The sequence below is a fragment of the Serratia sp. CY82433 genome (assembly GCF_052166535.1).
In the GTDB taxonomy this organism is placed as follows: domain Bacteria; phylum Pseudomonadota; class Gammaproteobacteria; order Enterobacterales; family Enterobacteriaceae; genus Serratia; species Serratia sarumanii.
The window spans coordinates 508,885-566,555 of sequence record NZ_JBJNOR010000002.1; the positions used below are offsets into that span (position 1 = coordinate 508,885).

The following is a 57,671-nucleotide window of genomic DNA, read 5'->3' on the forward strand; positions in this document are numbered from 1 at the left end:
CAGCAGGTGAGCGTCATAACGATCCGACAGCAGCGGCGTCAGCCATGAGCGAAACTCGGCCGGTAACGCCTGCAGCAACAGCGGCGTAGCGCCGAAGGTCATGGTCACCGGGCACAGCGTGCCGGCCTCGACCTGCGCATGCAGCATAAAGCGCGCGGCGCGCGCCACGAAGGAACCGATGCGCGCATCCTCCTGCCAGGGCAGGTTGTGCACCCGGTTGGCGATCAGCCCCTGCATCAGGATATGCCAGGCGGGGTGAAAGCGAACGTCGTCCAGCCGCTGGCCGGTGGCGTCGTAGCGCAGCAGCTCCGGCGGGTTGGCATTGGCCAGGCGCCCCAGCTCCAGCGACTCCTGGGTGCCGAGCTGCTGGCCCAGCGAGGCCAATACCTCGGCATCCCAGCCGCCCTGCTCGCGCTGCAACGCTTCGCGCAGCGGCGTATCGGAGAGAAACAGGTTGCTGTTGCCCAGCGGCTTGGGTTGGTTAAAAACGGTGTGCGTAGTCCAGACCATGAGAGTGCTCCCTGAGAAAAGCGTCAGGAGTAAGTATGGTCGGCGCAGAGATTTCTGCCGCAGGCGGGATCACAAGAGGGGGAATTAACGGGAGCACTAAGCCCCCGTCAGAAGAATCAGCCGCGCTGGCGCACCGCTTCGAACAGGCAGATGCCGGTGGCGACCGACACGTTCAGCGAAGAGACGGTGCCGGCCATCGGGATGCTGATCAGTTCGTCGCAGTGTTCGCGGGTCAGACGGCGCATGCCTTCGCCTTCCGCGCCCATCACCAGCGCCATCGGGCCGGTCATTTTGCTCTGATACAGCGTATGGTCGGCTTCGCCGGCGGTGCCCACCACCCAAACGTTCATTTCCTGCAGCAGACGCAGCGTGCGCGCCAGGTTGGTCACGCGGATAAGCGGCACGTTTTCGGCGGCGCCGCAGGCCACTTTCTTGGCGGTGGCGTTCAGCTGGGCGGAACGGTCGCGCGGCACGATCACCGCGTGCACGCCGGCAGCGTCGGCGCTGCGCAGGCAGGCGCCGAGGTTGTGCGGGTCGGTCACGCCGTCCAGCACCAGCAGGAACGGTGTCTCCACGCTTTCCAGCAGGCCCGGCAGATCGTTCTCCTGATACTGACGCCCCTCGCGCACCCGGGCGATGATCCCCTGGTGCACCGCGCCTTCAACCTTGTCATCCAGCCATTGGCGGTTCGCCACCTGGATCACGATGCCGGTCGCTTCCAGCTCGGCGATCAGCGGTTGCAGGCGGCGATCTTCGCGGCCTTTCAGGATAAACACTTCCAGGAAGCGTTGCGGATCGCGCTCTAACAGGGCTTTGACGGCGTGGATGCCGTAAATAATTTCGCTCATGATGCTCTTTTAAATTCGTGCGGCCGGCGATAACCGGCCGATGATAACGATGTGCGGCAGGTTAAGCCTGCTCGGCACCTTTCTTCTTGGCTGCGCGTTTGGCTTTGGTCGCCGCCGCGATTTTCCGCGTTTTGTCGGACGCTTTCTTGGCTTTCTTTTTCGCCTTCTTCACGTTGTCCGCGGGCTTGGCGTCATCCTGCTTGCGGAAGGCGCTGTCCGGCTCGAAGTTGGCCGGCGGTTTGCCGCCGCGGCGCTTGCCGCGCCCCGCGTTGCCGTTGTCGCGCAGCGTGCGCTGGCCGCCCTTCTTGGCGCGATCGCGCTCGGTTTTACCTTCACCGCGCGCTTTGCGGGTGCTGGACACCAGCGCGAAGTCAATCTTGCGCTCGTCCATATGCACCGCGTCCACGCGGATCTCCACCGTATCCCCCAGGCGATAGACGGTGCCGGAAGATTCGCCGATCAGGCGCTGGCCGATATTATCGTAGCGATAGTAATCATTATCCAGCGTTGATACGTGCACCAGCCCGTCGATGAACAGATCGTTCAGGCGCACGAAGAAACCGAAGCCGGTCACGCTGGAGATGATGCCGCTGAACACTTCACCGACGTGATCCTGCATGAAGTCGCACTTCAGCCAGTCGGCGACGTTGCGCGTCGCTTCGTCCGCGCGGCGCTCGGTCATCGAGCAGTGTTCGCCCAGCTGCAGCATCTCTTCGAATTCGCTGTGCCAGCCGCCGGTCGGCGTCCAGCGCTCTTTCGGCTCGCCGTGTTCTTTGGCCAGCTGATATTTGATCGCGCGGTGCAGCGCCAGATCCGGATAGCGACGGATTGGCGAGGTGAAGTGGCCGTAAGACGCCAGCGCCAGGCCGAAGTGGCCGCGGTTTTCCGGATCGTAAATCGCCTGCTTCATCGAGCGCAGCAACATGGTTTGCAGCATTTCGTGGTCAGGGCGCTCGGACACTTCGTCCATCAGCACCGCATAGTCCTTCGGCTGCGGCTTGTTGCCGCCGCCCAGCGTCAGCCCCAGCTCGCTCAGCACGCTGCGCAGCGCGGAGATGTGGTCGTCGCTCGGACGATCGTGCACGCGGTACAGCGCCGGCTCGTTGCGTTTCTCGACGAAGCGCGCGGCCGCCACGTTGGCCATGATCATGCACTCTTCGATCAGCTTGTGGGCGTCGTTGCGCACCGTCGGCTCCACGCGCTCGATGCGACGCTCGGCGTTGAAAATGAACTTGGCTTCTTCGGTTTCAAACGCGATGCCGCCGCGCTCGGCGCGCGCCTTATCCAGCACCTTGTACATCGCGTGCAGCTCTTCCAGGTGCTTGACCAGCGGATGGTAGTGCTCGCGCAGCTCCTGATCGCCCTGCAGAATGTGCCACACCTTGTTGTAGGTCAGGCGAGCATGCGAGCTCATCACCGCCTCGTAAAACTTGGCCGTGGACAGGCGCCCCTGGGCGGAGATGGTCATCTCGCACACCATGCACAGGCGATCGACCTGCGGGTTCAGGGAGCACAGCCCGTTGGACAGCACTTCCGGCAGCATCGGGATCACCTGCGACGGGAAGTACACCGAGTTGCCGCGGCTGCGCGCTTCGTCGTCCAGCGCGGTGCGCGGGCGCACGTAGTAACTGACGTCGGCGATCGCCACCCACAGGCGCCAGCCGCCGCCGCGTTTCTTCTCACAGTACACGGCGTCATCGAAGTCGCGTGCGTCTTCACCGTCGATGGTGACCAACGGCAGCTTGCGCAGATCGACGCGGCCCTTCTTGGCCGCTTCCGGCACCTGCTCGCTGAGATCGGCCACCTGTTTTTCCACCTGCGGCGGCCAGGTATGCGGGATCTCATGGGTGCGCAGCGCGATGTCCACCGCCATGCTGGTGCCCATCTTGTCGCCGAGGATCTCGACGATCTTGCCGACCGCCTTGGTGCGGCGGGTCGGGCGCTGAGTCAGCTCCACCACCACCATAAAGCCCATGCGCGCGCCGCTGACGCTGTCCGCCGGGATCAGAATATCGAAGCTCAGACGGCTGTCGTCCGGCACCACGAAGCCGGTACCGGCGTCCATGAAGAAGCGGCCGACAATCTGGCTGGTTTTCGGCACCAGCACGCGCACGATGCGCGCTTCGCGGCGCCCTTTGCGATCCGCGCCCAGCGCCTGCGCCAACACCACGTCACCGTGGATCGCCATTTTCATCTGTTCGGCAGACAGGTACAGATCGTCTTTGCTGCCTTCAACGCGCAGGAAGCCGTAGCCGTCGCGGTGGCCGATCACCGTGCCGCGCAGCAGATCCAGACGTTCCGGCAGCGCGTAGCACTGGCGGCGGGTAAACACTAACTGGCCATCGCGCTCCATGGCGCGCAGGCGGCGACGCAGCGCTTCCAGCTGCTCTTCACCGCTGAGGCCCAGTTCGTTGCCCAGTTCTTCGCGGCTGGCCGGCGTTTCTCTTTTCGCCAAATGGGCCAGGATATATTCACGACTGGGGATAGGGGATTCGTATTTTTCTGCTTCTCGTTCCAGGAATGGATCTTGTGACATTGCGGTTCCTCCGTTGTCATCAGCAGGATGACGTTGAGCCTTGTCTTCTCAACGTCGTTTTATTCGACAAGCAATAGCTTGTAGAGCGGCGGATTGTCTTCGACCATGTCGGCCAACGTATGCTTATCCAGCTCTTCAAGGAAATTCTGTACGCCCTGGTGGAGCACCTGCTTCAATCGGCAGGCAGGGGTGATGTGGCAAAAATCACTGCTGCAGTTAACCAGCGCGAGCGGCTCCAGCGCCCGCACCACGTCGCCGAGGCGAATGCTCTCGGCCGGTTTGCCCAAGCGAATGCCGCCATGCTTGCCGCGCACCGCCGTGACAAAACCTACCCGGCTCAACTGATTGATGATCTTCACCATATGGTTGCGAGACACGCCGTAAACCTCGGTCACTTCCGAGATGCTGGTCATCTTGTCCTGCGGCAACGAGGCCATGTAGATCAACGCCCGCAGGCCATAATCAGTAAAACTTGTTAACTGCACATCTTACCTCTGGGTATCGTTTTACCCGTCTGATACGCCGCTTTTCGGCGCTATTCAAAAGATTACTCATTGGATAATAAACCAGCCGGAGAGTTCGTCGCTAATTATTTAGCGAATCCCGCGCCCTAAGGCGGGTTTATGAAAGGATTTTTTGACGTGAAACCGCAATCGGAGGGAGTCAGGATAAAAACAAACCGGGACGCGCCCGGTTTGTTTAATGCCGCAAAGCCTGATTATGCGTCGAACGGGTCGCGCAGGATCATGGTTTCGCTGCGATCTGGGCCGGTAGAGATGATATCTACCGGTACGCCGGTCACTTCTTCGATGCGCTTGATGTAGTTCAGCGCAGCCTGAGGCAGCTTGCTGTGCTCTTTCACGCCAAAGGTGGTTTCGCTCCAGCCCGGCATGGTTTCGTAGATAGGCTCAATGCCTTCCCAGCCTTCAGCCGCCAGCGGAGTGGTGTCCACTTCACGGCCGTCCGGCATGCGGTAGCCCACGCAGATCTTCACTTCTTTCAGGCCGTCCAAGACGTCCAGTTTGGTCAGGCAGAAGCCGGACAGGGAGTTGATCTGCACGGCACGACGCACCGCTACCGCGTCCAGCCAGCCGGTACGACGACGACGGCCGGTGGTGGCGCCGAACTCGTTACCCTGCTTGCACAGGTACTCGCCGGTTTCATCGAACAGTTCGGTTGGGAACGGGCCTGCACCCACGCGAGTGGAGTAGGCTTTCACGATGCCCAGCACGTAGTCCACATAACGCGGGCCGATGCCGGAACCGGTAGCCACGCCGCCGGCGGTGGTGTTGGAAGAGGTGACGTACGGGTAAGTACCGTGGTCGATATCCAGCAGGGTGCCCTGAGCGCCTTCGAACATGATCAGGTCGCCACGCTTGCGCGCGCCGTCCAGCAGTTCGGAAACGTCAACCACCATGGCGGTCAGGATGTCGGCGATAGACAGCACGTAGTCCAGCGTCGCCTGATAATCGACGGCTTCAACTTTGTAGTAGTTGACCAGCTGGAAGTTGTGGTAATCGACGATCTCTTTCAGCTTAACGGCGAAGGTTTCTTTGTTGAACAGATCGCTGACGCGCAGGCCGCGACGAGCGACTTTATCTTCGTAAGCCGGGCCGATACCGCGACCGGTGGTGCCGATCGCTTTTGCGCCGCGCGCTTTCTCACGCGCGTTATCCAACGCAACGTGGTAAGGCAGGATCAACGGGCAAGCTTCAGAGAGTAACAGACGTTCGCGTACCGGGATGCCACGCGCTTCGAGTTCACCCATTTCTTTCATCAACGCGTCCGGCGCCAGAACAACACCGTTGCCGATGATGCTGGTGACGTTTTCACGCAGAATACCTGAAGGAATTAAATGAAGAACGGTTTTTTCACCGTTGATTACCAGAGTGTGGCCAGCGTTATGGCCACCTTGGTAGCGCACAACATATTGAGCCCGTTCAGTCAGCAGGTCTACAACCTTGCCTTTACCTTCGTCACCCCATTGGGTGCCCAGTACGACGACGTTCTTACCCATTTTTCAAAATCACCGATTGCTTAAAAATGGATTCTACCACCGTAATTTTCGATTTTCAGCACTTTTAGCATACGATTGCATAAATTTTGGGCTAGACTTTAAAGACCCGTGCGGCCGCTCAACATGTAGTAGATCACGCAGCCCGCAACCACTATTCCACCGCCAAATCGCCGCAGCGTCGCGTCCGGCAACTGCGACATCGCCACAATCATTTTGCGCCAGGCCTGCGGAAACAGCATCGGCCCCAATCCTTCCAACACCAGAACCAGCCCGAGCGCCAGCCAAATCGTTGAGTTCATGCATCCCCCAAAAACGAGAAAGGGCCCGCGAAAACGGGCCCTCGATCAGATTGCCTGCCGCGCTTACTTGCGCAGGGTATCAGGCGACTTCATGTAGCGGAAGAAATCGCTGTCCGGGCTCAGTACCAGCACGTCCTGGTTGTCCTTGAAGCTGGCTTCATAGGCACGCAGGCTGCGGATAAAGGCATAGAAGTCCGGATCCTGGCTGAACGCGTTGGCGAACAGCTTGGCCGCTTCGGCATCGCCTTCACCGCGGGTGATACGCGCCTGACGCTCGGCTTCAGCCAAGGTGCGGGTCACCTCGTAGTCCGCGCTGGCGCGCAGCTTCTCGGCTTCTTCCTGGCCCTGCGAGCGCAGACGACGGGCTACCGCTTCACGCTCGGCGCGCATACGCTGGTAGATGGCGTCGGACACTTCGGCCGGCAGGTTGATCTGCTTGATACGCACGTCGATCACTTCGATGCCCAGCGCCGCCATGCTGTTCGGGTTAACCTGCGGCTGTTTGCCGGTGGTTTCCCGCTCAACGCGCGCCGCCGCAGAGGCGATAGCGTCATCGGCTTCGGTGGTCGCCACTTCTTCGCCGTCACCCACGGTGCCGGTGTTCAGCGCGTCACGCACGTCGGACATCAGCTTGCCGCGCGAGTCGGTCACGATGTCTTTCACGTCCAGGCGGCCGATTTCGGAACGCAGACGGTCGCTGAACTTGCGTTTCAGCAGCACTTCGGCCTGGGAGACGTCGCCACCGCCGGTCGCCAGGTAGTAACGGCTGAAGTCGCTGATGCGCCACTTCAGATAGGAGTCGACGATCAGGTCTTTCTTCTCGCTGGTCACGAAACGATCGGCCTGGTTGTCCATGGTCTGGATGCGCGCATCCAGGTTCTTCACGGTCTCAATGAACGGGATCTTGAGGTGCAGACCCGGCGCATACACCAGCGGCTTGTTTTCGCCGTCGCGCAGAACCTTGCCGAAGCGCAGTACGATGCCGCGCTGGCCTTCCTGCACCACGAACAGCGAAGCGTACAGCACCACCAGCACCGCGAGGACAATAACTACAAAAGACTTACGCATTGATTACTCTCTCCCTACGCGAGTGGTGTCGTCACGCTGCGCATTCGCCCGGCGCTGATCCATAATCGAACCGCCGCTGGTGCGCGGGGCGCTGCTGTTGGCAGCCGGCGCAGGATTCGGATTGAGGCGAATCAGGCTGGTATCCTTGTTGCCGCTCTCCGGCGCCGCGCCTTGGCCGCGCAGCATCTGATCCAGCGGCAGCACCATCAGGTTGTTGCCTTTGTCGCTCACCAACACCTTACGGGTATGGCCCAGCACTTTTTCCATGGTTTCGATATACAGACGCTCGCGGGTGATCTGCGGTGCGGACTTGTATTCCGGCAACAGCTTGGCAAAGCGCGCCACCTCACCCTGAGCTTCCAGGACGGTACGATCCTTATAAGCCTTGGAGTCTTCCAGCAGACGCTGCGCCTGGCCGTTCGCACGCGGCTGAACTTCGTTGGCGTAAGCTTCCGCTTCACGGATGTATTGCTGCTCGTTTTCACGCGCGGCGATCGCATCGTCGAAGGATGCCTTCACCTCTTCCGGCGGACGCGCCGCCTGGAAGTTGACGTCCAGCAGCGTGATGCCCATGTTGTAAGGACGGATGGTCTCTTCCAGCATGCGCTGCGTATCGTTACGCACCACGGTACGGCCTTCGGTCAGGATGCGGTCCATCGAGTATTTGCCGATCACGCCGCGCAGGGCGCTGTCGGTCGCCTGGCTCAGGCTGTCGTCGGCATTGACGACGCTGAACAGGTACGCTTCCGGGTTGGTCACGCGGTACTGCACGTTCATTTCCACGCGCACCACGTTTTCATCGGAGGTCAGCATCACGCCGGACGCCGCCAGCTCGCGCACGGATTCCACGTTCACCGGACGCACGTCGTCGATAAAGGTCGGCTTCCAGTTCAGGCCCGGCTGCACCAGGTGGCTGAACTTGCCGAAACGCGTCACGACGCCGCGCTCGGCTTCCTTGATGGTGTAGAAACCGCTGGCGGCCCAAATCACCACCACGGCCACCGCCGCGATACCGATAATGCGGCCGCTGAAGCCCGGACCAGAGGTGCCGGTGCCGCCGCTATTGCTGTTGGAGCCTTTGCCCCCGCCGAAACCGCTCAATTTCTTGCTCAGTTTGCGGAAGATATCGTCCAAATCAGGTGGCCCTTGATCACGACCGCCTTTGTTGTTACCGCCAGAGTTGCCGCCATTGTTATTGCTGCTCCCCCACGGGTCGCGGTCCTGTCCGTTATTACCGGGCTGATTCCACGCCATGTTTTAGCTCCATATTCTGTGATTGGGTACTTCAGGCTTTCGCGAAGCATAAATGTAACAGGATATGATCATACGATAAAGTCAATCAGGTCCTGTTCTTGCTTGCAGAGACGACGCCATTCGACGATCGGCATTCGCACCACCACGCCAATGCTGCCGTCTTCTTCGTTCCACTCTTTTTCAATCGCCTGAAGCTGGTAAAAACGGCTGCGAAGACGGCCTGCCCGTGGCGGTAAGCGCAATTCGTAATGCGCGATCTCCCCCGATAAGCGCTCCGTCAACGCCTGATACAGCAACGGAATACCCTCTCCGCTGGCGGCGGACAGCCACACCCGGATCGGCAGGTTTTCGTCGTTGCGGTCGATACGCGGCACAAAATCGTCCAGCATATCTATTTTGTTCATCACTAACAGTGTAGGGATTTCATCCGAGTCTATCTCCGCCAGCACGGTGTTCACCGCTTCGATGTTCTCATCGACGCGCGGATCTGCGGCATCGATGACGTGCAGCAGCAGAGATGCCTGACGCGTTTCCTGCAGCGTTGCCTTGAAGGCGGCCACCAGATCGTGCGGCAGGTGCCGGATAAAGCCTACGGTATCCGCCAACACGGTATCCCCCACGTCCGGCACGTCAATGCGCCGCAACGTAGGATCCAGGGTGGCAAATAGCTGGTCCGCCGCATACACCTCGGCAGACGTTATTCGGTTAAACAGGGTGGATTTGCCGGCGTTGGTGTAGCCCACCAGCGATACGGTCGGCACATCGGCGCGGGTCCGCGCGCGTCGGCCTTGTTCACGCTGCTTTTCTACCCGCTCCAGGCGGCGCAGAATCAAGCTGATGCGATCGCGCAACAGGCGACGGTCGGTCTCAAGCTGGGTTTCCCCCGGCCCGCGCAGGCCAATCCCCCCTTTTTGCCGCTCCAGGTGCGTCCAGCCGCGTACCAGACGCGTGGCGATGTGACGCAACTGCGCCAGCTCCACCTGCAGCTTACCTTCATGGGTGCGGGCACGCTGGGCGAAGATGTCTAAAATCAGCCCGGTGCGATCGATCACCCGGCATTCGCACAGGCGCTCGAGGTTTCTTTCCTGCGCCGGGGAAAGGGAATGATCAAACAGGACAACAGACGCGCCGCTGGCTTTCACCGCATCTGCAATTTCTTCGGCCTTTCCTTCGCCGACAAAGTACTTCGGATGCGGGGCTTTGCGGCTACCGGTCACCACTTGCAAAGCTTCGACACCGGCTGAGGAAACCAACGATTCGAACTCGTTGAGGTCTTCCGTATCTTTGTCTTGCGAGAAATAGATATGAACCAGTACGGCCTGCTCACCGGCTTCATAACGGTCAAACAAGCGTGCAACCTCTCAAACGGACACTCACCGTGAGTTTGGGGGACATAAACAGCCCGCGGCTGCTTATGCTCCCCGTCATGGTTGACTTGCAACGCGCTTTATTCAGCGTCATCGCTTTCCTGCTGCGGCTGTTGCTGCGCAGACGGATTGTTGCCATGGTGATAGTTGCTTGAACCGCCGCTCGGGTTGTTGCTGTGATGCGAGACCGGGCGAGACGGGACAACGGTAGAGATAGCGTGCTTGTACACCATCTGGCTAACCGTGTTCTTCAACAGGATGACAAACTGGTCAAAAGACTCAATCTGGCCTTGCAGCTTAATACCATTCACCAAATAAATAGAAACCGGAACACGTTCACGACGCAATGCGTTCAGGAACGGATCTTGCAAAGATTGCCCCTTAGCCATTCTATCTTTTCCTTATTTGCTTGTTGTTTGTAACTAAGAACCTGTCGGCTCTAAAATAAACGACGTAAAAAATTTGCGCGCTGAATACTCAGCAATTGTACACAATCACCCAACCTATGCACTAACAACCTGTGTCACCGAGTCCAAAGCCTCTCCCGGCTTTTCACTGTCCAACCAATGGACCGACTCCCAACCCCGTAACCAGGTCATCTGGCGTTTAGCCAACTGACGTGTTGCGCAAATACCACGATAAACCATCTCATCGTAACTAATTTCACCAGACAAGTATGACCACATCTGGCGGTAACCGACACAGCGAATGGAGGGCAAGTCCGTATGCAAATCACCCCGTGCGAAAAGTGCACGCGCTTCCGTCTCAAAACCCGCCGCCAACATTTGATGGTACCGCAGCTCGATGCGTTGATGGATCAACTCACGGCTGGTCGGCGCTATCGCAAATTGGTGAACTTGATACGGCAACGATTCACCCGAAATTTTAGTCAGTTCCGTTAAAGTTTTACCCGAAATAAAAAAAACTTCCAGTGCTCTGGACAGTCTCTGCGGATCATTCGGATGAATTCTCAATGCCGCGACCGGATCGATCGCCTGCAACTGCCGATGCAACGCCTCCCAGCCCTGCTCCGCCGCTTGCCATTCGATGCGCTCGCGCACCGCGGGATCGGCGGACGGCAGCGGCGACAATCCTTCCAGCAACGCCTTGAAATACAACATGGTGCCGCCGACCAGCAGCGGAATGCGCCCGGCGGCGGTGATGTCGGCCATCTCCTTCAGCGCGTCGGCGCGAAACTCCGCGGCCGAGTAGGCTTCGGCGGGATCGCGGATATCGATCAGCCGATGCGGCGCCTGCGCCAATTCTTCGGCGCTCGGCTTGGCGGTGCCGATATCCATGCCGCGGTAAATCAGCGCGGAATCGACGCTGATCAGTTCCACCGGCAGGCGTTCGCGCAGCGCGATCGCCAGCGCGGTCTTGCCCGAGGCGGTCGGCCCCATGATGAAAATAGCCGGGGGACGTGGTGTCATTTCAGTGTCAGTCATGCTTGAGGGCCGCCAGTGCGGCCTGTAAATCAACGGGTTGTAAAAGTCCGCTCGGTGGCGATTTGACCAGCTGCGGGCAAAGTCGTTCAACGTCGGTCAACAATTGTATCGCTTGCGAGGTGTTCCACTGTTCATGTTCGCTGCCAAGACGGCGAGCGAGCCAGGTGGCCAGCACCGCGGGCGACATCTCCTGATGTTCGGCCAGATAGCCTAACAGTTCGGGTATCAGTTTTTGTAAATTTTGTTGGCGTAATGGTAAAGGCACTGCGCGCAGCGTCACACGGCCGTGATCCGTCTGCAGATCCAGCCCCATCGCCACGAGCAGCGCCTGATGCCGCGCAATGGCCGCCGCTTCGCGCTTCTCCAACGTCAGCTTAATCGGGATCAGCAGCGGCTGCGGCCGCAGCCCTTCCGCCGGCGGGTTGAGCTGCGCCTGGCGCAGCCAGCGTTCGGCTACCGCCAGATTGAGCAACGCCGGCTGCTGGCGCTGCTCAATCAGCGCGTAGCACGGCGGATGGATCATCAACACCCGGCCAAAACTGTGTTGGCCGCCCGCCAACGGCGTTTCCGCTGCGGCTTTCGCCGGCGGGAACAGCGGCGGCTTGCTCGAGACTTCCGGCGCGGCATCGGCCTGCGGCTCGGCGGCGGGCTGCATCAGTTTACCGTACAGCTCGCCTTCGCGTTTCTGGTAACCGCCGGTCGTTTGCCAACCCGGCTGCGGCGCCCGCTCGCGGGCGGTGCCGGCCGGTGGCGGCGTTTCACGGCGCGGCGCAGGCTGAGAAAAATGGTTGCCGCCGGCGGCGATGCGGTTCTCCGGCTGCCAGATCGGCGCGGGCGCTTCGTCAGGCGTTTCCGCCAGCGGCAGCGGCGGCGTCTGACCGGCCTGCTGCAGCACGGTGGTTACCGCCTGGTAGATAAAATCGTGCACCAGCCGCGCCTGATGGAAACGCACCTCGTGCTTGGCGGGATGAACGTTGACGTCCACCTGGTGCGGATCGACCTCCAGATACAGCACGTAAGCGGGCTGCTGATCGTCCTTCAGCTGATCCTGATAGGCCTGACGAATAGCGTGATTGATCAAGCGATCACGCATCATGCGGCAGTTGACGTAGCAATACTGCATTTCACCCAGCTGGCGCGCCCCGGCCGGATCCGCCACCCAACCGCGGATGCTCAAATCGCCGTGCTGCCAGTCGATGTTCAGCGCATGCTGCAAGAACGCCGGGCCGCAGATGCTGCCCAAACGGCGTTCGTGCTGGCTCTCTTCTTTCGCCGCCCGGTATTGGCGGATCGGTTTGCCGTTGTGGCTGAGGTTGATCGCCACATCGAAACGCGCCAGCGCAATGCGCCGCACCACTTCATCGATATGGCCGAATTCGGTTTTTTCGGTGCGCATGAACTTGCGGCGCGCCGGCGTATTGTAAAACAGATCCAGCACTTCCAGCGTGCTCCCGACCGGGTGCGCGGCGGGTTTGACGGTCACCGCCTGCTCGCGCCCTTCGGCATAGGCTTGCCACGCCTCGCTTTGCTCGGCGGTGCGCGACGTCAGGGTCAAACGGGAAACCGAGCTGATACTGGCCAGCGCTTCGCCGCGGAAACCGAGGCTGACGATAGCCTCCAGATCGTCGAGCGTGCTGATTTTACTGGTGGCGTGCCGCGCCAGCGCCAACGCCAGATCGTCCTTGCCGATGCCGCAGCCGTTGTCGCGAATGCGGATCAGCTTGGCACCGCCGCGTTCAATATCGATATCGATGCGCGTTGCGCCGGCGTCCAGGCTGTTTTCCACCAGCTCCTTGACGACCGACGCGGGGCGTTCAACCACCTCTCCGGCGGCAATCTGGTTGGCAAGCTGCGGCGGTAACACCTGGATAGGCATGCTGGCTCCTGTAGCGATGGCGCTAGGCCTGCGGAATGGTCAGCGTCCGATCCAGCGGCGCGACGTCCGACTTCAGATTATTGACCCGTTTCAGATCGCCGACGCTGACCCCGTAGCGAGAAGCGATGGAGGAGAGCGTATCCCCGCGGGCCACTTTATGTTTAGACGTTTTCTTCGCCGGCGTTTTCGCCTTGGCGACGGTGGTGGTGACGGCGGCGGCTTTCCCCGCCGGCACCTTCAGACGTTGCCCTACCCACACGCCGTCTTTTTTCAGTTTGTTCAGATCACGCAGCGCCGCCATGGTGGTGCCGTAGCTGTCGGCGATGCCGGACAGCGTTTCCGCCCGCTTCACCACGTGGATCCGGGTCTTGCCGCTTACGCTGCGGCTCGCGCCGGCCGAGCTGACGATAGGCTCAGGCTGGCGCACGTCTGGTGTTGAGGTGTTAACCGCCGCTGCGACGTCCAGCGGTCGGTTTTCCACCTTTGGGTCGGCTTGCAGCGGATGCGCCAGGAAGTAGCTGCGCAGGCCGTTATGAATGGCCCTGGCAATCTTCTCCTGATACGCGCTACTGCCCAGCAGCCGCTCCTCCGTGCTATTGCTGATAAATCCGGTTTCCACCAGCAGCGAGGGAATATCCGGCGAACGCAGCACGCCCAGGCTGGCGTGTTCCGGCCGGCGTTTATGCAACGATCCGACGCTCTGCAGTTGCTGCAGCACCTTCACCGCCACGTCGTATCCCACGCGCTGCGAGTGGCCGAACTGCAGATCCAGCACTGCCTGGCTCAGGTAAGGGTCAGCCTGGCTGTTGGCCAGCAGATCGCCGGCGCCGCCGAGCAGCTCGGACTGTTTCTCATGCTGTTCGAGCCAGCCGGCCATTTCGCTGTTGGCGCGGCGATTGGACAGCACCCAGACGGAGGCCCCGCTGGCGCTGCGGTTTGGCGCGGCGTCGGCGTGGATGGAGACCAGCACGTTGGCGCCCTGTTTACGCGCCACATCGGAGCGCCCCATCACCGAGATGAAATAGTCGCCGGTACGGGTCAGCACCGGTTTGAACTGCGGATCGGCGTCCAGCATCGCCTGCAGGCGGCGCGCGATGGCGATGGTGACATTCTTTTCTTTCAGCCCGCTCGGGCCAATGGCGCCCGGATCCTGGCCGCCGTGGCCGGCGTCGATCGCTACCACCACCCGATCGCCGGAACCGGCGGAAACGCGGCTGCTGCGCGGCGTGACCTCTGTGGCGGTGCCTGCGACCACGGTCTGTTTATTGGTGAAGGGATTCGATCCTGTCGGCGCTTTGCGCAGCGGCGGCTCCGGCGCTTCACGCACCGCGACCGGCGCCTGGCGCGGTGGCTGGCTGACCGTGACCGGCGCCTGACGCGGCGGTGGATTGACCGCAACCGGCGCAGGCGTTTGCACCGGCGCTTTACGCACCACGGTATTGGCGCCGCCTTCGGCCGTAATGGTGAACACCACGGTATGCACGCCGCCGTTCTGGCGGGTGGCGACGCGGGTTTTGGCGCGCTGGGTCAGATCAAACACCAGGCGCACGCTCTGCGCGTCTTTCGGCGCGCTGGAACGAATGCTTTTCACCAGGTTTTGCCCGCTGAAATTGAGCGGAAGACCGCCGACCTTGCCCTTCTGGTTAACGTCCAGCACCACGCGTTCCGGGCCGTGCAGCGGGAAAAACGCATAGTCCGGCGGGCCATTGAAGCTCACCGACACCGTCGCTTCGCGTTGGGCGTTGGTCACTTTGATATCGGACAGCGAGGACGCCGCCAGCGCGTTCAGCGCGCCGAGCGGCCCCAGCACGGCGATCAGCATGATGACCGCAAATTTTTTCAACACGTGCGTCATTGCAGCATCATCCCTGTGATCCATGAATGCGGTCTAACAGCTGGCTGCCGTATGCGGAAATCGCCTCGATCTTCGCCTCTCGCCCCTCGCCCTGATAGCTAAGATGCAGCGCCAGATCCGGCTCCGGCAGCACGCCGGTGCCCTGCTGCGGCCATTCGACCAGGCAGATGGCGTCTTGCGCGAAGTAATCGCGAATGCCCATGAATTCAAGCTCTTCCGGATCGGCCAGGCGATACAGATCGAAGTGATACACCGCCAGCGGCTGCAAGGCATAGGGTTCCACCAGCGTGTAGGTCGGGCTTTTGACGTTGCCCTGATGCCCTAACGCCTGCAGGAAACCACGGCTGAAGGTGGTTTTACCGGCGCCCAGGTCGCCGTAGAGATAGATGACGCTGGCGCGATCGCAGGCCTGGGCCAAAGTGGTGCCCAAAGCGACAGTCGCTGCCTCGTCCGGCAGAGGTAAAACGAGTTCTTTCATTCGATAAAGTCTATTTTGCCCACTCAGGGTTAACGAAATGAAGGATGTCCGGCAGTAAATCGGTCGCCAACATGCCTCTTGTTCCTTGTCTTTCCGCTACGCGATCGCCGGCCGCGCCGTGTACGACGCAGCCCGCACAGGCGGCATCATACAGCGAGAGCTTTTGCGCCAGCAAACCGCCGATGATGCCCGACAGCACATCGCCCATGCCGCCGGAGGCCATGCCGGCGTTGCCGACATCGGCGATCGCCATCTGCCCCTGCTCATCGGCGATCAGCGTACCGGCGCCTTTCAGCACCGCCACACCACCGTAGCGCGCCGTCAGCTTGCGCACGGCAAGTAAGCGATCACTCTCGATGTCGGCAGTGCTGCAGCTCAACAGCCGAGCAGCCTCTCCAGGATGCGGAGTCATCACGCGATTCTGCCGTTTCTCGGGATTTAATGCCAGCAAGTTCAGCGCATCGGCGTCCCACAAGGCCGGTTTATCGCTGGTTTGCAGCACGTTCAGGGCGTTTTTGCCCCACTCAGCCTGGCCCAGACCCGGGCCAATCACCAGCACATCCGCCCATTGCATCGCCTGCCGCAGCGTCGCCTCGTCCAGCGCCTGCGCCATCAGCTCCGGCCGGGCCGCCAACAGCGGCGCGACATGCTCCATGTGAGTAAGCACTCGCACCAATCCAGCCCCGCTGCGCAGCGCCGCTTCTGCCGCCATGCGAATGGCGCCGCCGAACCCGCGATCGCCGCCCACCAACAGCAGGCGGCCATGCTCGCCCTTATGGGCGCAGGGACGGCGCGGATGCAGCCAACGCGGCAACACCTCGGCGGTAAGCCGCTGAATCTGCTCCGGTTGCTTCGCCAACCAACCCGATAAGCCTAGCGCATTCTGATGAAGTTGCCCGACCCAGTCGCGCGCCTGGCCGGTCAGCAATCCCGGTTTGAGGCCGATGAACGTGACGGTGTGCGCGGCACGCACGACCGCGCCCGGCGCCGCGCCGCTCTCCGCCAGCAGGCCGGACGGAATATCGAGCGCCACCACCGGTGCCGAATGGCGGTTGGCGGCCTCGATCAGCGCGTCGTAGGGCGCACGCGGCGCGCTGCCCAGGCCGGTACCTAACAGGCCGTCGATGATGAGAGAAACAGACGCCGGCCAGCGGCTGCTCGCCGGCAGAATGTCGCCGCCTGCGGCTTGCCAGGCCTCGCGGGCTGCTGCGGCTTCCGGTGGCAAAGGCCGTGCGCCGTCGCAGGCGATCAGCGTCACCTGCACGCCCGCCGCCTTCGCCAGGCGCGCCACCACATAGCCGTCGCCGCCGTTGTTGCCGTGGCCGCACAGCACCAGCCAGTGGTCGCGGGAGGGGTACGCGTTGCGCGCCAGCGCGTAGGCCGCCTGACCGGCGCGCTGCATCAAATCGTAAAGAGAAATACCGAGCGAGGCCGCCGCTGCGGGTTCCGAGCGGCGGATCCAATCCGCAGGCCAGACAGAGTGTGGTAAACTGTCAGCGTATGCTTTTTCACTGTGGCCCGTCATGACGCACCCCCTCGATCTCCATCAACTCGCCCAACATATCAAGCAATGGGGGCAATCGCTAGGATTCCAGCAGGTTGGCATCTGCGATACCGATTTGAGCCTTGAAGAGCCGAAGCTGCAGGCCTGGCTCGACAAACAGTACCACGGCGAAATGGAATGGATGGCGCGCCACGGCATGCTGCGCGCACGCCCTCACGAACTGTTGCCGGGCACGCTGCGAGTGATCAGCGTACGCATGAACTACCTGCCGGCCAAGGCGGCATTTGCCAGCACCTTGCAAAATCCGCAGCTGGGCTACGTCAGCCGCTATGCGCTGGGGCGCGACTATCACAAGCTGTTGCGCCAGCGCCTGAAAAAGTTGGGCGATCAGATCCAGGCCTACTGCGGCGAGTTGAATTTCCGCCCCTTTGTCGATTCTGCGCCGGTGATGGAACGCGCGCTGGCCGCCAAGGCGGGCATCGGCTGGGTTGGTAAACACTCACTAATTCTCAACCGTGAAGCCGGGTCGTGGTTTTTCCTCGGCGAATTGCTGATCGATCTGCCGCTGCCGGTAGACCAGCCGCAGGAAGAGCAGTGCGGCCGCTGCGTCGCCTGCATCACCACCTGCCCGACCGGCGCCATCGTCGCCCCCTATACCGTAGACGCCCGGCGCTGCATCTCCTACCTGACCATCGAGCTGGAAGGCGCGATCCCGGAGGAGTTCCGCCCGCTGCTCGGCAACCGCATCTACGGCTGCGACGACTGCCAGCTGATCTGCCCGTGGAACCGCTTTTCGCAGCTTACCGACGAAGACGATTTCAGCCCGCGCGCCGCGCTGCATGCGCCGCAGTTGATCGATCTGTTCAACTGGACGGAGGAAAAATTCCTGCGCATCACCGAAGGCTCGGCGATACGCCGCATCGGCCACCTGCGCTGGCTGCGCAATATCGCCGTGGCGCTGGGCAATGCGCCCTACGAGGACGGCATCGTGCTCGCACTGCGCACCCGTTTGGGCCAGAACGCCATGCTGGACGAACATATCCACTGGGCGCTGGCGCAACAGCTCGCCCGCCGCGAAGCGCAGGGCATCGAGGTGCAAACGGCGCAGAAAAAACGGCTGATACGGGCTGTGGAAAAAGGTTTGCCAAGGGATGCCTGACGGCGTGCGCCATTCGGACGTAGCGCCGCAAGACTCACTCTGTGGATTTGTGCATAAAAATAAAAACACGTTGTCTTTCAACTGCAACAAAAAGAGCAAGTGATCGGCATAACGTTTTGGGATAAATAAATAAACTTATAAATCAAATAGATAAATATTTAATTTGTATGACGTTGATTTTTCAGGCAGGCGAGTTTATGTGCAGAGGCTGTGGATAACTCTGTTCACAACATTTTTACCAGGCGTGTAAAACGGGACAAAAACCCGCGTCGGATAAGGCGTTGGATTTGAGTTTGAAACGAAGAGAAAATTGGAGCGGGAAACGAGACTCGAACTCGCGACCCCGACCTTGGCAAGGTCGTGCTCTACCAACTGAGCTATTCCCGCATTGAGATGCTTTTGGCATCCGGCCACCAAACACTGGCGTGACCTTTGAATTTTTGGAGCGGGAAACGAGGCTCGAACTCGCGACCTCAACCTTGGCAAGGTTGCGCTCTACCAACTGAGCTATTCCCGCGTCGCATAGGTACTGCTTGATACTGCTTTATTTATTCATCATGCCGCATCGCGACATTGTTGAATTTGGAGCGGGAAACGAGACTCGAACTCGCGACCCCGACCTTGGCAAGGTCGTGCTCTACCAACTGAGCTATTCCCGCCCGGCGTATCGATGGTGGAACGTTACGAAATTCTTCATCGGTACGGGGTGCGCATTATACGAGAAATCCTTTTTGCCGCAAGCCCCTGAAAGCAAAAAAACGCGATTTTTGTTTGATTGCCGATTAAAGCGCCAGATTGGCGAATTAAGCGGCTAAAACCGGCATTTTTTCCCCGCAGAGGCCCTCGCACCTTAGAGCTGGATGAAATGTTCGCGGTAATACGCCAGTTCGGCCACCGATTCACGAATGTCGTCCAGCGCCTGATGGGTGCCCTGCTTTTTAAAGCCGGCGAGAATTTCCGGCTTCCAGCGGCGCGCCAGCTCCTTCAGCGTGCTGACGTCCAGGTAGCGGTAATGGAAGTAGGCCTCCAGCTCCGGCATATAGCGGAACAGGAAACGGCGATCCTGGCCCACGCTGTTGCCGCAGATCGGCGATTTGCCGGCCGGCACCCACTGCTGCAGGAAGGCTATCGTTTCCAGCTCGGCGGCGCGATCGTCCTGGCGGCTGGCTTTCACCCGCTCCACCAGCCCGCTGCCGGTATGGGTGCGCACGTTCCACTCGTCCATCAGCGCCAGCTGTTCGTCGGACTGATGCACGGCGATCACCGGCCCTTCCGCCAGGATGTTCAGGTTGGCGTCGGTGACCAGCGTGGCGATCTCGATAATACGGTCACGCTCGGGATCCAGCCCGGTCATCTCCAAATCGATCCAAATCAGGTTATTTTCGTTTCCTGTCATGATGTTTCCTGCCTAAAAGCCGAGAGAAAAACGCTGTGCGGACGAGACGGCGGTCGCCGCCGGTGGCGACGCGCCGCAGCCGACGGCTAACAACGGTTATTTAATATAAAATAGCGTGTATCATAGTCTTTTTGGTCGCCCTGGGCGACATATACCCCGACGGGTTCAAGGCTGCGGCCGGGGAAGGCCCCAACCGCCGCCGTACGTGTAAAGGTATAAAATCGAGTCAAGTGAGGCGCAGTGAGTAAGAACAAACTGTCCAAAGGTCAGCAACGCCGCGTGCAGGCGAACCATCAGCGCCGTCTGAAGCGCGCTGATAACAAACCGGAACCGGATGATTCCCAACTGGGCGAGCCGCAGGAAGGCGTCGTCATCAGCCGTTTCGGCATGCACGCCGACGTTGAGGCGCCGGATGGCACTCAGCACCGCTGCAATATCCGCCGTACGCTGCGTTCGCTGGTCACCGGCGATCGCGTGGTGTGGCGCCCCGGCCTGGGCGCCCATGAAGGGGTGAAAGGCATCGTGGAAGCGGTGCACGAACGCACCTCGGTGCTGACGCGCCCGGACTTCTACGACGGCGTGAAGCCGATCGCCGCCAATATCAATCAGATCGTCATCGTGTCGGCGATCCTGCCCGAGCTGTCGCTGAACATCATCGACCGCTATCTGGTGGCCTGCGAAACGCTCGAAGTCGAGCCGCTGATCGTGCTCAACAAAATCGACCTGCTGGACGCCGAAGCGCGCAAGCTGGTCGACGGCATGATGGATATCTATCGCAAGATTGGCTACCGGGTGCTGGAAGTCTCCAGCCAGACGCGGGAAGGCATGGCGGAGTTCGAACAGGCGCTGGCCGGGCGCATCAGCATCTTCGCCGGCCAGTCCGGCGTCGGCAAATCCAGCCTGCTGAATGCGCTGCTGCCGCCGTCCGAAGAGCAAATTCTGGTAAATCAGGTTTCCGACGTATCGGGCCTCGGGCAACATACCACCACCGCCGCGCGGCTGTACCATTTCCAGCACGGCGGCGACGTGATCGACTCCCCGGGGGTGCGCGAGTTTGGCCTGTGGCACCTGGAGCCGGAACAAATCACCCGCGGATTTGTCGAATTCCGTGATTATTTAGGCGGTTGCAAATTCCGCGACTGCCGCCACGATACCGATCCCGGCTGCGCCATCCGCGCGGCGATGGAGAAAGGCGATATCGCGGAAGAGCGTTTCGACAACTATCACCGCATTCTGGAAAGCATGGCGCAGGTGAAGGTTCGCAAGAACTTCACGGACGCCGCAGACTGACACTGACGGGCGGGCATTGACGACGGCGAGGCCCTCGTTACAATGCGCGCCTTTTACCCTGATTCACGAGGTTAACGTGCTGGATAGCATCAAGATTAAATTGCAATATTGGCTACCGAAGCTGGCGCTGACCCGCCTGGCGGGCTGGGGCGCCGACAAACGGGCCGGCTGGCTGACCCAACTGGTGATCAAGGCCTTCGCCCGCTTCTACCGCGTGGACATGCAGGAAGCGCAAAATCCGGACCTGGCGTCTTACGCCACCTTCAACGACTTCTTCGTGCGCCCGCTGCGCGATGGCGCACGCCCAATCATCGCCGACGCCAACTGGCTGGCGCTGCCCGCCGATGGCGCCATCAGCCAGCTCGGCCCGATCCGCGACGATCAAATCTTCCAGGCCAAAGGCCATCACTACAGCCTGGAAGCGCTGCTGGCCGGCAACTACCTGCTGGCCGAACCGTTCCGCAACGGCCTGTTCGCCACGACCTATCTGGCGCCGCGCGATTACCACCGCGTGCACATGCCATGCGCCGGCGTGCTGCGCGAAATGATCTATGTGCCGGGCGATCTGTTCTCGGTCAACCCGCTCACCGCCGCCAACGTGCCTAACCTGTTCGCGCGCAACGAGCGCGTGATCTGCGTGTTCGACACCGACATCGGGCCGATGGTGCAAATTCTGGTCGGCGCCACCATCGTCGGCAGCATCGAAACCGTTTGGGCCGGCACCGTCACGCCGCCGCGCGAAGGCATCATCAAACGCTGGACCTACCCGGCCGCCGGTGAAGAGGGCGCCATCGCGCTGGAAAAAGGCGCCGAGATGGGCCGCTTCAAGCTTGGCTCCACGGTGATCAATCTGTTTACCGCAGGCAGCGTGCAGCTCGCGCCGCAGTTGCAAAACGGCACCGTCACCCGCATGGGTGAGGCGTTCGCCGAAATCCCGGCCGCCGCTGAAACACCACAGACCCCGCTCTAAAGGAATCGACGCCGTGCGCCTGATCATCACGCTTTTGCTCGGTTGCCTGCTGTGGCAACCGGCGCTGGCCGCTCCCCTGCCGACCGAGACCCAGCTCAAGCAAGAGCTGAAGCAGGCGGAAAGCAGCAAAAACGCGCCGAATCAGGCGGAGACCACCGAGGCGCTGCAAAGCGCACTCAACTGGCTGGCGGAGCGTAAAGAGTCGCAGACTCGCTCCGAGCAGTATCAGAGGGTGATCGACGATTTCCCGAAGATGACGCAGGAACTGCGCCGCCAGCTGGTGCTGGAAAGCAACAAGATCCTGCCGAACGGCGACGATCTGCCGGCCGCCGAGTTGGAACAGCAGATCCTGCAAACCAGCAGTCTGCTGCTGGAACAGGCGCGCCTGCTGCAGCAAGAGCAGGATCGCACACGGGAAATCAGCGATTCACTCGGCCAGCTGCCGCAGCAGCAGACCGACGCCCGCCGTGCGCTGACGGAAGTGCAGCGCCGCCTGCAGGCGCAGCCCGCCAACCCGACCACGCCGTACGCGCAGGCCGCCCTGGCCCTGCTGCAGACCGAAGCCGCGGCGCGCAAGGCCAAAGTGGACGAGCTGGAACTGGCGCAGCTGTCGGCCAACAACCGGCAGGAGCTGGCGCGCATGCGCGCCGAAGTCTATAAAAAGCGCCACGAGAAAATAGACGTTCAGCTGCAGGCGCTGCGCAACAACCTCAACGCCCAGCGCCAACGCGAAGCGGAACAGGCGCTGGAAAAAACCGAGCTGCTGGCCGAGCAGAACGGCGATTTGCCAAAAAGCATCAGCCAACAGCTGCAGATCAACCGCGAACTGTCCGCCGCGCTGAACAGCCAGGCGCAGCGCATGGATCTGATTTCATCGCAGCAGCGGCAGGCGGCGGCGCAGACGCTGCAGGTGCGCCAGGCGCTGAGCACCATCATCGAGCAGGCCCAATGGCTCGGTTCGTCGTCGGCGCTGGGGGAAACCCTGCGCGCCCAGGTGGCGACGCTGCCGGAAATGCCCAAGCCGCAACAGCTGGACGGCGACATGGCCCAGCTGCGCGTGCAGCGCCTGCAGTTTGAAACTCAGCTGGAAAAACTGTCGCAGCGCGAATTCAAGCGCGACGACGGCAGCGCGCTGACCAACCAGGAGCAGCGCATCGTCGATGCCCAGCTGCGCACCCAGCGCGAGCTGCTGAACTCGTTGTTGTCCGGTTGCGACACCCAAATCCTCGAGCTGACCAAGCTGAAGGTGGCCAACACCCAGTTGATCGAAGCGTTGAACGAAATTCGCGACGCCACCCACCGCTATCTGTTCTGGGTGCCGGACGTCAATCCGATCAACTTCTCTTATCCGCTCAACGTGGCGCACGATCTGACGCGCGTTCTGTCGCTGGACACGCTGTCGCAGCTCGGCGGCGCCTTCATGATGATGGTGACCAGCCGCGAAACGCTGATCCCGATCTTCGGCGCCCTGCTGCTGGTGATTTTCAGCATCAGTTCGCGCAAGCACTACCACGCCTTCCTCGAGCGCGCCAGCAGCCGCGTCGGCAAGGTGACGCAGGACGAATTCTTCCTGACGGTGCGCACCGTGTTCTGGTCGATTCTGGTGGCGATGCCGCTGCCGGTGCTGTGGGCCGCGCTCGGCTACGGCCTGCAGAGCGCCTGGAACTACCCGGTGGCGGAAGCGATCGGCAAAGGGGTGACCGCCACGCTGCCGATCCTGTGGATCTGCATGATCTGCGCCGCCTTCGCCCACCCGCAAGGGTTGTTCATCGTGCACTTCCGCTGGCCGGCGAAGCAGGTTTCGCGCGCCATGCGCTACTACAAGATGTCGATCTGGCTGATCGTGCCGCTGATCATGGCACTGATCACCTTCGATAGCCTGAAAGAGCGCGAGTTCGCCAACACGCTGGGGCGGCTGTGCTTCATTCTGCTGTGTCTGGCGCTGGCGCTGGTCACCCACAGCCTCAAACGCGCCGGCATCCCGCTGTATCTGGATAAAAACGGCTCCGGCGACAACATGCTCAACAGCGCCTTCTGGGGGCTGCTGCTGTCGGCGCCGCTGCTGGCGGCGCTGGCGTCGAGCGTCGGTTATCTCACCACCGCGCAGGCGCTGCTGGCGCGCCTGGAAACCTCGGTGGCGATCTGGTTCCTGCTGCTGGTCGTCTACCACATCATCCGCCGCTGGATGCTGATCCAACGGCGACGCATCGCCTTCGACCGCGCCAAACAGCGCCGCGCGGACATTCTGGCCCAGCGCGCCCGCGGCGAAGACGAAACCTCGCATACCCCGAACAGCACCGAAGGTTCGGTGGATATGGACTACTCAGAGATAGACCTGGATACCATCAGCGCCCAGTCGCTGCGGCTGGTGCGTTCGATCCTGACGCTGATCGCGCTGGTGTCGGTGATCGTTTTGTGGTCGGAGATCCACTCCGCCTTCAGCTTCCTGGAAAATATCTCGCTGTGGGACGTGACCTCGACGGTCAACGGCGTGGAAACCGCCCATCCGATCACCCTCGGCGCAGTGCTGATCGCCATTCTGGTATTGATCATCACCATGCAGCTGGTGCGCAACCTGCCGGCGCTGCTGGAACTGGCGGTGCTGCAGCACCTGGATCTGTCGCCGGGCACCGGTTACGCCATCACCACCATCACCAAATACCTGCTGTTGCTGTTCGGCGCCATTCTCAGCTTTTCCTGGATCGGCATCGAATGGTCGAAACTGCAGTGGGTGGTCACCGCGCTCAGCGTGGGTCTCGGCTTTGGCATGCAGGAGATTTTCTCCAACTTCATCTCCGGCCTGATCATCCTGTTCGAGAAGCCGATCCGCATCGGCGATACCGTAACGATCCGCAACCTGACCGGCACGATAACCAAGATCAATACCCGCGCGACCACCATCGCCGATTGGGACCGCAAAGAGATCATCGTGCCGAACAAGGCGTTCATCACCGAGCAGTTCGTCAACTGGTCGCTCTCGGACGCCATCACCCGCGTGGTGCTGACCGTGCCGGCTCCGGGCGAGGCCAATAGCGAAGAGGTGACCAAGATCCTGATGAACGCCGCCGAGCGCTGTTCGCTGGTGCTGGACAATCCGGTGCCGGAAGTCTACCTGGTCGATCTGCAACAGGGCATTCAGATCTTCGAGATGCGTATTTACGCCGCCGAGATGGGCCACCGCATGCCGCTGCGCCACGAGATCCACCAGCTGATCCTGGCGGGCTACCGCGAGCACGGCATCACGCTGCCGTACCCGCCGTTCCAGGTGCGCACCGAGACGCTGTCGCGGCTGACCAACAACGGCCGTACGCCGCCGTCCACGCCGGCGCCGAACACCAAGCGCGACGCCGGGGGGCTGTAAGCGGTTCTCGCGATAAAAAAAGGGCCGGCAAATGCCGACCCTTTTGCTTTTCTCTGCGCCTGAAACGTCAGGCGATCCCAACCGGGAAAGCCAACACGTCGCTCAGGCTCTCGGCGCCCAGCGCCAGCATCACCAGGCGATCCACGCCCAGCGCCACGCCGGAACATTCCGGCATGCCGTGCTGCAACGCCGCCAGCAGGTTGTAGTCGATCGGCTGCTGCGGCAGGCCGCGCTCCGCGCGTTTGCGATTGTCCTGCTCGAAGCGCTGCTGCTGTTCACGGCCGTCGGTCAGCTCGCGGAAACCGTTCGCCAGCTCAATGCCCTTGAAGTACACCTCAAAACGCTCCGCCACGCGGTGGTCTTCGGTGCTGATCTCCGCCAACGCCGCCTGGCTGGCCGGGAAGTGGTAAACGAACGCCGGCTTTTCACGGCCGATATGCGGCTCCACGCCCACGGTAAACAGCAGCTGCAGCAGCGTATCGCGGTCTTCTTCAGTATCGGCGATGTTGCTCAAGTCGAGCTTGGCCGCCGCTTCACGCAGCTGCGCCTTCTCCGCCGACAGCGGATCGATGTCCAGATGGCGCAGGAACGCCTGCTGATAGGACAGGGTCTCCGCGCTCTCGCAGTCCAGCACCTGTTGCAGCAAATCGTCCACTTCGTTCATCAGGCGGTACATGTCGTAGTGCGGACGGTACCACTCCAGCATGGTGAATTCCGGGTTGTGATGCCGCCCGGCTTCTTCATTGCGGAAGCTGCGCCCCATTTGGTAGATCGGGCCGCTGCCCGCCGCCAACAGGCGCTTCATGTGATATTCCGGGCTGGTCATCATGTATAGCGTCAGGCCCTCTGCCGCCCCCGGCCCGACGAAACGCGTCTCGAACGGGAACAGGTGAACGTCGGTGACCGTCGCCTGGCTCATGGTGGGCGTCTCAACTTCCAGCACGCCACGATCGGCGAAGAAACGCCGGATCTCAGCCAGAATCGCTGCGCGTTTCAACAAATTGGCGATGGGTGCACTAGGCTGCCAGCTTGCCGTTTCGCTCATGGTAATTAACTCCGAAATCAAACAGGGGATGCAGTCTACTCGCATCCTTGCAGCCAAACAAATTCTTCACGATGCACAACCGGCCATAACGCCAATTTCCGATAAATAGGCGACAAAAGCGCGTTAAAAAGGGTAAAGCACGCCGAACACGCGAAAAGGCAGGCAAGCCTGTTGGTCGAGCGTTAATCGACAAAACAATCGATCACATCAAATTTCGACTACTTAACTTTAGGTATAGTTAATTCCCCATTATTGGTGGGAGATATCTATCCTTAACCTTTAAGCAACATTAATCGGTTCAATTAGTTAGCACCCGAAGAGCTCGCTAAATTTTAAGCATAGATATTTAACTTGCCGTTCTTAACAAGAACATTGGAGGAATGCAGTGCAAACCTTTAACGCCGATCTTGCCATTATTGGGGCCGGGGGCGCTGGTTTACGTGCAGCAATAGCCGCAGCGGAAGCCAATCCCCAACTGAAAATCGCGCTGATCTCTAAGGTCTACCCGATGCGCAGCCATACGGTCGCCGCCGAGGGGGGCTCCGCCGCCGTCACCCAGGATCACGATACCTTCGACTACCACTTCCACGACACCGTCGCCGGCGGCGACTGGCTGTGCGAACAGGACGTGGTCGATCACTTCGTGCATCAGTGCCCGCGCGAGATGACCCAGCTCGAGCAGTGGGGTTGCCCGTGGAGCCGCAAACCGGATGGGTCGGTCAACGTGCGGCGCTTCGGCGGCATGAAGATCGAACGCACCTGGTTCGCCGCCGACAAGACCGGCTTCCACATGCTGCACACACTGTTCCAGACTTCGCTGAAATACCCGCAAATTCAACGCTTCGACGAGCACTTCGTGCTGGATATCCTGGTGGACGACGGCCAGGCGCGCGGCCTGGTGGCGCTCAACATGATGGAAGGCACCCGCGTGCAGATCCGCGCCAATGCGGTGGTGATGGCTACCGGCGGCGCCGGGCGCGTCTACCGCTACAACACCAACGGCGGCATCGTTACCGGCGACGGCATGGGCATGGCGTTCCACCACGGCGTGCCGCTGCGCGACATGGAGTTCGTGCAGTATCACCCGACCGGCCTGCCCGGTTCCGGCATCCTGATGACCGAGGGCTGCCGCGGCGAAGGCGGCATTCTGGTGAACAAGGACGGCTACCGTTACCTGCAAGATTACGGCATGGGCCCGGAAACCCCGCTGGGCGAGCCGAAGAACAAATACATGGAGCTGGGCCCGCGCGACAAAGTGTCCCAGGCCTTCTGGCACGAATGGCGCGCCGGCCGCACCATCGCCACCCCGCGCGGCGACGTGGTCTACCTCGATCTGCGCCATCTGGGCGAGAAAAAGCTGCTGGAGCGGCTGCCGTTCATCTGCGAACTGGCCAAGGCCTACGTCGGCGTCGATCCGGTGAAAGATCCGATCCCGGTGCGCCCTACCGCGCACTACACCATGGGCGGCATTGAAACCGATCAGAATTGCGAAACCCGCATCAAGGGGCTGTTCGCGGTCGGCGAATGCTCCTCCGTCGGCCTGCACGGCGCCAACCGTCTCGGCTCCAACTCGCTGGCAGAACTGGTGGTGTTCGGCCGCGTCGCCGGTGAGCACGCGGCGCGGCGCGCGCTGGAAACCGCACCGGCCAACGGCAGCGCGCTGGATGCGCAAACCCGCGATGTCGAAACCCGCCTGAGCAACCTGATGAAGCAGGAAGGCAACGAAAACTGGGCGAAGATCCGCGACGAAATGGGGCTGTCGATGGAAGAGGGCTGCGGCATCTACCGCACGCCGGAGCTGATGCAAAAAACCATCGATAAGCTGGCGGAGCTGAAAGAGCGCTTCAAGCGCGTCAACATCACCGACAACTCCAGCGTGTTCAACACCGATCTGCTGTACACCATCGAGCTGGGCTACGGCCTGGACGTCGCCGAATGCATGGCGCACTCCGCGTTTAACCGCAAAGAGTCGCGCGGCGCTCACCAGCGCCTGGACGAAGGCTGCACCGAGCGCGACGACGTCAACTTCCTCAAGCATACGCTGGCGTTCCATAACCCACAGGGCGCGCCGCGTCTCGAATACAGCGACGTGAAAATCACCAAGCTGCCGCCGGCCAAACGCGTCTACGGCGCAGAAGCCGAAGCGCAGGAGAAAAAGAATAAGGAGCAGGCAAATGGCTGAGATGCAAACCCTGAAGATCGAAGTCATGCGCTATAACCCGGAAAGCGACGCCGAGCCGCATTTCGTCACCTACGCCGTGCCTTACGACGAACAGACCTCGCTGCTCGACGCGCTGGGCTACATCAAGGATAACCTGGCGCCGGATCTCTCCTACCGCTGGTCCTGCCGCATGGCGATCTGCGGCTCCTGCGGCATGATGGTCAACCGCGTGCCGAAGCTGGCGTGCAAAACCTTCCTGCGCGATTACGTCGGCGGCATGAAGGTCGAAGCGCTGGGCAACTTCCCGATCGAGCGCGATCTGGTGGTCGACATGACCCACTTCATCGAAAGCCTGGAGGCGATCAAGCCTTACATCATCGGCAACGATCGCAAGCCGGAAGACGGCCCGAACGTGCAGACCCCGGCGCAGATGGCCAAGTATCACCAGTTCTCCGGCTGCATCAACTGCGGCCTGTGCTACGCCGCGTGCCCGCAGTTCGGCCTCAACCCCGAGTTTATCGGCCCGGCGGCGATCACGCTGGCGCACCGCTACAACCTGGACAACCGCGACCACGGCAAGAAACAGCGCATGCCGCAGCTTAACGGCCAAAACGGCGTCTGGAGCTGCACCTTCGTCGGCTATTGCTCAGAAGTCTGTCCGAAACACGTCGATCCCGCCGCCGCCATCCAGCAGGGCAAGGTGGAGAGCGCCAAAGACTTCATGATCGCCATGCTGAAGCCGCAATAAGGGAGAAAATTGCCATGACAACTCAACGTAAGCCCTATGTGCGCACCATGACGCCCACCTGGTGGCAAAAGCTCGGCTTTTACCGTTTCTACATGCTGCGCGAAGGCACCTCGGTGCTGGCGGTCTGGTTCAGCATCGTGCTGCTCTACGGCGTGTTCGCGCTGAAGGGCGGCGCCGAGAGCTGGGCCGGCTTCGTCGGCTTCTTGCAGAACCCGCTGGTGCTGTTGATCAACGTCGTCGCCCTGCTGGCGGCGGCGCTGCACACCAAAACCTGGTTCGATTTGGCGCCGAAGGCCGCCAATATCGTGGTCAACAGCGAGAAAATGGGACCGGGCCCCATCGTGAAAGGGCTGTGGGCCGTCACCATTGTCGTCAGCGTGGTCATCCTGGCCGTGGCCCTGATCTAATCCGGAGGAAACATGATAAATCAAGCACCTAAACGCTCCGACGAGCCGGTTTTCTGGGGATTGTTCGGCGCCGGTGGCATGTGGAGCGCGATCGTCGCGCCGGCCATCGTGCTGCTGGTCGGCATTCTGCTGCCGCTGGGGCTGTTCCCCGGTGAAGCGCTGGGTTACGAGCGCGTGCTGGCGTTCTGCCAGAGCCTGATCGGCCGCTTGTTCCTGCTGCTGATGATCATCCTGCCGCTGTGGTGCGGCCTGCACCGCATCCACCATGCGATGCACGATCTGAAGATCCACGTACCGGCCGGCAAATGGGTGTTCTACGGTCTGGCGGCGATCCTCAGCGTGGTCACCGTTATCGGCGTCGTCACCCTGTAAACCGCTCAGGCGGCCAACGCCCGTTGGCCGCCCTTTGCTCATCGGCTACACTGTCTACTCGCCCCCGGTAAACAGGAGTCACCGATGCGTTTATGGTCAAAGCTTAGCGTCATGCTTTCCGCCCTGCTCTCCGTCGCTTGCAGCGTCTCCCCGCCCAAAGACATCAAGGTCGTGACCCCTTTCGACAGTCAGCGCTATCTCGGCACCTGGTACGAAATCGCGCGTCTGGATCATCGTTTTGAACGCGGTTTGCAGCGGGTGACCGCCCACTACAGCCCACGCGCCGACGGCGGGCTGAAAGTCATCAATCGCGGCTTCAATCCGCAGAAACAGCAATGGCAAGAAAGCGAAGGCAAAGCCTACTTTATCGGTTCACCGCAGGTCGCGGCGCTGAAAGTGTCGTTCTTCGGCCCCTTCTACGGCGGCTATAACGTGATTGCCCTGGATCCGGAGTATCGCTACGCGCTGGTTTGCGGCCCTAACCGCGACTATCTGTGGATCCTGTCGCGCACCCCGACGCTTGACGCCGGCGTACGCGACAGCTTATTGCAGACGGCCAAAGGCTACGGTTTCGCCACCGATGCGCTGATCTGGGTGCAGCAGCCCGCCGATCAGTGACTGCTGAACTTCAGCCCGAGGATGCCGACCACGATCAGGCACAGGCTGATGATACGCGCGATATTGGTCGACTCGCCCAACAGCACCATGCCCATGATGGCCGCGCCCACCGCGCCGATGCCGGTCCACACCGCATAGGCGGTGCCGGCGGGCAGCGTTTTCATGGCGTTGGCCAACAACAACATGCTGACCACCATCGCGGCGATGGTGATGATGCTCGGCGTCAGCCGGGTAAAACCGTGGGTGTATTTCAGACCGATAGCCCAAACCACTTCAAGCAAACCGGCGATAAGCAGAATAATCCAGGCCATGAGACGGCCTCCCTTCCACTGGGGTCGTCCCCGATATAATGACGCGTAAACGGGTCGTCCCGTTCAGCGGGGTGAAGAACGGCGGGTAACCTCACCCGCACTGCGGCAGGATAACAGCAGCGTTAACGCTCAGGCAAGAGGAGGAAATGCGGCGGCCCTCCGCACGAGGAACGCCGCCGGGTGGAGAACGGATTATTCCGCGCTGCGCTGAATGGCCTTGCCGCCGGCCTGAATGTCCTCACCCACGCCGCGGGTGGTATTACAGGCGGTCAACGAGGTCAAAATCATCAAAGAGAAGATCGCGATAATACTTTTCTTCAGCATAAGAAAGTCCTTATTTGTCGTTGATGAAAAAGTACGGCTTTCTAAGCTTAGTCAAAATTGGCGCAGGGAGTGGAATCACCACCGGCTTTGTGGCGCAAATACATCGGGTTAAAGGGCGGGATCAGCTGGCCGTGCGCGAAATGGCGCCGCCGAGATGCTGCACGTCTTGGCCGAAACCGCGAAACGTATTGCAACCGCTAAGGGAGAAAAGGAACAACAGGGAGAGCACGGCCAACAACGTTTTCTTGAACATGCGGGTTTTCTGCCAACGAACGGGATGGGATAAAACAGAGGAACCGCGGGGGTTCCTCTGCTTTGAAACTTATTTAACGCGAGAGACGTATTCGCCAGAGCGAGTGTCAACTTTGATCACTTCGCCGATCTGGACGAACAACGGCACTTTAACCACGGCGCCGGTGCTCAGGGTAGCCGGCTTGCCGCCAGTCCCTGCGGTATCGCCTTTCAGGCCAGGATCGGTATCGGTGATTTCCGCTTCGATGAAGTTCGGCGGCTGAACGGCGATTGGACGGCCATCCCACAGGGTGATGATGCACTCTGCGTTATCCTGCAGCCATTTGGCCGCGTCGCCGACGGTTTTGCCGTCAACCTGATGCTGTTCGAAAGACTCAGGGTGCATGAAGTGGTAGAACTCACCGTCGCTGTACAGGTAGTTCATGTTGGTGTCCATCACGTCTGCGCCTTCGCAAGAATCGGTAGACTTGAAGGTTTTTTCCACGCGGGTGCCGGTCAGCAGACGACGCATTTTCACGCGTGCAAACGCCTGGCCTTTGCCCGGCTTAACGAACTCACTGGCTTCGACGGCGTAAGGTTCGCCCTCGAACATGATTTTAAGACCCGGACGGAAATCGTTGCTAGAATAAGTCGCCATGATGGCCCTCTGAATATTTGAACTGGTAGCTTAGCCAAAAAAATGGCACACATTATAACCCAAAGTACGGCACATAGAGAAGATTGGTTGCATCAACTCGCCGATGTTATTACCGATCCAGATGAATTACTGCAGCTTTTGTCACTGAATACGCACCCGGAACTGCCGCAGGGGCGCGATGCCCGCCGGCTGTTTGCCCTGCGCGTGCCGCGCGCCTTCGCTGCGCGCATGCGCCCCGGCGATGCCAACGACCCGCTGCTGCGCCAGGTGCTGACCGCCAGAGAGGAGTTCATCAACGCCCCAGGGTTCACCACCGATCCGCTCGATGAGCAGCGCAGCGTGGTGCCGGGCCTGCTGCACAAATACCGCAATCGCGCGCTGCTGCTGGTCAAGGGCGGCTGTGCGGTCAACTGCCGTTACTGCTTCCGCCGCCACTTCCCCTATCAGGATAATCAGGGCAACAAGAACAACTGGCGGCAGGCGCTGGATTATATCCGCCAACACCCGGAACTGGACGAGATCATTTTTTCCGGCGGCGATCCGTTGATGGCCAAAGACAGCGAGCTGGAGTGGCTGGTCGGCGAGCTGGAGGCCATCCCGCACCTGAAACGCCTGCGCATTCACACCCGTCTGCCGGTGGTGATCCCGGCGCGCATCACGCCGGCGCTGTGCCGCCAGCTATCGGCCTCGCGCCTGCAGGTGCTGATGGTCACGCACATCAACCACGCCAACGAAATTGACCGCGATCTGCAAAGCGCCATGGCGCAGCTGCGTCTCGCCGGCGTCACGCTGCTCAACCAGAGCGTGCTGCTACGCGACGTCAACGACGATGCCGACACGCTGGCGGCGCTCAGCAACGCGCTGTTCGACGCCGGTATCCTGCCTTACTACATCCACGTGCTGGACAAGGTGCAGGGCGCGGCGCACTTCATGGTCAGCGACGATGAAGCGCGCGCCATCATGCAGGCGCTGCTGAGCAAGGTGTCCGGTTATCTGGTGCCGCGCCTGACGCGCGAAGTGGGCGGCGAACCGAGCAAAACGCCGATCGATCTGCGCCTGATGCAGGAGTGACGTGCGCCAAATGCCCCAACGAAAAGAGGAATGCCGTGGCATTCCTCTTTTTTTACCTCTTTGCGGCTGCGGCCTCCGCGCCTTACGGGCACTTGTAAACCTGGCCGACCATTTTGCTGTCCAGCGGTGCGAAGCTGGAGAGCAGGTTCTGGCTCGGGCTGTTGGCGCCGTAGATCACGTTGCCACCCATGGCCGCCGCCTTGTTGCGCAGATCGTTGGCCGCCCCGCGCATGGAGCTGCCTTCACCGCCGTTGCCGGACAGCCAGTTGCTCTGGGTGCCGGTCACTTCCCCCAGCAGCTGGCATTCCGCCGCCGGCTTGCTGTCGGTGAACTTGATCTGCTGACCCGCAGCGGTCAGTTCATGAGTGGTGCTGCAACCCGCCAGCAGCATCGCTGCCGAGAGACCCAGTAAGGCTTTAATCCGCATCTTGTTCCCCATTCGATGTTGAGAATTACGCAAAAGCTTATCAGAAAGCGATGCCATCTCTTAAGCATCCGTTGCCACGCGAGCGGGCCAACGTCTTGAGCGACAGCTGATGACTTAACAGTTTACCAGCTAAATCGCCCCCGGCGGCAAAAATATCATCAAATACAGTGCGGCGGCGTTATGCCCAACCGGCAACGGCCGCCGAAGCCTGCGCTTCGTCCTGGCGCGTTTCCCCCTCCGCCAGTTGGAATACCGCCACCGCCTGCGCCAGCAGGGCCGCCTGCTCCTCCACGCCGACGGCGGTGGTCGCCACCTCCTCCACCAGCGCGGCGTTCTGCTGCGTCACCTGATCCATCTGGGTCACCGCCACCCCGACCTGCTCAATGCCCTTGCTTTGCTCTTCCGACGCGTACGAGATGTTGTCCATCAGCGACGTCACCTGGTTCACCGAGCCAACGATGGCATTCATCGTCTCGCCCGCCTGCTCGACCAGGCGCACGCCGACGGCGATATCGCCGGTTACGCCGTCGACCAAACTGCTGATCTCCTTGGCCGAGGTCGCGCAGCGCTGCGCCAGATTGCGCACCTCGCCAGCCACCACCGCAAAACCCCTGCCTTGTTCTCCGGCCCGCGCGGCCTCCACGGCGGCGTTCAGCGCCAGAATATTGGTCTGGAAGGCGATGCCGTCGATCACGCTGGTGATATCCCCCACCTGGCGCGCGCTGTCGTTGATAGCCCGCATCTTGTCGACCGCGTTGGCCATCAGCGTTTCGCCGTTGCGGGCAATGCCGGCAGTCTGATTGACCATGCCGGCGGCCTGGCTGGCGTTATCGGCGTTTTGCCGCACCGTAGCGGTGATCTGTTCCATGCTGGCGGCGGTTTCCGTCAGCGCGCTGGCCTGTTCTTCCGTACGGCTGGAAAGATCGGCGTTGCCGACGGCGATCTCGTGCGTACCGTGATTGATCGACTCCACGCCGTCACGCACCTGCTGCACGGTGGCGCTCAGCTCCTGCTGCATCGTCCGCAGGCTGGCGAACAGCATGCCGATCTCATTGCTGTTGCGTACCGCGATCTCGCTGCGCAGATCGCCGCGCCCAACCTTTTGCAAGTGTTCGGCAACCTGGCGCAGCGGCAGGATCAAGCGCCGGCGGAAATCACGTTGCACGGCGACCAGCAGCAGCAGGATCGCCGCCAGGGTGCCACTCAGCAGGCGTGCAAAGACTTTTTGAGTCTGCACCGCCGCCTCCACCGCCAGACGATGAGCGGCCACCGTGGCCCGCATGTAGTCGGCAAACTGGCTATCCAGCCGCTGGCGCACCTGGCGCTTCTCAGCGGCCATGGCGTGCAGCCGCTCGATCAGCGCCGCCTGCGGCGTGTCGGCCAACAGCGTCAGCTCTTGCTTCAGCACCGCCTGCTGCGCCAGATAGACCGTTTTCATCGCCTCGCCCAGATCCGGGCGCGATACCGTCAGGCCCGGCGTCTCCCAAAACAGGTTGAACGCAACGTCGGCGCTGCGCAGCTCGTTACGCGCCTCAGTGATGCCCTTACGGATATCGGCGGCGTCCGTCTGCGCCATGCGCTCGAACGCCATGTTGTCGATCAGCGTCTGCGTTTGCAGCAAAGCACGCCAACTGCGGTTCAGCGCCGCTTCCTCGTCGGAGAAAGTGCTCATCCTGCCGATGCTGTTGCCGTTTTGCTGCATGAAATAGAAGGCGATGGCGCCGGTTCCCATGGGCATCAAGCCCAACAGCAACAGCATCAACATCAGCCAGGTGGCTATTTTCATATTTTTCAGCATAAGTCGTCTCCGTTGACAGTCACACCGGCGAGGGAATATTCCCCGCCTGGTAGGGGCTATATCGGTACGAAACGACAACGGTTTAGGGTAAAAGCAAAATAATGCAATAATTCATTCAGTGAACTAATAACAGACTAAATAAACATTCTTTTTATTGATTTTTAAGATAAAAAAAACCCCGGTCGTTTGACCGGGGTTCTCAGCACACCAGCGTGTGGGGGATGATTACATCATGCCGCCCATGCCGCCCATGCCACCCATGCCGCCTGCTGCGCCCATATCCGGTGCGTCAGCCTTCGGCAGGTCGGTGACCATGCATTCGGTGGTGATCATCAGGCCAGCCACGGAAGCCGCGTACTGCAGAGCAGAACGGGTCACTTTGGTTGGATCCAGGATACCCATCGCGATCATATCCCCGTATTCTTCGGAGTAAGCGTTGTAGCCGTAGCTGCCTTCGCCCGCTTTCACCTGGTTGGCGATAACGGAAGCTTCTTCACCGGCATTCACCACGATCTGACGCAGAGGGGCTTCCATTGCGCGCAGCGCAACTTTGATACCCACGTTCTGGTCTTCGTTGTCGCCTTTCAGCGCGGCGATTTTGCCTGCAACGCGGATCAGCGCTACGCCACCGCCGGCCACCACGCCTTCTTCCACTGCGGCGCGGGTCGCGTGCAGGGCGTCTTCAACGCGGGCTTTCTTCTCTTTCATTTCAACTTCAGTCGCTGCGCCAACCTTGATAACGGCAACGCCGCCGGCCAGTTTCGCTACGCGCTCCTGCAGTTTTTCACGATCGTAGTCAGAGGTCGCTTCTTCGATCTGCTGACGGATCTGAGCAACGCGGCCCTGGATGGTCGCTTCGTCGCCCACGCCATCGATGATGATGGTGGTGTCTTTGTTGATCACAACGCGTTTTGCCTGGCCCAGGTCTTCCAGGGTGGCTTTTTCCAGCTCCAGACCGATCTCTTCAGAGATAACGGTACCGGCAGTCAGGGTCGCGATATCCTGCAGCATGGCTTTACGGCGGTCGCCGAAGCCAGGCGCCTTAACGGCAGCCACTTTCACGATGCCGCGCATGGTGTTGACCACCAGGGTCGCCAGCGCTTCGCCTTCTACGTCTTCAGCGATGATCAGCAGCGGTTTGCCTGCTTTGGCAACGGCTTCCAGCACCGGCAGCATTTCGCGGATGTTGGAGATCTTTTTGTCAGCCAGCAGGATGAACGGGCTTTCCAGCTCAACAGAACCGGTTTCCGGCTTGTTGATGAAGTATGGGGACAGGTAACCGCGGTCGAACTGCATACCTTCAACCACGTCCAGCTCGTCTTGCAGGCCGGTGCCTTCTTCAACGGTGATAACGCCTTCTTTGCCCACTTTCTCCATCGCTTCCGCGATCAGTTTACCCACGGTTTCGTCGGAGTTGGCGGAGATGGTGCCTACCTGAGCGATAGCTTTGGAATCGGAGCAAGGTACGGACAGTTTCTTCAGTTCTTCAACCGCAGCGACAACCGCTTTGTCGATGCCGCGCTTCAGATCCATCGGGTTCATGCCTGCAGCAACCGCTTTCAGGCCTTCGGTGATGATGGATTGAGCCAGTACGGTTGCCGTGGTGGTGCCGTCGCCCGCCGCGTCGTTCGCTTTGGAGGCCACTTCTTTCACCATCTGTGCGCCCATGTTCTCGAACTTGTCTTCCAGTTCGATTTCACGCGCAACGGAAACGCCGTCTTTGGTGATGGTCGGAGCGCCGAAAGATTTATCCAGCACTACGTTGCGGCCTTTCGGGCCCAGGGTCACTTTTACTGCATCAGCGAGAACATTCACGCCGCGGAGCATTTTCACGCGAGCGTCATTGCCGAATTTTACGTCTTTAGCTGCCATTGGTATTTCCCTTCAACTCGTTCAGTTCAGAAGATAAAGCGCAATTACGCTTCAACAATTGCCAGAATGTCGCTTTCGGACATGATCAACACTTCTTCATTGTCGATCTTCTCTGCTTTCACGCCGTAGCCGTCGTTGAAAATCACGATATCGCCAACTTTCACATCCAGCGGTTGGATGTTGCCGTTTTCCAGCACACGCCCTTTACCCACTGCAACCACTTCACCGCGAGTGGATTTACCCGCAGCAGAGCCAGTCAGGACGATGCCGCCAGCAGATTTTGATTCAACTTCTTTGCGCTTGACGATAACGCGGTCATGCAATGGACGAATACTCATTGAACGCTCTCCTGTAAGAAGGTCTCTATCAGATTTAGGGTTGTACACCGGATGGTTGTTATTACCGGCCTCGTGGCATTTGAGATGGGGGCGTTCCAGCCCCCTTCAAGGGGGCTAACGAAAAAAATTTCGCATTTTTGGCCGCGCGGGTGCTACAGAGAGAAAAAACGCGGCCTGAGCCGCGTTTGCTTAACGATCGTGAGGCTTGCGCTCCTCGTCCGGGCGGTGTTCCAGCACCGAGCGTTCGTCGTCCTTGCGCTGGAATTCACCGTCGAAGGTGTTGCCGTTGGCGGCGTCACCGCCCGTCCAACCGCCGGGGCGATAAACCGACAGATGCGGCATCAGCTTCAGCGTCAGCGTTTTTTGCACCGGCGGCAGCAGCAGCAACAGGCCGAGGAAGTCGGTGAAGAAACCCGGGATCAGCAGCAGGAAGCCCGCCAGCACCAGCGAAACGCTTTTCACCATTTCCGCTGCCGGGCTTTCGCCGGCCGCCAGTTTTTGCTGCATCTGCACGAAGGTTTTCATGCCCTGATTGCGCACCAGCGAAATGCCGACGCAGGAGCTGAACACCACCAGCAGCAGGGTGACAGCCACGCCGAGCACGGCGGCGACTTTGATAAAGATGGATATTTCTATGTAAGCCAGCAGAAATATCAGCAGTAGCGGTAACCAGCGCACCTGGTTCTCCTATCGGTAGGTAAAGCGCGGCCGCCACGGGGCGACGGCGTGAAAAAAGAGGCCGTAAACGGCCGACACCATTACAATGAGGGCATCCCCCCACCATTTCAACCGAGAGCCGGTTTTTATTGCTAAAGTTCACAAACGTGAAAGAAGTCACAGAACCGGAAAAGGGCATATCCTTAAACACCATAAGGTGATCTGGATTCAGTCATTTCTTACCAACCAGCATATGATCTGGGCAGCAACGGGCGATTTGGTTAATCGTTTCACGCCCCAAGCCTTCGGCAACATTAATTTAGGCTGTGCCCTTATTAGCCTTGACCTGACACATTATTAATTCGGCAGCAACACATAGAGAAGGTTCTCATGTCAAACAACATTCGTATCGAAGAAGACCTGTTAGGAACACGTGAAGTCCCCGCAGACGCTTACTACGGAGTCCACACTCTGCGTGCGATTGAAAACTTCTACATCAGCAACAGCAAAATCAGCGATGTCCCCGAGTTCGTTCGCGGCATGGTGATGGTGAAAAAGGCCGCGGCGATGGCCAACAAAGAACTCAAAACCATCCCGCGCAAAATCGCCGACGTGATCATCCAGGCCTGCGATGAGGTGCTGGATAAAGGCAAGTGCATGGATCAGTTCCCGGTGGACGTGTTCCAGGGCGGCGCAGGCACCTCGCTGAACATGAACACCAACGAAGTGCTGGCGAACATCGGCCTGGAGCTGATGGGCCACCAAAAAGGCGAATACCAGTACCTGAACCCGAACGATCACCTCAATAAGTGCCAGTCCACCAACGATGCCTACCCGACCGGGTTCCGCATCGCGGTGTACGCCTCCAACCAGAAGCTGATCGACGCCATCAACCAGCTGCGCGAAGGCTTCGACCGCAAGGCGAAAGAGTTCGAAACCATCCTGAAAATGGGCCGCACCCAGCTGCAGGACGCGGTACCGATGACCCTCGGCCAGGAATTCCACGCCTTCAGCGTGCTGCTGAACGAAGAGACCCGCAACCTGCACCGCACCGCGGAGCTGCTGCTGGAAGTGAACCTGGGCGCCACCGCCATCGGCACCGCGCTCAACACCCCGGAAGGCTACCAGCCGCTGGCGGTGCAAAAACTGGCGGAAGTCAGCGGCCTGCCGGTGGTGCCGGCGGAAGACCTGATCGAGGCCACCTCCGACTGCGGCGCCTACGTGATGGTGCACAGCGCGCTCAAACGCCTGGCGGTGAAACTGTCCAAAATCTGCAACGACCTGCGCCTGCTCTCCTCCGGCCCGCGCGCCGGCCTGAACGAAATCAACCTGCCTGAGCTGCAGGCGGGGTCGTCCATCATGCCGGCCAAAGTGAACCCGGTGGTGCCGGAAGTGGTCAATCAGGTGTGTTTCAAGGTGATTGGCAACGACACTTGCGTTACCATGGCGGCCGAAGCAGGCCAGCTGCAGCTGAATGTGATGGAGCCGGTGATCGGCCAGGCGATGTTCGAGTCGATCCACATCCTGACCAACGCCTGCTACAACCTGCTGGAAAAATGCATTAACGGCATCACCGCGAATAAAGAAGTCTGCGAACACTACGTCTTCAACTCGATCGGTATCGTCACCTATCTGAACCCGTTCATCGGCCACCATAACGGTGACATCGTCGGGAAGATCTGCGCCGAAACCGGCAAGAGCGTGCGTGAAGTGGTGCTGGAACGCGGCCTGCTGACCGAAGCCGAGCTGGATGACATCTTCTCCGTGGAGAACCTGATGCACCCGGCCTATAAAGCCAAACGCTATACGGATGAAAATGAACAATAACAGACCTACCCGGTAGCCCTGAAAGGCACGCTAAATCCTCTGGATAGCGTGCCTTTTTACTTTTAGGCGCCCACAAAATTTTAACGTTTGATTTTCAATTTCTCTCATTTTAAGGAGTAAACACTATGCTAGCCGTAGAATTGGTTATCGTTCTGCTGGCCATCTTTTTAGGGGCCAGGTTGGGCGGTATCGGTATCGGGTTCGCGGGGGGATTGGGCGTTCTGGTCCTGGCGCTGATCGGCGTCAAGCCGGGCAGCATTCCCTTCGACGTGATTTCCATCATCATGGCGGTGATCGCGGCGATCTCCGCCATGCAGGTCGCCGGGGGGATGGATTACCTGGTGCAGCAGACCGAAAAGCTGCTGCGCAAGAACCCCAAGCACATCACCATTCTCGCCCCTATCGTCACCTACTTCCTGACCATCTTCGCCGGCACCGGCAACATCTCGCTCTCGGCGCTGCCGGTGATCGCCGAAGTGGCGAAAGAACAGGGCATCAAGCCTTGCCGGCCGCTGTCGACCGCCGTGGTGTCCGCCCAGATCGCCATCACCGCCTCGCCGATCTCCGCCGCGGTGGTGTACATGTCTTCGGTGATGGAAGGCCACGGCGTCAGCTACCTGCACCTGCTGATGGTGGTGATCCCGTCCACCTTCTGCGCCGTGCTGGTGATGTCGCTGCTGGTGACCTGGCTGTTCGACTCCAAGCTGTCTAACGATCCGGTGTACCTGAAACGCCTGGAAGAAGGCCTGATCACCCTGCGCGGCAACAACGCGCTGGAGATCAAACCGCGCGCCAAAACCTCGGTGCTGCTGTTCCTGCTGGGCGTGCTGTGCGTAGTGGCTTACGCCATCATCAACAGCCCGGGTCTTGGCCTGGTGGCCAAGCCGCTGATGAACACCACCAACGCCATCCTGATCATCATGCTGAGCGTCGCCACGCTGACCACCCTGCTGTGCCGCGTCGACACCGACATGGTGCTGAACTCCAGCACCTTCAAGGCCGGCATGAGCGCCTGTATCTGTATCCTCGGCGTCGCCTGGTTGGGCGATACCTTCGTGCAGGCCAACATCGACTGGATCAAAGAGACGGCCGGCAGCGTCATTCAGGCGCACCCGTGGCTGCTGGCGGTGATCTTCTTCTTCTGCTCGGCGCTGCTGTACTCGCAGGCCGCTACCGCCAAGGCGCTGATGCCGATGGCGCTGGCGCTGAACGTGTCGCCGCTGACCGCCGTCGCCTCCTTCGCCGCCGTCTCCGGCCTGTTCATCCTGCCGACCTACCCGACGCTGGTCGCCGCGGTGCAGATGGACGATACCGGCACCACGCGCATCGGCCGCTTCGTGTTCAACCACCCGTTCTTCATTCCCGGCACCATGGGCGTGATTTTCGCCGTGGTATTCGGCTTCCTGCTCGGCAGCATCATGCTGTAACGCTTCGACCGGGGCTACGGCCCCGGTTTTCCTTCTGGCGATAAACTCGCCTTCTAGCCAATCCGCCTTCAGGGTATAGTGCCCATTCGAACCGATGAGAGGGCTGAAGATGTCTGATTGCGAAGCTGTCGTCATACTCTGTACCGCACCCGATGAAGCCAGCGCCCAGGAACTGGCGGCGCGGGTCTTGGGCGATAAGCTGGCGGCCTGTGCCACGCTGCTGCCCGGCGCCACCTCGCTGTATTACTGGGAAGGGAAACTGGAACAGGAATACGAAGTGCAGATGCTGTTCAAAAGCGATCGCCGCCGTCAGCAGGCCCTGCTCGACACCCTGAAACAACATCACCCCTACCAGACGCCCGAGCTGCTGGTGCTGCCGGTGATAGCCGGAGATAAAGACTACCTGTTATGGATCAACGCTTCCTTAAACTGATTTTGCTGCTGTGCAGCCTGTTCTTTCTGCCGCAGGCGGCGCAGGCTTCGCTGTTCGCGCCGAAGGGCGGCAGCCAGTTCGTGCCTGTCGATCAGGCCTTCGCCTTCGATTTCAAGCAGCAAGGCAGCCAGGTGACGCTGAACTGGCAGATCCGCCCCGGCTACTACCTGTATCGCCAGCAGATCAAACTGGTGCCGCAGCAGGCGACGCTCGGCGCCTTTACCCTGCCCGAAGGGCTGAGCCACAAGGACGAGTTCTTCGGCGAGGTGGCGATTTTCAAACAGCAGCTGAATCTGCAGGTGCCGCTGCAACAGGCGGCGGCCAACGCCAGCCTCAGCGTCACCTATCAGGGCTGCGCCGAGGCCGGCTTCTGCTATCCGCCGGAAACCCGCATCATCCCGCTGGACGCGGTCAGCGCCGGCGATGTCGCCCCGCTCCCGGCGGCTGCCCCTGCGCCAACCGAACAGCCCGCTACGCCGGCCAGCCTGCCGTTCTCGCCGCTGTGGGCGCTGCTGATCGGCATCGGCATCGCCTTCACCCCGTGCGTGCTGCCGATGTACCCGCTGATCTCCGGCATCATCCTCGGCCGCGACCGGCCGCAAAGCAGCGGCCGCATTCTGGCGCTGGCGGTGGTTTACGTGCAGGGCATGGCGCTCACCTACACCCTGCTGGGGCTGGTGGTGGCCGCCGCCGGCCTGCAGTTCCAGGCGGCGCTGCAGCACCCTTACGTGCTGATCGGCCTGTCGGTGCTGTTTATCGCACTGGCGCTGTCGATGTTCGGCCTCTATTCCCTGCAGCTGCCCTCGGCGCTGCAAACCCGGCTGGCGAACTGGAGCAACACCCAGCGCGGCGGCTCGCTGACCGGCGTGTTCCTGATGGGCGCCCTGGCCGGGCTGATTTGCTCGCCCTGCACCACCGCGCCGCTCAGCGCCATCCTGCTGTATATCGCCCAGAGCGGTAACCTGTGGGCCGGCGGCGGCACGCTGTACCTGTACGCGCTGGGGATGGGCATTCCGCTGGTGATCGTCACCCTGTTCGGCAACCGCCTGCTGCCGCGCAGCGGCCCGTGGATGCAGTACGTGAAAGAGGCCTTCGGCTTCGTCATCCTGGCGCTGCCGGTGTTCCTGCTGGAGCGAGTGATCGGCGATCTGTGGGGCCTGCGTCTGTGGAGCCTGCTCGGCCTGGCGTTCTTCGGCTGGGCCTTCGCTCTGAGCCTGAGAAGCGCGCGCGGCTGGGCGCGCGCCCTGCAGCTTCTGCTGTTGGCGGCGGCGGTGATCGCCGCGCGGCCGCTGCAGGATTGGGCCTTCGGCGCCGATCAGGCGCAGCAGGCGGCTCAACAACACCTGGCCTTTGCCCGCATCAACAACGTCGAGCAGCTCGATCTGGCGCTGCAACAGGCGCGCGGCAAGCCGGTGATGCTGGATCTGTACGCCGACTGGTGCGTGGCCTGTAAAGAGTTCGAGAAATACACCTTCAGCAATGCGGCGGTGCAGGCGAGCCTGGCCAACGCGGTGCTGCTGCAGGCGGACGTCACCGCCAACGGCGCGGAACAGGCGGCGCTGCTGAAGCATTTGCAGGTACTGGGGTTACCCACGATCCTGTTCTTCGATCCGGCGGGCCAGGAGCTGACGGCCCAGCGGGTCACCGGTTTTATGAAGGCAGAAGCCTTCAACGCGCATTTGCAGAAAGTGATGCGATAACTGACACTGAAGATCGGAAGCGAATGGGAGGAAGCACAAGTGCAACGTGAACACGTCCTTGATACCGCGCTGGGCCTGTTGGAACAACAGGGCCTGGCGACCGCCACATTAGAGATGCTGGCGGAAAAACTCGACGTTCAGCCCGGCGATCTCAAACGGTTCTGGCCGGATCGCGAAGCGCTGCTGTACGACTGCCTGCGCTACCACGGCCAACAGATCGACACCTGGCGCCGCCAGCTGTTGCTGGATGAAAACCTGAGCCCGCAGCAAAAGCTGCTGGCGCGCTATGACGTGCTGGCGGAATACGTGCAGCAAGACCGCTATCCCGGCTGCCTGTTTATCGCCGCCTGCAGCTTCTTCCCGGAAACGGATCACCCGATCCACCAACTGGCGGAACAGCAAAAGCTGACCTCGCTGGAGCTGACCCGCGAACTGCTGCGTGAAATGGACGCCGACGACGCCGACATGGTGGCGCAGCAAATGGAATTGATTCAGGAAGGCTGCCTGAGCAAACTGCTGGTAAAACGCCAGCTCCAGGACGTATCGGTCGCCAAACGGCTGGCGGAAGACATCTTGCAGGTGGCGCAGTGCCGCCGCAACGGGGCGCTAAGCTAGGCGAGCCGCGCTTGCGGCGCCGTCAGCCCAAGGAGATAGCCTGAACAGGCGCAATTTTTGCGCCCTTTGCCTGAAAAGCCAGCAACCGGACGCGTTTTAACGCCTTTCATGCATAAAGCCGTTGACGGCCATCGGCCAATACGGTTTAATGCTGCCCGTTGCCCGGATAGCTCAGTCGGTAGAGCAGGGGATTGAAAATCCCCGTGTCCTTGGTTCGATTCCGAGTCCGGGCACCATATTTAGAGAACCCAGCCTATGGCTGGGTTTTTGCTTTTCAGGGACAGGACTCTCCATCGAACTGCGTTCGATTATTCGGCCTTAAGGCCTCACCCTGCGGGCCAGCGCTGAAGCGCTGTTCAACGCGGCGCAGACGCCGGTTGTCCGAGTCCGGGCACCATATTTAGAGAACCCAGCCTATGGCTGGGTTTTTCGCTTTCTGGGTACGGACTCTCCATCGAACTGCGTTCGATTATTCGGCCAAAGGCCTCACCCTGCGGGCCAGCGCTGAAGCGCTGTTCAACGCGGCGCAGACGCCGGTTGTCCGTCCGGTCGCCCTATTCAGAAGAACCCGCCTATGGCGGTTTTTTGCTTTCTGGGATACGGACTCTTCATCGAACTGCGTTCGATTATTCGGCCTCTCGTTTCCTCGGCGGAACCAGCCCAATCAGTGCCAGTACGCAAGATTTAGCGACCAACACCAGATTGAGATGTCCGGGGAAAGCGACATTAACAAACCAAAAGACCAAGAAGACCGCCAGAGAAATCGGCCAAGCGAGCACAAAGAGCCGGGTATCGCATAGCCGCCGGGCGCAAAACAACAGCGTCAACACGATCGCCAACAGCCCGAAAGGTAGATACAGAATCAGTCTCAGGTAAGAGGCGACGACATCGGCGAACGAGGTGTTATTGATGACGGAAATCGTTAACTTCTGAAAGAACAACGTGTCGTTGTTATAGAGATCCAAAAGATTTAGCCACGCAAAGCTGAGCCCTATCGTTAACGACATCCATACTGCGTACGCTTTTCGGGATAAGGGGGTAATGATCAAACTCAGTCTCGCATTCAAACAGCCGCTCCGAACCAGTGATATAGCACAAATACGCTGAACCGGCGGTAAACGCGATTAAATGCAGCCCCCTCCAACCACGCCTTTGTTACCAAGATTTATCGACACAGGCGGCGAATTTGCCGGTCTTGCCAACCGGCGAACAGCAGCAAACCGCATAGCGCGCCGAGCAAGGCGCAGAACATATCGGACTGGGTATCCCACGGGTCACCCTGGGTGCCGAGAAACTCGTCGGCGCCCTGGCCCAGCGCCAGCGCCGCCCACCACTCGATCAGCTCGTAAACGGCGCTGATGGCCAGCGCGATGCAGCACACCACGAAGCCCAGCATCTTGCGCCCTTGCACATAGCCGCCGCGCAGCAGGATCTCGCGCGCCACCAGCGCCGGCACCAATCCCTGGAAGAAATGCCCCAGTTTGTCGTACGGGTTGCGGCCAAGATCCAGCCACTGCTGCACCTCAAACCCCAGCGGTACGCGGGCGTAGCTGTACATGCCGCCGAAAATCAGGATCAACGCATGAAATAAAATCAGCGTGTAGAGCAGCGGCGTCAGCGGATAGCGGCGATAAGTCAGCCACAGCAGCGGCAAAACTACCAATACCGGCGCCACCTCCATCAGCCAGGTGGGGCGATCGTAAGGGCGGATGCCGCTGTGGATCAGCGCGGCCAGCAGCAGCAGGGTGATAACGGACAATAACAGCGGGGTACGCGAGGCAGGCATAACCAACGTTCCTTCGGGTTAACGGATCAATACACTCTTTATACCGCAGATCCTGGGGCGAAAAAAAACAGGCGGAGCGTCGCCGCTTCGCCTGTTCGATATGCGCGTACCCTGAGCGGGATTATTTCAGCGCTACGCGGATCACGTCGTCCGGCGCGGTGGCTTCTTTCTCGCGGCTGGAAGCCTGCTTGACGCTGACGTACAGCGTCTGACCGTCCGGCGACAGCGCCAGGCTGTTCGGGTGGGTCGGCGTCTTGATGGTGTTCAGCACCTTGTAGCTCTTGGCGTCGATTACGCTCACTTCGCCCGCCTGGCGATGGGTGACGTAAACTTCATTGCGCGCCGGGTTGAACAGCACCGCCAGCGATTCCGGTACGTCGATCTTGCTCAGAATGTTGCCGTTGCGGGTATCCACCACCAGCACCTGCGGCTGCTTGGAATCGGTGATGAACGCACGATGGGTAGCGGTATCCAGGCTGATGTTCAGGAAGAAGTGCTCTTTGGACTCATCCAGCTTCTTGCGCGACAGCACCTTGTTGGATTGGGTGTCGATGGTCACCAGCTCGCCGTCGGCGTTGGTAACGTACAGACGTTTGGCGGCGGCGTCCAGCGCCAGGCCGGTGCCGTATTTGCCGGTGTCGGTCACGGTGGCGCGCAGGGTCAGATCCTTGCCGTCCACCACCCACACTACGCTGGATTCACCCAGACCGGTGATGTACAGGGTATCGCTGTCGGCATCCGCCACCAGTTCGCGCGGCGCCAGCGGCTTGACGGTCTCGGAGCGCTTGCGCGCGTCCAGCACCAGGCGGCCTTTCACCTCGCCGGTCTTGGCGTCGATGGCGGTCACCGAGTTATTGACGGTGTTGCCGAAGAACAGCGTGCCGGTCTTGGCGTTGACGGCGGCGCCGAACGGTTTGATGTCATTATGAATAATCTGGGTCACGTCCAGCGTGGTCGGATCCAGACGATAAACGATGCCGCCCTTGTCCAGCTTGCGGCTCTGCGACGTCGCCAGATAGAGCGCGTTCTCGCTCGGGCTGTAGGCCATTTCATAGGCGCCCTTGCCAACCGGCTTGCGCAGCACTTCCGGCGCGGTCTGCGCCAGCAGCGTATTGGAGAACAGCAGCGTGGACAGCAGCATCAGCGGAAATGCCGCACGTTTTCCCTTGGTGATCAAAGCATTCATCGTAATCTCCTTATAGAACCAACGGGGCGGCCGAGCGGCCGCCCTCTCTCGTTATTAAAATCAGGCTTTCTCTTCGGAAAGCAGCGCCCACCAGCTGTCGATGGTCGGGTTGCGCGCCAGCGCGATAAAGTCGATATCGCCGCGGATCTTGCGCCAGCGGGTCGCCAGCTCCATGATGCGCACCGAATCCAGGCCATAATCGATCAGGTTCTCATCGTTGCCCATGTCTTCGCTGTCTTCGTCAAGCAGCGGCAGGATCTGCTGACGCAGCGCATCGATGCTGGCGATACCGGCAGCCGGCAACAGAGACGCGGTGGTCACCACCCGGCCGCAGCGGCCGGCGGTGTAGCGCAGCGCCATCAGGTGTTCGTCGCGCGAGAAATCCGCCAGGCCGTCGGCCACCATGAACGGCTGGATATTGCGCATGAAGGCGTCGATGGCGGTGGTCAGGCAGCCGATGTGCGCATACACGCCGCAGATAATCAGCTGATCGCGGCCGGACTCCTGCAGGATCTCCTGCAGCGGCGAGCGGTGGAAGGCGCTGTAGCGCCATTTCACCAGCACCGTGTCGTCTTCGTCCGGCGCCAGCGCGGCGGTCACCGCCTGCTGCTCGGGGTGTTTGTTCAGGCCCGGCCCCCACATGTCGTTCAACAGCGCGCGGTCTTCATCGCTCTGCTGGTTCGGCTGCGCGGTATAGAACACCGGAATGCCCTGCTGTTTGCAGTAGCGGCGCAGGTTGGCGATGTTCTCCACCACCTGTTTAATCAGCGCGCTGTCTTCGCCCCAGAAATTGAGGAAATACTGCTGCATGTCGTGGATCAGCAGCGCGGCGCGCTGCGGTTCTACCTGCCAGGTGACTTTATTTTGCGGCAGTTCGTCCGCCGTCGGCAGCGCGTAGTCATTAAGTTTTGGAATGGCCATCGATTAATCTCCCTGAGCCTGAGTCTGTAGTTGCGCGTCGAGCTGCTGGCGCAGCCGTTTTTTGTCCACTTTGCCGACCGGGGTCAGCGGCAGGCTGTCCACCTGAATAAAGCGATCCGGCAGTTTGAAGTCCGCCACGCCCTGCTCGCGCAGGTGGCGGCGCAGCACCACCGGCTTCAGCGGCGCGTTGGCGATGATATAGGCGCAGCTCTTCTCCCCCATCAGCGCGTCCGGCATCGACACCAGCGCGGCGTTGATCACGTCCGGATGACGCAGCAGCAGGTTCTCGATCTCCTCGGCGGCGATCTTCTCTCCGCCGCGGTTGATCTGATCTTTCTGCCGCCCCTGCACGGTGATGTAGCCGTCTTCGCTGATACTGATCAGATCGCCGGAGCAGTAGAAACCGTCGGCGTCGAAGGCGTCGGCGTTGTGCGCCGGGCTCTGGTAGTAACCGCGGAAGGTATAAGGCCCGCGCGTCATCAACCGGCCGACCTCGCCCGCCGGCAATGGATTGCCGTCGTCATCCGCCACCCACACCTCGTCGTCCGGCGACATTGGCCGCCCTTGCGTCGTCAGGATGTGGCGTTCGTCGTCGTCCAGCCGGGTGTAGTTGACCAACCCTTCAGCCATGCCGAACACCTGCTGCAGTTGGCAGCCGATTTCGTTCTGAATGCGCGCCGCCAGCGTCTCGCCCAGCTTGGCGCCGCCCACCTGCAGCAGTTTCAGGCTGGCGAGTTGGGCATTGCCGCCCCACTCTTCGATCGCCTGCAGCCACAGCGTGACCGCCGGCGGCACCAGCGCCGTCACGTTGATTTGGTGCTGTTCGATCAGATGGAAGCACTGCCCGGCGTCCGGATCGGCGGCGAACACCACCAGCCCGGCGCCATAAAACACGCCCAGCACGCCCGGCGAACTCATCGGGTAGTTGTGCGCCACCGGCAGCGCGCACAGATAGCGGGTCTGCGCGTCGAAACGGCAGATCTCCACGCTGCGGCGAATGCTGTAGTAGTAATCATTGTGGGTGCGCGGGATCAGCTTCGGCGTACCGGTGCTGCCGCCGGAAAGCTGGAAGAACGCCACCTGATCGGCCGCGGAAGGCTGCGCGACAAAACCGTCGCTCGCTTCATCCAGCCAGGCGGCCAGCGCCAGCTCGCCCTCGGGCTGGCTACGCAGCGCCACAACCCGCAGCGAAGGATGCGCATCGCGGAAGGCGTTCAGGAATTGATCGTCGGCAAACAGCCCGTGCTGGCGATCGGCGATCAGCAGCGCCGGTTTGATCTGCTCGGCATAGGCATTCAGCTCGCTGCGCTGATGGCTGAACAGCGCGTTGACCGGCGCCACGCCAATTTTCAGCAGCGCGAAGAACACGATATAAAACTCCGCCACGTTGCCCAGCTGAACCAACGCGGTGTCGCCGGATTTCACGCCGCGGCGCAGCAGAGCGGCCGCCAGGCGATCGGAGCGCTGCTGCAGCTCGCGGTAGGTTAGGCTGCCCTGGGCGTCGATAATCGCCGGGGCGTCGTTGTTGGCCTGGCGGTCGAGGATCTCGGTCAGCGGCTTGTCAGTCCAGTAGCCGCGTTCGCGATAGCGGCTGGCGAACTCCGCCGGCCAGGGGGTAAAGGCAATGCTCATCTTGTCGTTATCCTTGATTCATACCAAAGGCACGCAGAATGGTGCTGAGTTTGGTGCCTGTTTCATGCCATTCAGATTCGGGTGAAGAGTCTTCCACAATGCCGGCGCCGGCGAACAGACGCACCCGGTTGCCGTCAACGGTGCCGCAGCGGATAGTCACTACCCACTCGCCGTTGCCTTCGTCATCGCACCAGCCGACGATGCCGCCAAACAGGCCGCGATCGAACGGCTCCAGCTTGCCGATCAGGGTGTGTGCCTGGGCCGTCGGCATGCCGCACAGCGCCGGCGTCGGGTGCAACAGGCAGGCCAGCGACAGGGCATTTTCGTCTGGAGAGGCCGCCTCGCCGTCGATCGGCGTGGAGAGATGCCACAGCGTGGTGGTGGTCAACAATTCAGGGGTGTGCGGCACGTTCAGGTAGCGGCAGCGGCCGGCCAGCACGTCACGCATGCTTTCGGTGACGATGCGATGCTCGTGGCGATCTTTCGCCGAGGCCATCAGCCGCTCCCCCACTTCGCGATCGCGCTGCGGGTCGGCCTCGCGCCGGGCGGAACCGGCCAGCGGGTTGGAGTAGAAACGGCCGCCGTCCTGGCGCAGCAGCAGCTCCGGGCTGGCGCCCAACAGCGCGCCCTGATCCAGCGGCACGTGGAAGTGGAAACCGTGCGGGTTTTGGGCGATCACGCGCGCCATCAGCGCATGGCGATCCACCGGCCGGCGCGTTTCGATCTCCAGCAGGCGCGACAAGACCACTTTATCCAGCTCACCGGCCTTCATCGCGTCAACGGCATCGCTGACCATGTTCATGAACGGCTGCTGCGGCGGCAGCTCCGTTATGCCAGCCAGCTCCGGCCCCTCTGCCGCCGGCTGAACGCCGGCCATAAAAGCGGCGCGATCGAACCAGCGGCTCTGCTGCGGAATAAACAGCGCCGAAGGCTGCCGGGTATCGAACGGGATAGCGCCGCACAGCAGCGGATTTTTGATACCGGCCTGACGGGCCTCGGCAAACGCCTGCCGCACGCTGCGCTGGAACTCGCCGTTCAGATCGGCGCCGTCCGCGGCCGGCAGGCGAATGCGGCTGAAACATCCGGTGGTGGTCAAGCTGCGGAAAGGGGAGGTAAAGAAGAAGCCCGACGCCGGAGAAAAATCAGCGGCGAACCGGTGTTCTTCGCGCTCCTGCATTTCCTTTCGATTGATGTCGTTCACGGCAGTATCCATCGCTTCGCCCTCAGATTTTGAAGTGATAACCAATATAATAATGATTATCATTTGAGTTAATTCCGCGCTAAATTACTCGCCGATATTTGCCATGTCAATAAACGTAAGCACTTCTTTCATTTCAAAATCATGACATAAACGCTGTGGATTTTACGCATGCCGATGATAAGCATTGCTATTTGATCCCACAGCGTTGTCTTAACGCGTTCGACTACTTTTCTGTGGCGGGCTGCGGCTCCGGTTTGTGCAGCGTCACCTGGCGCAAACCGGTCATGGCGAACAGCAACAGGATGCCGAGCAGCGCCGCGCCGAAACCGAAACCGCTGGCGCTCATCGCCGGCAGCATAAAGGCGCCCATCGCCCCCAGCAGCAACGCGCCCAGCGCATCGCCCACCACGTTCTGCGCCGTCCACAGGCCGTTGATGCGGCCGAGGAAGTTGTCCGGCGTCAGGCTCTGGATCAGGCCGTACTGCAGCAGCGAGTTCAGCGCGCTCAGGTAGCCGAACGCCACCAGGCACAGCAACGCCAGGCTGTACCACGGCATCAGGCCGAACAGGCCAATGGCGGCGAACGCCGCGATCGCCGTCAGCAACATCACCCAACCGGGGCGCGCCACGTGCGCCACGCGCCCGCTGGTGAACGCACCGATGGCGGCGCCGAGCGGCACGGCGGCGTACATATAGCCGAGGTGGGCGGCGTCGATGTGCCAGCTTTCCGCCATCGCCGGGTACAGCACGCGCACCGCGCTGGCCATGGTCAGCAGCGCGCCGATCAGCGCCACCATGCCGATCACCTTATTCTGGAACAGGAAGGCGAAACCGCCCGCCAGCGCGCGCAGCGGGTGTTCACGCGGCTGCGGCGGTGGCATCAGCTGCGGCAGGCTCAGCAGCGGCAGCAGCGTCAGCAGGGTGCCGAACGCCGCCAGGCCGTAGTTCCAGGCAATGCCCATATGGGCGATCACCAGGCCGCCGATCGCCGGAGAAAGGATCGAGCCGAAGCGCACCGTCAGCATGCTGATGGCGCCCGCCTGCACGATGTTTTCGCGGCCCACCAGCGCCGGCGTGGCCGCCAGCAGCGCCGTCACCCCCACCGCGCCGAAGAAGCCGTCCCACACTGCCAGCAGATAAATGGCCGCCAGCGAAGGCGACGGCAACAGGGCGTTGAGGCACAGGCCGACGAAGCCGATGCCGCAGGTGGAGCGCGCGAACAGGATCAGTCGGCGCCGCTCATAGCGATCGGCCAATACGCCCCCCATCAGCAGCCCGGCGAACATGCCGCCGCCGGCCAGCGTCACCGCCAGCCCGACCTGCAGGGTGGAACCGGTCAGCGCCTGGATCTGCACCGGGATGGCGATCGCCATCAGCCCCAGCGCCACAATGGAAATAAAGCGCGCGCAGAATACCGCGCGGAAAGCCCGGTTGGTTTTCAGCAGGCTAAAATCAAGCAGGATGGAGGGTTTGCTACTCATCGGTTTTTCACCACATCGTTAAACGGGGATTCTGCAGTTGCGGGGCGCTATGCTAGCACAGATGGCGAAATCAATAATGATAATAAAACTCATTGATATTCAACCGTGAGCAACCGCAAGAAACGCCGCCACACGCGGGGTCATCCCCGTGCCTGGCGGCGAGATGACGGACGCGATTACAGCGTGCGCAAGATCCGGTTCAGCAGCGGCCCCAGCACTTTGAACGACGCCGGCGAAACGATATCGACATGCGCGCAGTCCAGCTCGTGCGCCTGCAGCGCATCGACGTACTGCGACCAGGTTTGCTGCACGTCCATCCCTTCCTGCAGCGTGCGTTTGGCGACGAACAGCGTCGCCTGGCCGTGGAAACGGGCGGTACGCGTGTGCGACAACAACCGCACCGAGTCGGCGTAGTTGGCTTCAATGTTGTCGAACATCGCGGTGCGCGTCTCGCCCAGCGCCGGATCGAGCGTATCCTGCGACACCGCCAGGAACTGCTCGCGCTCGCGCTGCACCTCCTTCAACACGTTGTCGTCCAGCATCACGTCCCAGTTTTGGGTCTCCGGCGGATAGGTATCCAGCAGGCCGAGGAACGCCACCTGCTCGCCGCGCGCCTGCAGCCGGGCGGCAATGCCCTGCGCCAGCGTGCCGCCCAGCGAGTAGCCGATGAAGTGGTACGGCCCGTGCGGCTGTACCTGCAACACCGTCTGCAGGTGGGCATCCACCACCTGATCCATATCTTCGCTCAGTGCCAGCGGGCCGTCCGGCCGCGGCGACTGGATACCGACCAGCGACCAGTGCTGATCGAGATAGCGCGGCAATACGCTGAACTGCCAAGAGAAACCGGACGCCGGGTGCAGACAGAACAGCGTCGGCCCCTCGGTGACGCGCAGCGGCAATACGCTGTCGAAGCCGCTGCGATCGGCCTCTTCCTGCGTGCGATCTTCCGCTAACAAGACAGCCAACTGCTCGACGCGCGACGCCACCATTACCTGGCCGACGGACACCGCCTTGCCCAGATCGCGGCGCAGCTCCGCCGCCAGCCGCATCGCCAGCAGCGAATGGCCGCCGAGCGCGAAGAAATCGTCATCGGCGAACACCTGCTCGCGCTGCAGCAATCGGGCAAATACCGCCGCGATCTCGCTTTCCAGCCCGGCCTGCGGCGGCCGCCCAGCCTTGCGCTCGCCGCCCTGCGGCTGCGGCAAGGCCTTGCGATCCAGCTTGCCGTTGGCGCTCAGCGGCAAATCGCTCATTTCCACCAGCGCCACCGGCACCATGTGCGGCGGCAGCCGGTCGGCCAGCGCCGCGCGCAGGGCTTCCGCATCCCAGCTCGCGCCAGGCTGCATCACCAGATAGCCCACCAACTGGCGCGCATCGCCGCCAGCGTCCACCGGCGTGCCCTGCAACACCAGCGCGTGCGTCACCGCCTGGCGCACGCCCGGCAGCGACAGCAAGGCGTGGTCGATTTCGCTCAGCTCGATCCGCTGCCCGCGGATCTTCAGCTGATCGTCGCTGCGGCCCAAATATTCCACCGCGCCGTCCGGCAGCCAGCGCGCCACGTCGCCGGTGCGGTACATGCGCCCGCCCTCGCCGAACGGATCGGCGACAAAGCGGCTGGCGGTCAGATCCGGCCGGCCAAGGTAGCCGTGCGCCAGCTGCACGCCGGTCAGATACAGATCGCCCGCCACGCCCGGCGGCACCGGCCGCAGGCGCGCGTCAAGAATGCGCAGTCCGGTGTTCCATACCGGCAGGCCGATCGGCACGTTGGCGCCGGTCACCTTCGCCAGCGCGTCGCCGTGGGCCGGATGCCAGGTCACGTCCACCGCCGCTTCGGTCGGGCCGTAGAGGTTGTGCAGCGGCACCGCCGTGCGGCTTTGCCACAGGCGGCACAGCTCCGCCGGCAGCGCTTCGCCGCTGCAGAACACCTGGCGCAGCGCGGCGCAGCTCGCCACCGCCGCGTCGTCGTCCAGGGCGGCAACGAAAGCCGCCAGCATCGACGGCACGAAGTGCAGCGTGGTAATGCGGTGCTGCGCGATCAGCTGTTGCAGCTGCTGCGGATCGCGGTGCGCCTCCGGCGGCGCCATCACCAGCCGGGCGCCGACCATCAGCGGCCAGAAGAATTCCCATACCGAGACGTCGAAACTGCACGGCGTTTTCTGCAGCACCGCGTCGTCCGCCCCCAGCGGATACTGGTGCTGCATCCACAGCAAGCGGTTGACGATCGCCTGATGGCCGACCAGCACACCTTTCGGGCGCCCGGTGGAGCCGGAAGTAAAGATGATATAGGCCGCATGGTTCGGCGTCGGGCTCGCGATCGCCACCCCGGCGGCGTGATCGGCCGGCAGCGGCGCGTCATACAGCAAAATTTCGCCCTTGTCGGCGAACCGCGCCTGCTGCGCCGGGTTGGTGATGACCAGCCGGGGCGCGGCGTCTTCCAGCATCATCGCCAGCCGCTCGTCCGGATAACCGGTGTCCAACGGCAGATAGGCGGCGCCCGCTTCCACGATCGCCATCAACGCCAGCGACAGGAACACCGAACGCGGCAGCGCCACCGCCACGATGTCGCCCGGCCGCACGCCCTGCGCAACCAGCTCGCGCGCCAGCGCCATGACCTGCTCGCGCGTTTCGCGGTAGGTGAAATTGAAATGCGCATCCGCCAGCGCCGGCGCGTCCGGCGTGGTTTGCGCCTGCTGCGCCAGCAACTGGCTCAGCGTGGTCGCCGGCACCGGGTGCGCCGTGTCGTTGACCCGCGCCAGCAGCGCATGATCGTCGGCGGTCAGCATATCGGCTTCGCCGATCGGCAACGTTGCCTGCGCGGCGAACTGCGCCAGCAGCAGCGGCAGCCGCTGCAGGTGCGCCTGCAGTTCCTGGCGGCCGTAACGCTCGGCGTTGGCCAGCAGCTCAACCTTCAACTGATGGTGTTCGTCGATAAACAGCGCAATCTCCAGATCGCGCACCGGCCCGGAGGCCAGATCGTGAGTGATGCCTTCGATACCGGCGAAATCCAGCTGGTAATCGAACATTTTGAAGTTGAAGACCGTGCCGTACAGCGGTTCGCCGTCGCCGATGCGCCCCAGATCGCGCTGCACCTGTTCGGCGTCGTAGCGCTGATGGCGGCGCACCGTTTTCAGCTCGCGGCTGATGCGGGCGGCGGCCTCATACAGCGTGGCCTGCGGCTCGAGATGCATCTCCATCGGCAGCACGTTGATCACCGGCCCGGCGGCGCACAGGGCGGCCGATCCGGTACGGCGCATGAAGATAAAACCGGCGCTGAAACTCGGTTGGCCGCTCAGGCGCGATACCCACAGCGCCACCAGCGCCACCGCCATATCGGCGGCGTTCAGCTTCTGCTGCGCGCCGCACTGCACCAGTTCGGCGAAAGCCTGCGGATCGCAGCGCTGTTCCAGCCGGTGGATGCGCGGCGTGGGGGTTTGCCCGGCCAGCGGCTGCGGGCAGAGCGTGGCCGGCGGCGGCAACTGCCGCGCTTTTTCGAGCCAGAAATCGGCGTCGCGCTGCCAGGCCGGCGCCTCCCGGTAAGCCTGGTATTCCGCCACCACGTCGCTGAACGCCGTGAAAGGCGTCGGTTCCAGCGCGTCGCCGCGGCAAATATGGGTGTAAATCGCCGCCACGCGGCGAGCGATGGCGGTGAAGCTGAAACCGTCCACCAGCAGATGGTGATAGCGCTGATACCAGAACCAGCGGTTATCCGCCAGGCGCATCACCACATGGCGATACAGCGGTGCGCCGCTGCCGGCGCGCAGATCGCTCGCCAGATCGATGTCCATCAGCGCGCGCGCGGCGGCTTCGGGATCCGGCGACGTCGTCAGATCGACAAGTTCCGGCTCGTGCACCGCCAGCGCGTCATCCAGCCATTGCACCGGCACGCCGTCGCGTTCCGCAAAACGCAGGCGCAGCATGTCCACCTCGCCCAGGCCCTGGATGATGGCCTGCAGCAGAGGCTCTACGGCAATGGGGCCGTTGAGTTCGATGGCGTGGGCCACCGCGTAGGCATTGCGATGCGGGGAGATTTGATCGGCGACCCAGATGCCGGGTTGCGCCGCGACCAGCGGCCATTCGCCCGCAAGCGCCGGGCCGCTGAGAGAGTTAGGGGTGTGTGACACTGCTTATTGCTCCCGTGATTACCTGGCGCCGGTCACGCCTTGCTTGCTGCGACCGGCAGAATGTCTTGCCAATGCTGTTCCAGCCACTCGGTGCACGCGGTGCGCGCCGCCGGGCCGAAGACGATCGTCCAATCGGACGGAATGGCGCGGAAATCCGGCCACAAACTGTATTGTTGTTGTACGTTGCGCAGCACCAGGCTGCGCTGCTGTTGATCATCGAACGGATTCAGGCTTTCCATCATGTGTTCCTCGTGCCGTCGCCGATGCCGGATAAGCGGTGGCGAAAGCGGAGGCCCAGACCGCCTGCAGCCCGTCGGTCAGGCCGCTGCGCCAGCACAACGCGTCGTGCCCGCCTTCCACCACCCGGTAGTGCACCCGATGGCCGGCGTCGCTCAGGCGAGCCGCCATTTCGCCGCTGACCCGATGCACCAGCTTTTCCTGCGAACCGGCTTCCATAAATACCTTCAGCGCACCGTGGTTGCCCAGGCCATGCCGTTCCACCTGCTGCATCAGCCAGCAGGCGTCGTCGGGGATGCTCGGCAGCTGCAGCATGTCGCGCCGCGGCCACCAGTAGGAACCGGACTGGGTAATTACCGCGCCGAAGCACTGCGGCCAGCGCAGCCCGGCATACAGGGAAGCCAGGCCGCCAAAGCTTTGCCCCGCCACCACCGTATCGGCCGGTTTGTCGCTGTGCGGCGCCCAGTCGGCCAGCTGCGGCATCAGTTCTTCCTGCACCGCCAGCCAGAAATCGTCCTTGCAGGTTAATTCTCGCGCCCGGTGCGGCAGATCGATGATGTCGATCAACACATACACCGCTTCCGGCAACGCTCCCTCGCGGGTCAGCTGCATCAGCGGCTCCCAGACCGGCATCTGCTTCGCCCAGAACTGACCGTCGAGCAGGATTGCCAACGGACGCTCGGCCGGCTTGCTGTCGCCGGTGGTGTAGATCCAAACGTCGCGGCTGTTGCCCAGGCGCTCGCTCTGCCAGGTATGGCGCTGCAAACGCGCCGGCAGCGGCGGCGTGCAGCGCCCGCTGGCGATCTCATACTCGTCGAACGAACGCCATACCGG

At 61.4% G+C, this 57,671-nt stretch carries 51 protein-coding genes and 4 tRNA genes (2 of these 55 only partly in view); 16 read left to right on the forward strand and 39 right to left on the reverse strand.

Annotated features, from left to right (window positions below; genetic code table 11):
• From ACJ8PI_RS15975 to nnr, 15 genes are all read right to left on the reverse strand, one after another.
• Window positions 1-510, reverse strand: the 5' end (the start) of a protein-coding gene (locus ACJ8PI_RS15975) for an isovaleryl-CoA dehydrogenase (protein ID WP_033654894.1). Its footprint begins 1,119 nt before the window's first position; only the first 510 of its 1,629 coding nucleotides appear in the window; the start codon lies at window positions 508-510; its stop codon lies beyond the left edge, outside the window.
• A 116-nt stretch (window positions 511-626) separates the two neighbouring features.
• On the reverse strand, window positions 627-1,358 hold the full coding sequence (rlmB, locus tag ACJ8PI_RS15980; RefSeq protein WP_004933653.1) for a 23S rRNA (guanosine(2251)-2'-O)-methyltransferase RlmB: 732 nt from the start codon (window positions 1,356-1,358) through the stop codon (window positions 627-629).
• 61 nt (window positions 1,359-1,419) lie between these two features.
• Entirely contained in the window at window positions 1,420-3,894 is a 2,475-nt protein-coding gene (gene rnr / locus ACJ8PI_RS15985; protein ID WP_039567854.1) for a ribonuclease R, read from the reverse strand.
• Between the two features lie 59 nt (window positions 3,895-3,953).
• On the reverse strand, window positions 3,954-4,379 hold the full coding sequence (gene nsrR / locus ACJ8PI_RS15990) for a nitric oxide-sensing transcriptional repressor NsrR (protein ID WP_033636784.1): 426 nt from the start codon (window positions 4,377-4,379) through the stop codon (window positions 3,954-3,956).
• Window positions 4,380-4,612: 233 nt separating this feature from the next.
• Window positions 4,613-5,911, reverse strand: coding sequence for an adenylosuccinate synthase (locus ACJ8PI_RS15995; RefSeq protein ID WP_033648701.1), 1,299 nt, complete (start codon window positions 5,909-5,911; stop codon window positions 4,613-4,615).
• A gap of 98 nt (window positions 5,912-6,009) precedes the next feature.
• Complete coding sequence (locus ACJ8PI_RS16000; RefSeq protein ID WP_004933666.1) at window positions 6,010-6,210, reverse strand: DUF2065 domain-containing protein; 201 nt, start codon at window positions 6,208-6,210, stop codon at window positions 6,010-6,012.
• A 63-nt stretch (window positions 6,211-6,273) separates the two neighbouring features.
• Window positions 6,274-7,278 carry a protease modulator HflC gene (hflC, locus tag ACJ8PI_RS16005; protein WP_004933669.1) on the reverse strand — a complete coding sequence of 335 codons (1,005 nt, stop codon included), beginning with the start codon at window positions 7,276-7,278 and terminating at the stop codon, window positions 6,274-6,276.
• A 3-nt stretch (window positions 7,279-7,281) separates the two neighbouring features.
• Window positions 7,282-8,532: an FtsH protease activity modulator HflK gene (gene hflK / locus ACJ8PI_RS16010; protein ID WP_033636782.1), complete on the reverse strand. Its 1,251-nt coding sequence runs from the start codon at window positions 8,530-8,532 to the stop codon at window positions 7,282-7,284.
• Between the two features lie 68 nt (window positions 8,533-8,600).
• Complete coding sequence (hflX, locus tag ACJ8PI_RS16015; protein WP_004933675.1) at window positions 8,601-9,881, reverse strand: ribosome rescue GTPase HflX; 1,281 nt, start codon at window positions 9,879-9,881, stop codon at window positions 8,601-8,603.
• A 98-nt stretch (window positions 9,882-9,979) separates the two neighbouring features.
• Window positions 9,980-10,288 (reverse strand): RNA chaperone Hfq, encoded by a 309-nt coding sequence (gene hfq / locus ACJ8PI_RS16020; RefSeq protein ID WP_004933678.1) that lies wholly within the window; start codon window positions 10,286-10,288, stop codon window positions 9,980-9,982.
• A gap of 114 nt (window positions 10,289-10,402) precedes the next feature.
• A complete protein-coding gene (miaA, locus tag ACJ8PI_RS16025) occupies window positions 10,403-11,344 on the reverse strand; it encodes a tRNA (adenosine(37)-N6)-dimethylallyltransferase MiaA (RefSeq protein ID WP_048321235.1) in 942 nt (313 codons plus the stop codon).
• Entirely contained in the window at window positions 11,337-13,220 is a 1,884-nt protein-coding gene (gene mutL / locus ACJ8PI_RS16030) for a DNA mismatch repair endonuclease MutL (protein WP_164134881.1), read from the reverse strand. Before mutL ends, miaA begins: the two co-directional genes overlap by 8 nt.
• A gap of 22 nt (window positions 13,221-13,242) precedes the next feature.
• Window positions 13,243-15,075, reverse strand: a complete 1,833-nt coding sequence (gene amiB, locus ACJ8PI_RS16035; RefSeq protein WP_060438176.1) for an N-acetylmuramoyl-L-alanine amidase AmiB — start codon at window positions 15,073-15,075, stop codon at window positions 13,243-13,245.
• A 7-nt stretch (window positions 15,076-15,082) separates the two neighbouring features.
• Window positions 15,083-15,553: a tRNA (adenosine(37)-N6)-threonylcarbamoyltransferase complex ATPase subunit type 1 TsaE gene (tsaE, locus tag ACJ8PI_RS16040; RefSeq protein WP_033648706.1), complete on the reverse strand. Its 471-nt coding sequence runs from the start codon at window positions 15,551-15,553 to the stop codon at window positions 15,083-15,085.
• Between the two features lie 10 nt (window positions 15,554-15,563).
• Window positions 15,564-17,078, reverse strand: coding sequence for a bifunctional ADP-dependent NAD(P)H-hydrate dehydratase/NAD(P)H-hydrate epimerase (gene nnr / locus ACJ8PI_RS16045; RefSeq protein ID WP_049233074.1), 1,515 nt, complete (start codon window positions 17,076-17,078; stop codon window positions 15,564-15,566).
• On the opposite strand from nnr, the gene queG reads away from it, so the two are divergent.
• The gene (gene queG / locus ACJ8PI_RS16050) at window positions 17,077-18,216 is read left to right on the forward strand and encodes a tRNA epoxyqueuosine(34) reductase QueG (RefSeq protein WP_033648708.1); all 1,140 of its coding nucleotides are present in this window, start codon (window positions 17,077-17,079) and stop codon (window positions 18,214-18,216) included. The genes nnr and queG overlap by 2 nt on opposite strands.
• Before the next feature lie 311 nt (window positions 18,217-18,527).
• On the opposite strand, the gene ACJ8PI_RS16055 is transcribed toward queG, so the two are convergent.
• From ACJ8PI_RS16055 to orn, 4 genes are all read right to left on the reverse strand, one after another.
• Window positions 18,528-18,603: transfer RNA gene (locus tag ACJ8PI_RS16055), tRNA-Gly, on the reverse strand.
• 54 nt (window positions 18,604-18,657) lie between these two features.
• Window positions 18,658-18,733 (reverse strand) — tRNA-Gly (locus ACJ8PI_RS16060).
• Between the two features lie 66 nt (window positions 18,734-18,799).
• Window positions 18,800-18,875 (reverse strand) — tRNA-Gly (locus tag ACJ8PI_RS16065).
• A gap of 191 nt (window positions 18,876-19,066) precedes the next feature.
• Entirely contained in the window at window positions 19,067-19,612 is a 546-nt protein-coding gene (gene orn / locus ACJ8PI_RS16070) for an oligoribonuclease (RefSeq protein WP_033636776.1), read from the reverse strand.
• A gap of 240 nt (window positions 19,613-19,852) precedes the next feature.
• Here orn and rsgA point away from each other — a divergent pair, with 240 nt between their 5' ends.
• From rsgA to mscM, 3 genes are all read left to right on the forward strand, one after another.
• Entirely contained in the window at window positions 19,853-20,902 is a 1,050-nt protein-coding gene (rsgA, locus tag ACJ8PI_RS16075) for a small ribosomal subunit biogenesis GTPase RsgA (RefSeq protein ID WP_033638924.1), read from the forward strand.
• A gap of 76 nt (window positions 20,903-20,978) precedes the next feature.
• Window positions 20,979-21,872: an archaetidylserine decarboxylase gene (gene asd, locus ACJ8PI_RS16080; protein WP_033636775.1), complete on the forward strand. Its 894-nt coding sequence runs from the start codon at window positions 20,979-20,981 to the stop codon at window positions 21,870-21,872.
• Between the two features lie 13 nt (window positions 21,873-21,885).
• Entirely contained in the window at window positions 21,886-25,233 is a 3,348-nt protein-coding gene (gene mscM / locus ACJ8PI_RS16085) for a miniconductance mechanosensitive channel MscM (protein ID WP_060436724.1), read from the forward strand.
• Window positions 25,234-25,300: 67 nt separating this feature from the next.
• On the opposite strand, the gene epmA is transcribed toward mscM, so the two are convergent.
• The gene (gene epmA, locus ACJ8PI_RS16090; protein WP_004929681.1) at window positions 25,301-26,278 is read right to left on the reverse strand and encodes an elongation factor P--(R)-beta-lysine ligase; all 978 of its coding nucleotides are present in this window, start codon (window positions 26,276-26,278) and stop codon (window positions 25,301-25,303) included.
• A 385-nt stretch (window positions 26,279-26,663) separates the two neighbouring features.
• Between epmA and frdA the strand changes: the two genes are divergently transcribed.
• The 5 genes from frdA (at window position 26,664) to blc (ending at window position 30,584) form a co-directional block, all read left to right on the forward strand.
• Window positions 26,664-28,460, forward strand: a complete 1,797-nt coding sequence (gene frdA / locus ACJ8PI_RS16095) for a fumarate reductase (quinol) flavoprotein subunit (protein ID WP_033638926.1) — start codon at window positions 26,664-26,666, stop codon at window positions 28,458-28,460.
• The gene (locus ACJ8PI_RS16100; RefSeq protein ID WP_033648713.1) at window positions 28,453-29,187 is read left to right on the forward strand and encodes a succinate dehydrogenase/fumarate reductase iron-sulfur subunit; all 735 of its coding nucleotides are present in this window, start codon (window positions 28,453-28,455) and stop codon (window positions 29,185-29,187) included. The genes frdA and ACJ8PI_RS16100 overlap by 8 nt, the downstream gene beginning before the upstream one ends.
• 14 nt (window positions 29,188-29,201) lie before the next feature.
• Complete coding sequence (frdC, locus tag ACJ8PI_RS16105) at window positions 29,202-29,594, forward strand: fumarate reductase subunit FrdC (protein WP_004929673.1); 393 nt, start codon at window positions 29,202-29,204, stop codon at window positions 29,592-29,594.
• Window positions 29,595-29,606: 12 nt separating this feature from the next.
• Window positions 29,607-29,966: a fumarate reductase subunit FrdD gene (frdD, locus tag ACJ8PI_RS16110; protein WP_033636768.1), complete on the forward strand. Its 360-nt coding sequence runs from the start codon at window positions 29,607-29,609 to the stop codon at window positions 29,964-29,966.
• An 84-nt stretch (window positions 29,967-30,050) separates the two neighbouring features.
• Window positions 30,051-30,584, forward strand: a complete 534-nt coding sequence (blc, locus tag ACJ8PI_RS16115; RefSeq protein ID WP_033654885.1) for an outer membrane lipoprotein Blc — start codon at window positions 30,051-30,053, stop codon at window positions 30,582-30,584.
• Here blc and sugE read toward each other — a convergent pair.
• The 4 genes from sugE to efp form a co-directional block, all read right to left on the reverse strand.
• Window positions 30,578-30,895 carry a quaternary ammonium compound efflux SMR transporter SugE gene (gene sugE, locus ACJ8PI_RS16120; protein WP_004929669.1) on the reverse strand — a complete coding sequence of 106 codons (318 nt, stop codon included), beginning with the start codon at window positions 30,893-30,895 and terminating at the stop codon, window positions 30,578-30,580. The genes blc and sugE overlap by 7 nt on opposite strands.
• Before the next feature lie 192 nt (window positions 30,896-31,087).
• Window positions 31,088-31,219, reverse strand: a complete 132-nt coding sequence (locus ACJ8PI_RS16125; RefSeq protein WP_033636766.1) for an entericidin A/B family lipoprotein — start codon at window positions 31,217-31,219, stop codon at window positions 31,088-31,090.
• A 121-nt stretch (window positions 31,220-31,340) separates the two neighbouring features.
• Entirely contained in the window at window positions 31,341-31,472 is a 132-nt protein-coding gene (locus ACJ8PI_RS16130) for an entericidin A/B family lipoprotein (protein ID WP_049234700.1), read from the reverse strand.
• 69 nt (window positions 31,473-31,541) lie between these two features.
• Entirely contained in the window at window positions 31,542-32,108 is a 567-nt protein-coding gene (gene efp, locus ACJ8PI_RS16135; protein WP_004929666.1) for an elongation factor P, read from the reverse strand.
• A gap of 42 nt (window positions 32,109-32,150) precedes the next feature.
• On the opposite strand from efp, the gene epmB reads away from it, so the two are divergent.
• Complete coding sequence (epmB, locus tag ACJ8PI_RS16140; RefSeq protein ID WP_164134880.1) at window positions 32,151-33,179, forward strand: EF-P beta-lysylation protein EpmB; 1,029 nt, start codon at window positions 32,151-32,153, stop codon at window positions 33,177-33,179.
• Between the two features lie 82 nt (window positions 33,180-33,261).
• On the opposite strand, the gene ACJ8PI_RS16145 is transcribed toward epmB, so the two are convergent.
• From ACJ8PI_RS16145 to ACJ8PI_RS16165, 5 genes are all read right to left on the reverse strand, one after another.
• Window positions 33,262-33,606 (reverse strand): DUF4156 domain-containing protein, encoded by a 345-nt coding sequence (locus tag ACJ8PI_RS16145; RefSeq protein ID WP_025305007.1) that lies wholly within the window; start codon window positions 33,604-33,606, stop codon window positions 33,262-33,264.
• A gap of 178 nt (window positions 33,607-33,784) precedes the next feature.
• A complete protein-coding gene (locus tag ACJ8PI_RS16150; RefSeq protein WP_103774161.1) occupies window positions 33,785-35,404 on the reverse strand; it encodes a methyl-accepting chemotaxis protein in 1,620 nt (539 codons plus the stop codon).
• A 225-nt stretch (window positions 35,405-35,629) separates the two neighbouring features.
• Entirely contained in the window at window positions 35,630-37,276 is a 1,647-nt protein-coding gene (gene groL / locus ACJ8PI_RS16155) for a chaperonin GroEL (protein ID WP_048321232.1), read from the reverse strand.
• Between the two features lie 44 nt (window positions 37,277-37,320).
• Entirely contained in the window at window positions 37,321-37,614 is a 294-nt protein-coding gene (locus tag ACJ8PI_RS16160; RefSeq protein WP_004929661.1) for a co-chaperone GroES, read from the reverse strand.
• Between the two features lie 189 nt (window positions 37,615-37,803).
• A complete protein-coding gene (locus ACJ8PI_RS16165; protein WP_033636764.1) occupies window positions 37,804-38,292 on the reverse strand; it encodes an FxsA family protein in 489 nt (162 codons plus the stop codon).
• Between the two features lie 369 nt (window positions 38,293-38,661).
• Between ACJ8PI_RS16165 and aspA the strand changes: the two genes are divergently transcribed.
• The 6 genes from aspA to ACJ8PI_RS16195 all read left to right on the forward strand — a co-directional run bounded on the left by aspA (window position 38,662) and on the right by ACJ8PI_RS16195 (window position 44,509).
• Window positions 38,662-40,098, forward strand: a complete 1,437-nt coding sequence (gene aspA / locus ACJ8PI_RS16170; protein WP_004929659.1) for an aspartate ammonia-lyase — start codon at window positions 38,662-38,664, stop codon at window positions 40,096-40,098.
• Between the two features lie 125 nt (window positions 40,099-40,223).
• Window positions 40,224-41,525 carry an anaerobic C4-dicarboxylate transporter gene (locus ACJ8PI_RS16175; RefSeq protein ID WP_033648718.1) on the forward strand — a complete coding sequence of 434 codons (1,302 nt, stop codon included), beginning with the start codon at window positions 40,224-40,226 and terminating at the stop codon, window positions 41,523-41,525.
• Between the two features lie 109 nt (window positions 41,526-41,634).
• The gene (cutA, locus tag ACJ8PI_RS16180; protein WP_060436721.1) at window positions 41,635-41,958 is read left to right on the forward strand and encodes a divalent cation tolerance protein CutA; all 324 of its coding nucleotides are present in this window, start codon (window positions 41,635-41,637) and stop codon (window positions 41,956-41,958) included.
• The gene (locus tag ACJ8PI_RS16185) at window positions 41,934-43,658 is read left to right on the forward strand and encodes a protein-disulfide reductase DsbD (RefSeq protein ID WP_060439178.1); all 1,725 of its coding nucleotides are present in this window, start codon (window positions 41,934-41,936) and stop codon (window positions 43,656-43,658) included. Before cutA ends, ACJ8PI_RS16185 begins: the two co-directional genes overlap by 25 nt.
• A gap of 39 nt (window positions 43,659-43,697) precedes the next feature.
• A complete protein-coding gene (gene dicD / locus ACJ8PI_RS16190) occupies window positions 43,698-44,273 on the forward strand; it encodes a division control transcriptional repressor DicD (protein ID WP_016929381.1) in 576 nt (191 codons plus the stop codon).
• Window positions 44,274-44,433: 160 nt separating this feature from the next.
• Window positions 44,434-44,509: transfer RNA gene (locus tag ACJ8PI_RS16195), tRNA-Phe, on the forward strand.
• A gap of 390 nt (window positions 44,510-44,899) precedes the next feature.
• Here ACJ8PI_RS16195 and ACJ8PI_RS16200 read toward each other — a convergent pair.
• The 10 genes from ACJ8PI_RS16200 to fes all read right to left on the reverse strand — a co-directional run.
• A complete protein-coding gene (locus ACJ8PI_RS16200) occupies window positions 44,900-45,280 on the reverse strand; it encodes a hypothetical protein (protein ID WP_033649959.1) in 381 nt (126 codons plus the stop codon).
• A gap of 158 nt (window positions 45,281-45,438) precedes the next feature.
• On the reverse strand, window positions 45,439-46,059 hold the full coding sequence (locus tag ACJ8PI_RS16205; RefSeq protein WP_080335459.1) for a DUF2238 domain-containing protein: 621 nt from the start codon (window positions 46,057-46,059) through the stop codon (window positions 45,439-45,441).
• Between the two features lie 121 nt (window positions 46,060-46,180).
• Window positions 46,181-47,200 carry a 7-bladed beta-propeller protein YncE gene (gene yncE, locus ACJ8PI_RS16210; protein WP_369783847.1) on the reverse strand — a complete coding sequence of 340 codons (1,020 nt, stop codon included), beginning with the start codon at window positions 47,198-47,200 and terminating at the stop codon, window positions 46,181-46,183.
• A 105-nt stretch (window positions 47,201-47,305) separates the two neighbouring features.
• Window positions 47,306-48,166, reverse strand: coding sequence for an isochorismatase (locus ACJ8PI_RS16215; protein WP_004930014.1), 861 nt, complete (start codon window positions 48,164-48,166; stop codon window positions 47,306-47,308).
• Window positions 48,167-48,169: 3 nt separating this feature from the next.
• Complete coding sequence (locus ACJ8PI_RS16220; protein ID WP_060439179.1) at window positions 48,170-49,798, reverse strand: (2,3-dihydroxybenzoyl)adenylate synthase; 1,629 nt, start codon at window positions 49,796-49,798, stop codon at window positions 48,170-48,172.
• A 7-nt stretch (window positions 49,799-49,805) separates the two neighbouring features.
• Window positions 49,806-51,011 (reverse strand): isochorismate synthase, encoded by a 1,206-nt coding sequence (locus ACJ8PI_RS16225; protein WP_060439180.1) that lies wholly within the window; start codon window positions 51,009-51,011, stop codon window positions 49,806-49,808.
• Between the two features lie 211 nt (window positions 51,012-51,222).
• Window positions 51,223-52,479, reverse strand: coding sequence for an enterobactin transporter EntS (gene entS / locus ACJ8PI_RS16230; RefSeq protein ID WP_033649954.1), 1,257 nt, complete (start codon window positions 52,477-52,479; stop codon window positions 51,223-51,225).
• Window positions 52,480-52,655: 176 nt separating this feature from the next.
• Complete coding sequence (locus ACJ8PI_RS16235; protein WP_060439181.1) at window positions 52,656-56,600, reverse strand: enterobactin synthase subunit F; 3,945 nt, start codon at window positions 56,598-56,600, stop codon at window positions 52,656-52,658.
• A 32-nt stretch (window positions 56,601-56,632) separates the two neighbouring features.
• On the reverse strand, window positions 56,633-56,839 hold the full coding sequence (locus tag ACJ8PI_RS16240) for an MbtH family protein (RefSeq protein ID WP_033636748.1): 207 nt from the start codon (window positions 56,837-56,839) through the stop codon (window positions 56,633-56,635).
• A protein-coding gene (gene fes, locus ACJ8PI_RS16245; protein WP_072264937.1) for an enterochelin esterase crosses the window boundary here: on the reverse strand, window positions 56,814-57,671 show its 3' portion. 516 nt of this gene lie beyond the right edge of the window; 858 of the gene's 1,374 nt are visible here — the last part of the coding sequence; its start codon lies off the right edge, out of view; it ends in the stop codon at window positions 56,814-56,816. Before fes ends, ACJ8PI_RS16240 begins: the two co-directional genes overlap by 26 nt.

Bases quoted from the DNA above. Each gene is read 5' to 3' on its own strand.
- rlmB (WP_004933653.1), bottom strand. From the start codon at position 1,358: ATGAGCGAAATTATTTACGGCATCCACGCCGTCAAAGCCCTGTTAGAG.
- rnr (WP_039567854.1), bottom strand. From the start codon at position 3,894: ATGTCACAAGATCCATTCCTGGAACGAGAAGCAGAAAAATACGAATCC.
- ACJ8PI_RS15995 (WP_033648701.1), bottom strand. From the start codon at position 5,911: ATGGGTAAGAACGTCGTCGTACTGGGCACCCAATGGGGTGACGAAGGT.
- ACJ8PI_RS16000 (WP_004933666.1), bottom strand. From the start codon at position 6,210: ATGAACTCAACGATTTGGCTGGCGCTCGGGCTGGTTCTGGTGTTGGAA.
- hflC (WP_004933669.1), bottom strand. From the start codon at position 7,278: ATGCGTAAGTCTTTTGTAGTTATTGTCCTCGCGGTGCTGGTGGTGCTG.
- hflK (WP_033636782.1), bottom strand. From the start codon at position 8,532: ATGGCGTGGAATCAGCCCGGTAATAACGGACAGGACCGCGACCCGTGG.
- hfq (WP_004933678.1), bottom strand. From the start codon at position 10,288: ATGGCTAAGGGGCAATCTTTGCAAGATCCGTTCCTGAACGCATTGCGT.
- miaA (WP_048321235.1), bottom strand. From the start codon at position 11,344: ATGACTGACACTGAAATGACACCACGTCCCCCGGCTATTTTCATCATG.
- mutL (WP_164134881.1), bottom strand. From the start codon at position 13,220: ATGCCTATCCAGGTGTTACCGCCGCAGCTTGCCAACCAGATTGCCGCC.
- amiB (WP_060438176.1), bottom strand. From the start codon at position 15,075: ATGACGCACGTGTTGAAAAAATTTGCGGTCATCATGCTGATCGCCGTG.
- tsaE (WP_033648706.1), bottom strand. From the start codon at position 15,553: ATGAAAGAACTCGTTTTACCTCTGCCGGACGAGGCAGCGACTGTCGCT.
- queG (WP_033648708.1), top strand. From the start codon at position 17,077: ATGACGCACCCCCTCGATCTCCATCAACTCGCCCAACATATCAAGCAA.
- nnr (WP_049233074.1), bottom strand. From the start codon at position 17,078: ATGACGGGCCACAGTGAAAAAGCATACGCTGACAGTTTACCACACTCT.
- orn (WP_033636776.1), bottom strand. From the start codon at position 19,612: ATGACAGGAAACGAAAATAACCTGATTTGGATCGATTTGGAGATGACC.
- epmA (WP_004929681.1), bottom strand. From the start codon at position 26,278: ATGAGCGAAACGGCAAGCTGGCAGCCTAGTGCACCCATCGCCAATTTG.
- ACJ8PI_RS16100 (WP_033648713.1), top strand. From the start codon at position 28,453: ATGGCTGAGATGCAAACCCTGAAGATCGAAGTCATGCGCTATAACCCG.
- frdC (WP_004929673.1), top strand. From the start codon at position 29,202: ATGACAACTCAACGTAAGCCCTATGTGCGCACCATGACGCCCACCTGG.
- frdD (WP_033636768.1), top strand. From the start codon at position 29,607: ATGATAAATCAAGCACCTAAACGCTCCGACGAGCCGGTTTTCTGGGGA.
- blc (WP_033654885.1), top strand. From the start codon at position 30,051: ATGCGTTTATGGTCAAAGCTTAGCGTCATGCTTTCCGCCCTGCTCTCC.
- sugE (WP_004929669.1), bottom strand. From the start codon at position 30,895: ATGGCCTGGATTATTCTGCTTATCGCCGGTTTGCTTGAAGTGGTTTGG.
- ACJ8PI_RS16125 (WP_033636766.1), bottom strand. From the start codon at position 31,219: ATGCTGAAGAAAAGTATTATCGCGATCTTCTCTTTGATGATTTTGACC.
- ACJ8PI_RS16130 (WP_049234700.1), bottom strand. From the start codon at position 31,472: ATGTTCAAGAAAACGTTGTTGGCCGTGCTCTCCCTGTTGTTCCTTTTC.
- efp (WP_004929666.1), bottom strand. From the start codon at position 32,108: ATGGCGACTTATTCTAGCAACGATTTCCGTCCGGGTCTTAAAATCATG.
- epmB (WP_164134880.1), top strand. From the start codon at position 32,151: ATGGCACACATTATAACCCAAAGTACGGCACATAGAGAAGATTGGTTG.
- ACJ8PI_RS16145 (WP_025305007.1), bottom strand. From the start codon at position 33,606: ATGCGGATTAAAGCCTTACTGGGTCTCTCGGCAGCGATGCTGCTGGCG.
- ACJ8PI_RS16150 (WP_103774161.1), bottom strand. From the start codon at position 35,404: ATGCTGAAAAATATGAAAATAGCCACCTGGCTGATGTTGATGCTGTTG.
- groL (WP_048321232.1), bottom strand. From the start codon at position 37,276: ATGGCAGCTAAAGACGTAAAATTCGGCAATGACGCTCGCGTGAAAATG.
- ACJ8PI_RS16160 (WP_004929661.1), bottom strand. From the start codon at position 37,614: ATGAGTATTCGTCCATTGCATGACCGCGTTATCGTCAAGCGCAAAGAA.
- aspA (WP_004929659.1), top strand. From the start codon at position 38,662: ATGTCAAACAACATTCGTATCGAAGAAGACCTGTTAGGAACACGTGAA.
- ACJ8PI_RS16175 (WP_033648718.1), top strand. From the start codon at position 40,224: ATGCTAGCCGTAGAATTGGTTATCGTTCTGCTGGCCATCTTTTTAGGG.
- cutA (WP_060436721.1), top strand. From the start codon at position 41,635: ATGTCTGATTGCGAAGCTGTCGTCATACTCTGTACCGCACCCGATGAA.
- ACJ8PI_RS16185 (WP_060439178.1), top strand. From the start codon at position 41,934: ATGGATCAACGCTTCCTTAAACTGATTTTGCTGCTGTGCAGCCTGTTC.
- ACJ8PI_RS16200 (WP_033649959.1), bottom strand. From the start codon at position 45,280: ATGTCGTTAACGATAGGGCTCAGCTTTGCGTGGCTAAATCTTTTGGAT.
- ACJ8PI_RS16205 (WP_080335459.1), bottom strand. From the start codon at position 46,059: ATGCCTGCCTCGCGTACCCCGCTGTTATTGTCCGTTATCACCCTGCTG.
- yncE (WP_369783847.1), bottom strand. From the start codon at position 47,200: ATGCTGCTGTCCACGCTGCTGTTCTCCAATACGCTGCTGGCGCAGACC.
- ACJ8PI_RS16215 (WP_004930014.1), bottom strand. From the start codon at position 48,166: ATGGCCATTCCAAAACTTAATGACTACGCGCTGCCGACGGCGGACGAA.
- ACJ8PI_RS16220 (WP_060439179.1), bottom strand. From the start codon at position 49,798: ATGAGCATTGCCTTTACCCCCTGGCCGGCGGAGTTCGCCAGCCGCTAT.
- ACJ8PI_RS16225 (WP_060439180.1), bottom strand. From the start codon at position 51,011: ATGGATACTGCCGTGAACGACATCAATCGAAAGGAAATGCAGGAGCGC.
- entS (WP_033649954.1), bottom strand. From the start codon at position 52,479: ATGAGTAGCAAACCCTCCATCCTGCTTGATTTTAGCCTGCTGAAAACC.
- ACJ8PI_RS16240 (WP_033636748.1), bottom strand. From the start codon at position 56,839: ATGGAAAGCCTGAATCCGTTCGATGATCAACAGCAGCGCAGCCTGGTG.